This is a genomic window from Pseudomonas sp. MWU15-20650, from assembly GCF_023242475.1.
Classification (GTDB): Bacteria; Pseudomonadota; Gammaproteobacteria; order Pseudomonadales; family Pseudomonadaceae; genus Aquipseudomonas.
Map to the genome: position 1 here is coordinate 1 of NZ_JALJFG010000016.1, position 56,807 is coordinate 56,807.

The 56,807-nt window shown below is 59.5% G+C and carries 49 protein-coding genes and 2 pseudogenes (1 of these 51 running past the window's edge); 24 read left to right on the forward strand and 27 right to left on the reverse strand.

Annotated elements, in window-relative coordinates; genetic code table 11:
• Positions 1-376 precede the first annotated feature (376 nt).
• From fae to M5B43_RS14225, 4 genes are all read left to right on the forward strand, one after another.
• The gene (gene fae, locus M5B43_RS14210) at positions 377-889 is read left to right on the forward strand and encodes a formaldehyde-activating enzyme (RefSeq protein WP_248750702.1); all 513 of its coding nucleotides are present in this window, start codon (positions 377-379) and stop codon (positions 887-889) included.
• Between the two features lie 10 nt (positions 890-899).
• Positions 900-1,934 (forward strand): aldo/keto reductase, encoded by a 1,035-nt coding sequence (locus M5B43_RS14215; RefSeq protein WP_248750703.1) that lies wholly within the window; start codon positions 900-902, stop codon positions 1,932-1,934.
• Positions 1,931-3,364, forward strand: coding sequence for an NAD-dependent succinate-semialdehyde dehydrogenase (locus M5B43_RS14220; protein ID WP_248750704.1), 1,434 nt, complete (start codon positions 1,931-1,933; stop codon positions 3,362-3,364). Before M5B43_RS14215 ends, M5B43_RS14220 begins: the two co-directional genes overlap by 4 nt.
• Before the next feature lie 72 nt (positions 3,365-3,436).
• On the forward strand, positions 3,437-4,807 hold the full coding sequence (locus M5B43_RS14225) for an MFS transporter (protein WP_248750705.1): 1,371 nt from the start codon (positions 3,437-3,439) through the stop codon (positions 4,805-4,807).
• Here M5B43_RS14225 and M5B43_RS14230 read toward each other — a convergent pair.
• Complete coding sequence (locus M5B43_RS14230) at positions 4,757-5,632, reverse strand: LysR substrate-binding domain-containing protein (protein ID WP_248750706.1); 876 nt, start codon at positions 5,630-5,632, stop codon at positions 4,757-4,759. The two genes, M5B43_RS14225 and M5B43_RS14230, sit on opposite strands and share 51 nt — an antisense overlap.
• Before the next feature lie 301 nt (positions 5,633-5,933).
• Here M5B43_RS14230 and M5B43_RS14235 point away from each other — a divergent pair, with 301 nt between their 5' ends.
• A complete protein-coding gene (locus tag M5B43_RS14235) occupies positions 5,934-6,149 on the forward strand; it encodes a TOBE domain-containing protein (protein ID WP_003173733.1) in 216 nt (71 codons plus the stop codon).
• Positions 6,150-6,189: 40 nt separating this feature from the next.
• Here M5B43_RS14235 and M5B43_RS14240 read toward each other — a convergent pair whose 3' ends face one another.
• On the reverse strand, positions 6,190-9,930 hold the full coding sequence (locus tag M5B43_RS14240; protein ID WP_248750707.1) for a DUF6543 domain-containing protein: 3,741 nt from the start codon (positions 9,928-9,930) through the stop codon (positions 6,190-6,192).
• Positions 9,931-10,018: 88 nt separating this feature from the next.
• The gene (locus M5B43_RS14245) at positions 10,019-11,164 is read right to left on the reverse strand and encodes a PatB family C-S lyase (protein WP_248750708.1); all 1,146 of its coding nucleotides are present in this window, start codon (positions 11,162-11,164) and stop codon (positions 10,019-10,021) included.
• Between the two features lie 218 nt (positions 11,165-11,382).
• On the opposite strand from M5B43_RS14245, the gene ggt reads away from it, so the two are divergent.
• Positions 11,383-13,107, forward strand: a complete 1,725-nt coding sequence (gene ggt, locus M5B43_RS14250) for a gamma-glutamyltransferase (RefSeq protein ID WP_248750709.1) — start codon at positions 11,383-11,385, stop codon at positions 13,105-13,107.
• Positions 13,108-13,137: 30 nt separating this feature from the next.
• On the opposite strand, the gene M5B43_RS14255 is transcribed toward ggt, so the two are convergent.
• From M5B43_RS14255 to M5B43_RS14265, 3 genes are all read right to left on the reverse strand, one after another.
• Positions 13,138-13,662: an AAA family ATPase gene (locus M5B43_RS14255; RefSeq protein WP_248750793.1), complete on the reverse strand. Its 525-nt coding sequence runs from the start codon at positions 13,660-13,662 to the stop codon at positions 13,138-13,140.
• On the reverse strand, positions 13,659-14,222 hold the full coding sequence (pnuC, locus tag M5B43_RS14260) for a nicotinamide riboside transporter PnuC (protein WP_248750710.1): 564 nt from the start codon (positions 14,220-14,222) through the stop codon (positions 13,659-13,661). Before pnuC ends, M5B43_RS14255 begins: the two co-directional genes overlap by 4 nt.
• A gap of 378 nt (positions 14,223-14,600) precedes the next feature.
• Positions 14,601-16,235, reverse strand: coding sequence for a methyl-accepting chemotaxis protein (locus tag M5B43_RS14265; RefSeq protein ID WP_248750711.1), 1,635 nt, complete (start codon positions 16,233-16,235; stop codon positions 14,601-14,603).
• 231 nt (positions 16,236-16,466) lie between these two features.
• Here M5B43_RS14265 and M5B43_RS14270 point away from each other — a divergent pair, with 231 nt between their 5' ends.
• Positions 16,467-17,297 (forward strand): undecaprenyl-diphosphate phosphatase, encoded by an 831-nt coding sequence (locus M5B43_RS14270; RefSeq protein WP_248750712.1) that lies wholly within the window; start codon positions 16,467-16,469, stop codon positions 17,295-17,297.
• Positions 17,294-17,677, forward strand: a complete 384-nt coding sequence (locus tag M5B43_RS14275; protein WP_248750713.1) for a DUF1294 domain-containing protein — start codon at positions 17,294-17,296, stop codon at positions 17,675-17,677. Before M5B43_RS14270 ends, M5B43_RS14275 begins: the two co-directional genes overlap by 4 nt.
• On the opposite strand, the gene M5B43_RS14280 is transcribed toward M5B43_RS14275, so the two are convergent.
• Positions 17,666-18,022, reverse strand: a complete 357-nt coding sequence (locus tag M5B43_RS14280; protein WP_248750714.1) for an MmcQ/YjbR family DNA-binding protein — start codon at positions 18,020-18,022, stop codon at positions 17,666-17,668. The two genes, M5B43_RS14275 and M5B43_RS14280, sit on opposite strands and share 12 nt — an antisense overlap.
• Entirely contained in the window at positions 18,019-18,927 is a 909-nt protein-coding gene (locus M5B43_RS14285; protein ID WP_248750715.1) for a LysR substrate-binding domain-containing protein, read from the reverse strand. The genes M5B43_RS14280 and M5B43_RS14285 overlap by 4 nt, the downstream gene beginning before the upstream one ends.
• Positions 18,928-19,052: 125 nt before the next feature.
• Between M5B43_RS14285 and M5B43_RS14290 the strand changes: the two genes are divergently transcribed.
• Together M5B43_RS14290 and M5B43_RS14295 are read left to right on the forward strand one after the other, a co-directional pair.
• On the forward strand, positions 19,053-19,664 hold the full coding sequence (locus M5B43_RS14290; protein ID WP_248750716.1) for an FMN-dependent NADH-azoreductase: 612 nt from the start codon (positions 19,053-19,055) through the stop codon (positions 19,662-19,664).
• Between the two features lie 241 nt (positions 19,665-19,905).
• Entirely contained in the window at positions 19,906-20,943 is a 1,038-nt protein-coding gene (locus M5B43_RS14295; RefSeq protein ID WP_248750717.1) for a dienelactone hydrolase, read from the forward strand.
• Here the strand turns inward: M5B43_RS14295 and M5B43_RS14300 are convergent.
• The 3 genes and pseudogenes from M5B43_RS14300 to M5B43_RS14310 all read right to left on the reverse strand — a co-directional run.
• The gene (locus M5B43_RS14300) at positions 20,937-22,112 is read right to left on the reverse strand and encodes an MFS transporter (protein WP_248750718.1); all 1,176 of its coding nucleotides are present in this window, start codon (positions 22,110-22,112) and stop codon (positions 20,937-20,939) included. The genes M5B43_RS14295 and M5B43_RS14300 overlap by 7 nt on opposite strands.
• A gap of 258 nt (positions 22,113-22,370) precedes the next feature.
• Positions 22,371-23,957 (reverse strand): ABC-F family ATPase, encoded by a 1,587-nt coding sequence (locus M5B43_RS14305; RefSeq protein WP_248750719.1) that lies wholly within the window; start codon positions 23,955-23,957, stop codon positions 22,371-22,373.
• Between the two features lie 12 nt (positions 23,958-23,969).
• Positions 23,970-24,197 (reverse strand): annotated as a pseudogene (locus tag M5B43_RS14310) (hypothetical protein); the annotation flags it as partial.
• Between the two features lie 154 nt (positions 24,198-24,351).
• Between M5B43_RS14310 and M5B43_RS14315 the strand changes: the two are divergent.
• Positions 24,352-25,164 (forward strand): class I SAM-dependent methyltransferase, encoded by an 813-nt coding sequence (locus M5B43_RS14315; RefSeq protein ID WP_248750720.1) that lies wholly within the window; start codon positions 24,352-24,354, stop codon positions 25,162-25,164.
• A 130-nt stretch (positions 25,165-25,294) separates the two neighbouring features.
• Here M5B43_RS14315 and M5B43_RS14320 read toward each other — a convergent pair whose 3' ends face one another.
• Positions 25,295-25,681, reverse strand: a complete 387-nt coding sequence (locus M5B43_RS14320; protein WP_248750721.1) for a TIGR03067 domain-containing protein — start codon at positions 25,679-25,681, stop codon at positions 25,295-25,297.
• A 338-nt stretch (positions 25,682-26,019) separates the two neighbouring features.
• Between M5B43_RS14320 and M5B43_RS14325 the strand changes: the two genes are divergently transcribed.
• Together M5B43_RS14325 and lpxO are read left to right on the forward strand one after the other, a co-directional pair.
• Positions 26,020-27,357 carry a Wzz/FepE/Etk N-terminal domain-containing protein gene (locus M5B43_RS14325; RefSeq protein WP_248750722.1) on the forward strand — a complete coding sequence of 446 codons (1,338 nt, stop codon included), beginning with the start codon at positions 26,020-26,022 and terminating at the stop codon, positions 27,355-27,357.
• A gap of 266 nt (positions 27,358-27,623) precedes the next feature.
• Positions 27,624-28,523: a lipid A hydroxylase LpxO gene (lpxO, locus tag M5B43_RS14330; RefSeq protein ID WP_248750723.1), complete on the forward strand. Its 900-nt coding sequence runs from the start codon at positions 27,624-27,626 to the stop codon at positions 28,521-28,523.
• 19 nt (positions 28,524-28,542) lie between these two features.
• On the opposite strand, the gene ligD is transcribed toward lpxO, so the two are convergent.
• On the reverse strand, positions 28,543-31,014 hold the full coding sequence (gene ligD, locus M5B43_RS14335; RefSeq protein WP_248750724.1) for a DNA ligase D: 2,472 nt from the start codon (positions 31,012-31,014) through the stop codon (positions 28,543-28,545).
• Between the two features lie 24 nt (positions 31,015-31,038).
• The gene (locus M5B43_RS14340) at positions 31,039-31,878 is read right to left on the reverse strand and encodes a Ku protein (RefSeq protein ID WP_248750725.1); all 840 of its coding nucleotides are present in this window, start codon (positions 31,876-31,878) and stop codon (positions 31,039-31,041) included.
• Between the two features lie 185 nt (positions 31,879-32,063).
• Here M5B43_RS14340 and M5B43_RS14345 point away from each other — a divergent pair, with 185 nt between their 5' ends.
• Positions 32,064-32,378, forward strand: coding sequence for a hypothetical protein (locus M5B43_RS14345; RefSeq protein ID WP_248750726.1), 315 nt, complete (start codon positions 32,064-32,066; stop codon positions 32,376-32,378).
• Between the two features lie 12 nt (positions 32,379-32,390).
• The gene (locus M5B43_RS14350) at positions 32,391-33,548 is read left to right on the forward strand and encodes a PQQ-dependent sugar dehydrogenase (protein WP_248750727.1); all 1,158 of its coding nucleotides are present in this window, start codon (positions 32,391-32,393) and stop codon (positions 33,546-33,548) included.
• Between the two features lie 50 nt (positions 33,549-33,598).
• Here M5B43_RS14350 and M5B43_RS14355 read toward each other — a convergent pair whose 3' ends face one another.
• Complete coding sequence (locus M5B43_RS14355; RefSeq protein ID WP_248750728.1) at positions 33,599-34,078, reverse strand: nuclear transport factor 2 family protein; 480 nt, start codon at positions 34,076-34,078, stop codon at positions 33,599-33,601.
• Between the two features lie 53 nt (positions 34,079-34,131).
• Complete coding sequence (locus M5B43_RS14360; RefSeq protein WP_248750729.1) at positions 34,132-34,695, reverse strand: TetR/AcrR family transcriptional regulator; 564 nt, start codon at positions 34,693-34,695, stop codon at positions 34,132-34,134.
• A 125-nt stretch (positions 34,696-34,820) separates the two neighbouring features.
• On the opposite strand from M5B43_RS14360, the gene pssA reads away from it, so the two are divergent.
• Positions 34,821-36,164: a CDP-diacylglycerol--serine O-phosphatidyltransferase gene (gene pssA / locus M5B43_RS14365; RefSeq protein WP_248750730.1), complete on the forward strand. Its 1,344-nt coding sequence runs from the start codon at positions 34,821-34,823 to the stop codon at positions 36,162-36,164.
• A gap of 71 nt (positions 36,165-36,235) precedes the next feature.
• Here pssA and efeO (M5B43_RS14370) read toward each other — a convergent pair whose 3' ends face one another.
• The 4 genes from efeO (M5B43_RS14370) to efeU are packed head-to-tail and all read right to left on the reverse strand — an operon-like array spanning position 36,236 to position 40,468.
• A complete protein-coding gene (gene efeO, locus M5B43_RS14370) occupies positions 36,236-37,054 on the reverse strand; it encodes an iron uptake system protein EfeO (RefSeq protein WP_248750731.1) in 819 nt (272 codons plus the stop codon).
• Positions 37,055-37,078: 24 nt separating this feature from the next.
• Positions 37,079-38,395: an iron uptake transporter deferrochelatase/peroxidase subunit gene (efeB, locus tag M5B43_RS14375; RefSeq protein WP_248750732.1), complete on the reverse strand. Its 1,317-nt coding sequence runs from the start codon at positions 38,393-38,395 to the stop codon at positions 37,079-37,081.
• 14 nt (positions 38,396-38,409) lie between these two features.
• Positions 38,410-39,612 carry an iron uptake system protein EfeO gene (efeO, locus tag M5B43_RS14380; protein WP_248750733.1) on the reverse strand — a complete coding sequence of 401 codons (1,203 nt, stop codon included), beginning with the start codon at positions 39,610-39,612 and terminating at the stop codon, positions 38,410-38,412.
• Between the two features lie 10 nt (positions 39,613-39,622).
• On the reverse strand, positions 39,623-40,468 hold the full coding sequence (efeU, locus tag M5B43_RS14385) for an iron uptake transporter permease EfeU (RefSeq protein WP_248750734.1): 846 nt from the start codon (positions 40,466-40,468) through the stop codon (positions 39,623-39,625).
• A 167-nt stretch (positions 40,469-40,635) separates the two neighbouring features.
• Here efeU and M5B43_RS14390 point away from each other — a divergent pair, with 167 nt between their 5' ends.
• Both M5B43_RS14390 and M5B43_RS14395 read left to right on the forward strand, forming a co-directional pair.
• On the forward strand, positions 40,636-41,658 hold the full coding sequence (locus tag M5B43_RS14390; protein WP_248750735.1) for an AraC family transcriptional regulator: 1,023 nt from the start codon (positions 40,636-40,638) through the stop codon (positions 41,656-41,658).
• A 212-nt stretch (positions 41,659-41,870) separates the two neighbouring features.
• Positions 41,871-42,251 carry a hypothetical protein gene (locus M5B43_RS14395; protein ID WP_248750736.1) on the forward strand — a complete coding sequence of 127 codons (381 nt, stop codon included), beginning with the start codon at positions 41,871-41,873 and terminating at the stop codon, positions 42,249-42,251.
• Positions 42,252-42,307: 56 nt separating this feature from the next.
• Here M5B43_RS14395 and M5B43_RS14400 read toward each other — a convergent pair whose 3' ends face one another.
• The 5 genes from M5B43_RS14400 to M5B43_RS14420 form a co-directional block, all read right to left on the reverse strand.
• Entirely contained in the window at positions 42,308-42,850 is a 543-nt protein-coding gene (locus M5B43_RS14400; protein ID WP_248750737.1) for a hypothetical protein, read from the reverse strand.
• A gap of 233 nt (positions 42,851-43,083) precedes the next feature.
• Entirely contained in the window at positions 43,084-44,499 is a 1,416-nt protein-coding gene (locus tag M5B43_RS14405; RefSeq protein WP_248750738.1) for a TolC family protein, read from the reverse strand.
• Positions 44,496-47,675 carry an efflux RND transporter permease subunit gene (locus tag M5B43_RS14410; RefSeq protein WP_248750739.1) on the reverse strand — a complete coding sequence of 1,060 codons (3,180 nt, stop codon included), beginning with the start codon at positions 47,673-47,675 and terminating at the stop codon, positions 44,496-44,498. The genes M5B43_RS14405 and M5B43_RS14410 overlap by 4 nt, the downstream gene beginning before the upstream one ends.
• A gap of 15 nt (positions 47,676-47,690) precedes the next feature.
• Positions 47,691-48,932: a multidrug efflux RND transporter periplasmic adaptor subunit MexE gene (gene mexE / locus M5B43_RS14415; RefSeq protein WP_248750740.1), complete on the reverse strand. Its 1,242-nt coding sequence runs from the start codon at positions 48,930-48,932 to the stop codon at positions 47,691-47,693.
• Between the two features lie 334 nt (positions 48,933-49,266).
• Entirely contained in the window at positions 49,267-50,163 is an 897-nt protein-coding gene (locus M5B43_RS14420; protein WP_248750741.1) for a LysR substrate-binding domain-containing protein, read from the reverse strand.
• Between the two features lie 100 nt (positions 50,164-50,263).
• On the opposite strand from M5B43_RS14420, the gene M5B43_RS14425 reads away from it, so the two are divergent.
• Positions 50,264-50,953: an isochorismatase family protein gene (locus M5B43_RS14425; RefSeq protein ID WP_248750742.1), complete on the forward strand. Its 690-nt coding sequence runs from the start codon at positions 50,264-50,266 to the stop codon at positions 50,951-50,953.
• Between the two features lie 64 nt (positions 50,954-51,017).
• Positions 51,018-51,644 (forward strand): isochorismate family cysteine hydrolase YcaC, encoded by a 627-nt coding sequence (gene ycaC, locus M5B43_RS14430; RefSeq protein WP_248750743.1) that lies wholly within the window; start codon positions 51,018-51,020, stop codon positions 51,642-51,644.
• A 62-nt stretch (positions 51,645-51,706) separates the two neighbouring features.
• Here the strand turns inward: ycaC and M5B43_RS14435 are convergent, their stop codons facing one another.
• Complete coding sequence (locus M5B43_RS14435; RefSeq protein WP_248750744.1) at positions 51,707-52,318, reverse strand: LysE family translocator; 612 nt, start codon at positions 52,316-52,318, stop codon at positions 51,707-51,709.
• 63 nt (positions 52,319-52,381) lie between these two features.
• Between M5B43_RS14435 and M5B43_RS14440 the strand changes: the two genes are divergently transcribed.
• On the forward strand, positions 52,382-53,332 hold the full coding sequence (locus tag M5B43_RS14440) for a LysR family transcriptional regulator (RefSeq protein WP_248750745.1): 951 nt from the start codon (positions 52,382-52,384) through the stop codon (positions 53,330-53,332).
• Positions 53,333-53,386: 54 nt separating this feature from the next.
• A pseudogene (locus tag M5B43_RS14445) lies at positions 53,387-53,623 on the forward strand (LysR family transcriptional regulator); the annotation flags it as partial.
• Between the two features lie 75 nt (positions 53,624-53,698).
• On the opposite strand, the gene M5B43_RS14450 reads toward M5B43_RS14445, so the two are convergent.
• Positions 53,699-54,613 carry a LysR family transcriptional regulator gene (locus tag M5B43_RS14450; protein WP_248750746.1) on the reverse strand — a complete coding sequence of 305 codons (915 nt, stop codon included), beginning with the start codon at positions 54,611-54,613 and terminating at the stop codon, positions 53,699-53,701.
• 268 nt (positions 54,614-54,881) lie between these two features.
• Here M5B43_RS14450 and M5B43_RS14455 point away from each other — a divergent pair, with 268 nt between their 5' ends.
• Together M5B43_RS14455 and M5B43_RS14460 are read left to right on the forward strand one after the other, a co-directional pair.
• Entirely contained in the window at positions 54,882-55,904 is a 1,023-nt protein-coding gene (locus M5B43_RS14455; RefSeq protein ID WP_248750747.1) for a zinc-dependent alcohol dehydrogenase family protein, read from the forward strand.
• A 704-nt stretch (positions 55,905-56,608) separates the two neighbouring features.
• On the forward strand, positions 56,609-56,807 hold the 5' portion of the coding sequence (locus tag M5B43_RS14460) for a hypothetical protein (protein WP_248750748.1). The gene runs 1,226 nt beyond the window's last position; 199 of the gene's 1,425 nt are visible here — the first part of the coding sequence; the start codon lies at positions 56,609-56,611; its stop codon lies off the right edge, out of view.

A 56,807-nucleotide genomic window follows, 5' to 3' on the forward strand; every position in this document is an offset into this window, starting at 1 on the left:
ATCACCGCTGCACCGGTGTCTTCGTTGTCGACTTCATCCCAACTCAACATTGAAATACTCCTTCCTGGTCTGGTCTGACGGCGTGAAACCCCGTCCAAAAAAATAGGCGATTTGCAGGCTACTCGGCATTGAAATATTGCGCGTAGTGTGGTCAGTAAATACCGATGCTGCACACTATATAGTGGTCTGTTTTGTTTGTGGGCACACTATATGGTGTATGGGGACGGTGGTCAACGTACAAGAGGGCATCGTTGGTCGCAGCGAGGGTATGAGAAAAACTCACACCAATATGACTTTTAATGGTTACGGTCGTCGTACCGTCCAATGCTAAAAAAACGCCAACCAGCTCCCCATAACAACAACGAGCGTTTGCGAAATGAAAGCACTTGATTTGTACATCGGCGAAGGTTTCGAAGGCCCGGGCGTCAATGCGGCCCACATCAACATCCTGATCGGCCCACGCAACGGCCCGGCCGGCCAGGCGTTCGCCAACAGCCTGGCGTCCCCAAGCCAGGGCCATTGCCCGTTTATGGTAATTGCCCAGCCAAATATCCCGGTCAAACCCATGACCCTCTACGTCAACAAGGCCGCCATCGGCAGTGACCTGCATGGCAATGCCACCTGGGGCGCGTCCCAGGCCGGAATCGCCAAGGCAGTGCTCGAAGCCTTGCTTGACGGCACCTTGCCGCCGGAAGCCGAAGACGAGTGGGCCATCGTCACCGCCAATTGGGTCAACCCGGCCTGTGATGACTTGGACGCGGTCTACCTGAACAACTACAACGCCTGCCGCACCGCTATCCGCGCCGCCCTGACCGGCACGCCGTACACCGCGCAATTGGCGGACGTGGTCAACCACATCAGCAACCCTTTCTACACGCCAAAAGCCTGAGGACATCCCCATGCAATATATCCGTTTGGGCAACTCCGGCCTGCAAGTCTCGCGCCTGTGCCTGGGCACCATGAACATGGGTACGCCGGACTGGAAGCCATGGATCTTTGACGAAAAACAAAGCGAGCCCATTGTTGCTCACGCGCTGGACAACGGCGTCAACTTCATCGACCTGGCCGACTTCTATTCAGCCGGTGTCGGCGAAGAGGTGGTAGGGCGCATTCTCAAGCGTGTGGCACGACGTGAAGACATCGTGGTGACCACCAAGGTCGGCTACGGCACGCGCAGCGGCATCAATGCCAGCGGCCATTCACGCAAGCACATCCTGGACAGCATCGACGCGTCCCTGAGCCGCTTGGGGATGGATTACGTCGATGTGTTCATGCTGCATTACTTCGATGTGAACACCCCGGTCGAAGAAACCATGAGTGCGATGAATGACATTGTGCGCTCCGGCAAGGCGCGCTACATCGGTGTATCGACCATGCTGACCGGCCAACTGGCGAAGATCCTGATGGCCTGTGAGCGCAACGGTTGGGTCAAGCCCATCAATATGCAGCTGCAATTGAACTGCGCCTACCGCGAAGAAGAGCGCGAGATGATTCCGTTCTGCCGCGATCAGGGCCTGGGTGTCTCGGTGTTCAGCCCGCTGGCCCGTGGCTTGCTCACCGGTGAAGCGCAGTCCACTCGCAACCAGACCGACTTCTTCACCCAGCAGATGTACAGCGACCAAGCGTCGTTCGAGATTGCCCACTCGGTACAGCGCGTGGCCCGTGCCCGTGGTGTCTCCAACGCACAGATCGCCCAGGCCTGGGTCGCCCACCACCCAGGCGTCGATGTAATGCTGGTGGGCGCCGACACCACTGCACAATTTGATAGCGCTCTGGCGGCCTTGGATACCCAACTGGATGCCGAAGAGCTGCACGAACTCGAACGTAACTACACCCCCTGCGATGTGATCAACGACTACACCGCCGGCAAGCGCATCCTGCGTGCGGCCCGCCCGGGCCTGGACCGTTTCAATCTGATCGAGGCCGTGGCATGAACCCGCTGATCCGTACTGGCAACTACATCGATGGCCAATGGTCCCACGGTGGGCCGACTTACCCGGTGCTTAACCCGGCCAATGGCGCGCTGATCGCCGACGTGCAGCGGGCTGGCGTTGAAGACACTAACCTGGCCATCGACGCTGCCAATCGCGCCTTGCCGGCCTGGCGTAAATTGACGGCCAAGGAGCGTAGCCAGCGCCTCAAGCGTTGGAGCGAGCTGATGCTGGGCAACCAGAAGGACCTGGCGCACTTGCTCAGTCTTGAACAGGGCAAACCCCTGGCCGAGGCCATGGGCGAAGTGGTCTATGCGGCGAGCTTCCTGGAGTGGTTCGCCGAGGAAGCCAAGCGTGCTTATGGCGACGTGATCCCAACTCACAAAGCCGATGCACGCATCCTTGTGACCAAGGAAGCCATTGGCGTGGTTGCCGCGATCACCCCGTGGAACTTCCCGCTGGCGATGGTCACGCGCAAGGTTGGCCCGGCACTGGCGGCCGGTTGCACGATGATTCTCAAACCTTCGGAAGACACTCCATTGTCGGCGTTTGCCCTGGCGGTGCTGGCCGAACAGGCCGGTATTCCTGCCGGTGTCTTCAATATCGTCTCCGGTGATGCGGTCGCCATCGGCGGTGCGCTGCAAGCCTCCAGCGTAGTGCGCAAGCTGTCGTTTACCGGCTCCACCCGTACCGGCAAGCTACTGATGCGCCAGGCGGCGGACACCCTGAAAAAAGTCTCGCTGGAACTGGGCGGCAACGCGCCATTTATCGTGTTCGACGATGCCGACCTGGACGCTGCCGTCCAAGGCGCCATGGCCTCCAAGTTCCGCAATACCGGGCAAACCTGCGTGTGCGTTAACCGCTTCTTTATTCAAGACAGCGTGTACGACGCGTTCACTCGCAAACTGGCGCAAGCGGTCAGCGCCATGCGCGTCGGCAGCGCCTTGGACGGCGAAACCGAGCAAGGTCCGCTGATCAACGCAGCGGCCTTGGCTAAGGTTGAAGCCCACGTGGGTGATGCCTTGGAGAAGGGCGCCAAACTCTTGTGCGGTGGCCGGCGCCATGCGCTGGGTGGCACTTTCTTCGAACCGACCATCCTCACCGAAGCCCACGACAACATGCTGATCGCGCAGGAAGAAACCTTCGGCCCGGTGGCCGCGTGTTTGCGCTTCAGCGATGAAAGCGAAGTGCTGCAGCGTGCCAATGACACGCCGTTCGGCTTGTCCGCCTACTTCTACAGCCGTGACATCGGCCGCGTGTGGCGCATGGCCGAAGGGCTGGAAGCGGGCATGGTCGGTATCAACGAAGGGATCATCTCCACTGAAGTCGCGCCGTTTGGCGGCATCAAGGAGTCGGGCCTGGGCCGTGAAGGCTCCAAGTACGGTTTGGATGATTACCTGGAGATCAAATACCTGTTGATGGGGGGGCTTTAACCTTCGACTTTACACCGGTGCACGCGGGGCACCGGTTGTTACTCCGTCAAGAAAAACAATATGGAGAACACCATGACTGTTCCAACCGTCAATATTGACGACCTGCCGATTGGCCGCTTTCACCTGAAAATCGCCGGCCTGACCTTCGGCGCGCATTTTACCGATGGCTATATCCTCGGATTGATCGGCATTGCGTTTACCTTACTCAGCCCGCAGATGCAGTTGGATGCGTTCTGGCAAGGCTTGATCGGCGCTTCGGCCCTGATCGGTTTATTTATAGGCAGCCTGCTTTTTGGCCGGCTTAGCGATACCCTCGGCCGGCAAAAAATTTTCCTGGTCAGTTTCGTACTGATCACGGTGGCCTCGGTGATGCAATTTTACGTCGAGTCCGCCATAGCCCTGTTTCTGTGTCGGGTGCTGATCGGTATTGGTTTGGGCGGTGACTACAGTGTCGGTCACGCGATGCTCGCGGAGTTTGCGCCGAAAAAACATCGCGGGGTGCTGTTGGGTTCGTTCAGCGTAATGTGGACCATCGGCTATGTGGTGGCAACCTTTGTGGGTACGGCGATGCTCAGCCTCGGCGATGATGCCTGGCGCTGGATGCTGGTCTCGTCGGCGATTCCTGCCGGGCTGATCCTGATCGCACGTATTGGCACCCCGGAGTCGCCGCGTTGGTTGGTCAATCGCGGGCGTATTGCCGAGGCCAGGGCGGTGGTCAAGAAGCATCTCGGCGAGCATGTGGTGCTGGATGAGGAACCATCGAAGCAAACCTGTTCCGGTTATGGCGTGCTGTTCAGCCCGGAGTATCGCAAGCGTACGGCGTTCAATTGCCTGTTCTTCGTATGCCTCGTGATGCCGTACTTCGCGATCTACACCTTTTTACCGTCGATCTTGCAACAGATGGGCCTGAGCGAAGGGTTTGGCACTGAACTGGTGCTTAATCTGATGTTGATCGTTGGCGCCCTGATCGGCATTGGGTGCACGATCAAGTTCTCCCGCCGTGGATTCCTGATCAATTCGTTTATCATCCTCGCGGTGGCGCTGTTTATGCTGGCGGTACTACCGAGCAGTATGGTGTGGTTGATGGTGCTAGCGTTCGGGGTGTTTACCCTGGTGTTGTCGGCGGTGAGCAATCTGGTCGGAGTCTTCCCGGTCGAGAGCTTCCCTACCGAAGTGCGTGCCAGCGGTATTGGCCTGGCAACGGCGGTAAGCCGTTTGGGCTCGGCGATCAGCACCTTTCTGTTACCGATCAGCGTGGCGGGAATTGGCGTGAGCCCGACCATGGGCATACTGGCGGCGATCCTGGCGCTGGGCGGGCTGATTTCTTGGGCCTGGGCGCCGGAGACCAAGGCGTTGAGCTTGAGCCAGGCGAGCAAGATCCAGGCCCCGGTTTCAGGGGTTGCTCACCTGGTTCAACCAGTCAGTAAACAGCCGAACTTTTGATAAACCCTGTTTGTCCTTCGCCACATCCAACCAATAGCCATAAGGGCCGATCACCTCCACAGGGGTGATCGGCAACAGGCTGCCATTGGCCAGCTCGCGCTCGATCATCTGCCGGTCGATCACCGCCAGTCCCCCGCCTGCCAGTGCAGTATGGATGACCTGGTCCAAGGTACTGAACTCCAGGCCCAGGTTCGCGTCGATGTCCGTTCGGCCCATGGCCGCCAGCCAGTTCTCCCAGACTTTCAAACGCTTGCCGTCGTGCAAGATATGCAGCAGCGCGAACCGCCGCAGGTCGGGTGGTTGGCCGTTGACGAACAGCTCCGGGCTGGCCACGGCGATATGGCGTTCCATCACCAGCAGTTCACTGCTGCAATGGAGCGAGGGTTCGAGGCCGAAGCGGATCTGACAATCGATTTGCGCCAGGCTGGCGTGGGTATTCTGGTGGGTGACACTCAGGTTGATATCCGGGTAGCGCTCGCAGAAACGTCGCAGGTGCGCAGAGAGCCAACGGGTGGCCCAGGTCGGCGGCGCAACAATGCGCAGGCGCTGGCGCAGGTTGGGCACGCGCACGGCTTGCAGGGCGCGCTCGATGTGGTCGAAGGCATCGCTCAGATGCGGGGAGAGGGCGAAGCCGGCTTCGGTCAGGGACAGGCCCTGGGGCGTACGGGTGAAGAGGGGGACGCCGAGATAATCTTCCAACTGCTTGATCTGACGGCTGACTGCGCCTTGGGTGACGTTGAGGCTTACCGCGGCCTGGCTGAAGCTGCGGTGGCGGGCGACTTCTTCGAAGACGCGCAGTGTGTTGAGGGACGGCAGTTGGCGCATGGCAGGGAGTGTACACTTATTGTTTTAGCGCTTGCAGGTCGTTGCCTCCAGCAAACGACATGATGCCAAGGCATTCTGTCAGAAATAATACCCAATGTTCCTATACCGCTGATTACTCCCGCCAGAGCAAGCCCAACCGGGTCGCCGCGATCAACTCGGCGGCCAATCAGGAGTATTCGCTCATATATCCATATCGTATAAATAAATAGTTATATATTCCTTTTAATGTTGTTGCGGGTGGCGCATTTTGGGGGCCTGCGCATTCGTGCGGATTGACCCAACAGCCAAAAGGAAAGCCGACATGACCATTAAAGCGATCAACGTGCGCAACCAGTTCAAGGGCGTGATCAAGGAAATTCTGTTGGGGGAAGTGGTGTCCGAGATCGACGTGCAGACCGCGTCCGGCATTGTCACGTCCGTCATCACCACCCGTTCGGTGCGTGACCTGGAGTTGAAGGTGGGCAGTGAAGTGATTGCCTTTGTGAAGTCAACTGAGGTCTCTATCGCCAAATTGTAAAGGCCAGACACTGTGTGGGAGGGGCTTGCTGCCTCCCGCCTCAGTCAACCCGATTGAAGATTTCCCGGACCTGATCCTGGGGGAATATGCCTTTGCCCGTGCCTTCGATCAGCTCAAACGTGCCGTCGGCATGGATCGTGATACCGAGCGAGCCGGCGAGTGTCACTGACACGCCAGGTCGCTCTCTGAGCAGTTCCCTGAGCGGCTGCCGGCCCTGAAACGATTGCCCGATAGTGGTTGCCATGCCTTGAAGGGAATCCGAATTGACCCCTCCCACCAGCATAACGCGCCCCCCCTTGTTCAAGGATGTCTGCAATTGGTCAAGCAGTGCTTGAGTATTACCGCCCCGCAAGCCGAGTTCGAGGTTGCTGCCGGTCAGGTGCATCAAGGTACGGGTCTGGTAGTGGGCTCCGTCCCAGTCGGTGAGCACTGCAATGGCCGAGCAATCGGTCAAACTGCGGGTGGATAACGCTTTGTTGCTGGTGTTCAGGGTCGTTGATTCGCCCATGGCGACGTGCACGGTGTTCGCTGGCCCGGCTGGAGGTCGCAGGCGCACTGAGGCGGGTTCAGCGGCGTACGGTTCGCGGGTATAAGGACCTTTGGGTTGGTTGATGAGTGTGTCCATCCACTCCGGATCCGTGGGGCTCATGTTGCGTTTGATACCTTCACGGATTTTCCAGCCAGCCTTGTCCCACTGCTCCAGGGTGGCTTGCAATTGAGCGGTATATTCAGATGCCGGGCAGGCGATGTCAGCCCACGGGTCGACAATCCAGGCGTTTGCCCAGGCCGGTTCGCAGAAGTCCACGGTCGGTCTGATAGTGCCTTTCGGGCCACCGATCACGGTAAAGGCGTGTGCATCGCCAGCATGCCACTCTGCGGCCCTGACGCCACTCTTGTTGAGGATATCCCGGGCCAGGATGGCCATTTCGCCGCAATTGCCCGCGCCGGTCTTCATGATCAGGTCGCCGGCGTTGGATGCTTTCAGGTTGGCGGTGCGCCGCAACCAGCCGAGGGTCAGCGTGGCTGCATCGGCCCTCGCCAGGTCGGCGGCCGAACGCACCTGGTTGCCAGGCCCCAGCCCAGTGGCCTTGAGGGCTTGGTTTACTTTGTCCCGGGCCGCTTGCGCGTAAAACTGGTTTTGCCGTTTCTCTGGCCACTGCTCGAAACCAGCGGGTGTCTCCAACGGTGAGACGCGATGGGGGCGCAAGGCGATATCCGGTTTCACAATGGCATTGGCCTGCTGCAGTCGGTAGACGACTTCGCGTTTCTGGTCAGGGCTCATGCCTTCGCATTGTCGCTTCAGTTCGTCGATGTCGGCTTTGAGGAAACCTGCGTTGTGCAGCTGCTTGAAGGCTTTTTTGAGGGGCGGCAACGCGACAAACGCGGTATCCAGAGTCTGCACGCCATGATTGGCACTCAGAAACTGGCGGTAACCTTGCGCAAGGCTCAGTTCAAAAGGCCCGCATTTCTTGAACGTAATATCCCCCGTGCGCGTTTTATCCAAGGGTGCGTAATAAAACTCTGCGGTGTCAGCCTCTACCACCAGGTACTGCTGGCTGCCACTGGTGACGACCACGCCCCTGACTTGGCGTTGATCATGGCTGGCATTGCTGATGCTGCTGAGTTTGACTACCCGAGTGTCTTTGGCGAGCGCACCGCTGCGATCACCTGCATAAAAGCCGAAATCGGGATCGTCAATGACTTTGCCGCGCACTTGAGCCTTGTAAGTGATGCGTTTGCCATTCGCGACCGGTACCAGTTGGGGGCCTGTGTCGCCTTTAATCATGTTGTGCAGGCGTTTTTCGTAGACCACCGTGCGCTCGTGGGTGAAAAGCCCGGCTTTTGAGGGGAACAACCGCACATGTTCCAGCGCTTGCAGCCGTTCTTCAGCTTTGGGCAGGTCGGCAATCAGTTTAACGAAGCATTCATCGTTGAGGCCACGCCGCACCCGACCGCCCAGGGCGGGAACCGGGCAAACCGCCTCGAAGCCCTCCAGGGGGCTGGTGTGTTCCGCCGCCTGCAGGTCGGTGAGCTCGCCCGGCCTGTTGTTCAGGTAACGATAGACCCGATCACGGTCCACCAGGTCATATCCATTGGCCCGTGGCAGGGTGTAGGCACTGGGGCCCAGCGGGTGTTCGATGAGCAGGGCCTGTTGGCCGTCGCCGAAAAGCTGCTGGTGTACGGGAATCGTGGTGGGACGCTCAATGGCAGGCTCCTTCGCGGTGCCGCCCGTTATGGCGAACAACTCGTTGAGAGCGCCATCCAGTGCGGCAGTGCTGCCTTGTTTTCGCTCAGCCTGCGTGTCGCCGGTGATCGATTTTTCGACGCCTAGTTCGGCTTCCACAAGGCCGGTAGCGGCAGCGATACCGACAACGATCGGTTCGCCGACCACTGCGAACTTGGCCGCCAGGCCCGCGGCCACCGTCAAATCGTTAAGCCAGGTGTCGCGGGTGACTTCGCTGTCGGACTTGATCATGACGTCCGCATCGCGGGACATGCGCTCGCGCGTGGCATCTTTCATCACGCTGAATACATCGCCGTGAATGCGCACGTTGGTGCTGTCGATAACCGTACCTTCCAATGTGTCCCAGTAACCGCTGGCCAAGTAGCCAATGGCGCTGTCCACGCCTTTGTTGGAGCGGGAGTCGCCGGTGATGAACGATTTGAAATCGCTCCAGAAGCCTAGATCGCTGTCCTGCCGATCCCTGAGGCAGAAGTGTGACTCCAGCGCTTTGCGCGTATCGACATGCCGACCTTGCTCGCCCACCCATTGGTCCATCGCGCTCAGGGAGTCGAAGCGCAGGAACGCCGGTTTATGCCCTGGCACATAAAGGACTTGGACACCGTCTCGACGGTCACGTAATTGCCCGTAGGTGCCGTAATCGGTGGCGGTGAAACGCAGGATGTCGTTAGCGGGAAACCCGTTGATATCAAATACGTGAATGCGTGTCTGGCCTTCTACTGGCGCCATCGCACGCAGTTGATCCACAGTCAGGGCCTGGTGCTCATCCAGCGGCAGGTTAGAGGCCGCGCCCATCACCAGGCGATAGTCGTCATGGGTGAAGCGTTGCTCGGCCGGTAGTTTCAGGCGCTCGGCGGGTGAGGCACGCTCGTATGCCTTAAGCTGCTGGCGTGCCTGATAGACGAACTCGCCTTTGAGCGCGGTGCGGTAGTCATCGCCATGGTCGCGCCAGAAGCTCTCCAGCGCGTTGGTCATGTGCTCCTGGAAGTCGGTTTTCCAGCTTTCATGCATCACTTGGGAAGGGGTGAGCGGGAACTGGTTTGCGGCCCCATAGCCGCCTTGGGTACTTTGCCCACGGCCTGCTGTGTACAAGCCGGCCTGCTGGTCGAGCACGCCCGGTAGTTGGTCGTGTTCGCTGAAGTTGCTCAACAAGGCGTCCGGCAACGCCTGGGATATCGTCGGTTCTTCGCCGAGATGTTCCCATTGGGTGACGGTGTTGGCACTTTGTGCTTGCTTGAAGCGATTCAGGTAGAGGGTGTCGGCATCTATCTTGAGACCGGTCAACTTGAACACGATCGCTTCGGCCCATTTCTTGGCTTCGTCGCGTACGTTGGGCAGCGCGTGGTGCATGGCCTGCAGCAACTGCTTGTATTGGGTCTTCTGGCGGTTCTTGGACGTGGTGCGGCTATTCGTCAGGGGTGGGGTGGGGCGTGGGGGCAGGGAGTCCGTCGAGTAGGACGGCAACGTCGCAGGGACTTCACCGGTAATGGGTTTGAAATTCCACGCAACGGCGGGGAGGGGGCGTGGCGGTAGGATCATCGGCGGTCGGCTCCGGGAGGGTTTCAGTCGCACCTGGGCGGCTAAGCCAGATGTGTGTTGAAAACCTCCGGAGTGGTTCCGGCCGGGGTCAGCGGTTTTGTAAACTGATTTCCATGCGCCGTAAGCCTTCCTCCAGCATCGCCCGTGGGCAGCCGAAGTTCAGGCGCACGAATTGCTGGCTGTCGTCACCAAATTCGATGCCTGCGCTTAAACCGACCTTGGCCTGTTCCAGAAAGAACTGCTGTGGGTCATCCAGGCCCAGGGCGCTGCAGTCGAGCCAGGCCAGGAACGTGCCTTGAGGGGCGTGCATCACCACGCCCGGCAAGCGGGTTTGCACCGCCTCGAGCAGGTAGTCACGGTTGGCTTGCAGGTATTGCACCAGCGCGTCCAGCCAGTCGCTGCATTGGCTATAGGCGGCGCGGGTGGCTTCCAGGCCCAGCGGGCTGACGCTGTCGACCATGCCGCAGCGCGCGTTGTTGAAACGCTCGCGCACCTCGGCGTTTTGCACCACGGCAAAGCAGGTCTTCAAACCGGCCACGTTATAAGCCTTGCTCGCCGACATCAGGGTGATGGTGCGCTGGGCGATCTCCGGGCTGAGGCTGGCGGTGGGAATATGGCGACGGCCGTCGAAACACAGCTCGGCATGGATCTCGTCACTGATGATCAACGCGCCGTTTTCCAGGCAGGCGTTGGCCACGGCCAGCAGTTCTTCACGCGGGAACACTTTGCCGATGGGGTTGTGCGGGTTGCTCAGCAGCAGCGCACCGGCGTCGGTCAATGCCTGGCGCATGGCCGGCAGCGGGGTGCGGTACTCACCGTCAACCCACTCGAACGGCACTTCGATGCGCGGCAGGTTCCAGTGGCCGGGCGCCAGGCGAATCGGCCGGTAGTTGGGGGTTTGCAACACCACCGCTTGGCCGGGCTGCACGAAAGCATGCAGGGCCATGTTGAAACCTGGCTCGACGCCGGGCAGAAACAGCAGCTCTTCGGGCAGCACGCGCCAGGCGTACTTGGCCCACAGGTCGGCCACGATGGCTTCACGCACGTCCGGGCCCGCCACGCTGTAGCCGAGGACTTGCTGGTCCAGGCGCGCGTGCAGGGCCTTGAGTACGGCCGGTGGCGCGGCAATGTCCATGTCGGCGATCCACATCGGCAAGACGTCTTGCGGGTAACGGTTCCACTTGGTACTGCCGGTGCCGAGGCGTGGGTGGATCGTGTCGAAATCAAAGCTCATAGAGGGCTCGTGTCAGGGGGCGGGCAAAGAATGGCGCTGATTCTAGCGCCATTAATTTTATAGGCCAGAGCTGATTGTCTCGGACGACGCGGTTGCCGGCAGGGTTTGTTGGCGTGCGTTCTATGACCGACAAGTTCTGTAATAAAAACGCCATTGCGCTGTGGATTAGATTTGGGACGGGCTATTTTGGGCCATCTCAATAACTAGAGTAGCCATGGATGAAATACCAACCTTTGAGCCGTACCTTGGTTGCCACCGCACTGGTATTGACGGTCAGCGGCGTACAGGCCGCCTCCCAAGCCCCGGTGGCCGGTGAAAATGGCATGGTGGTCACGGCCCAGCATTTGGCCACGCATGTGGGCGTGGACGTGCTCAAGGCCGGCGGCAACGCGGTGGATGCGGCCGTGGCCGTGGGCTACGCGCTGGCGGTGGTGTACCCGGCGGCGGGCAACCTGGGCGGTGGCGGGTTCATGACCGTGCAACTGGCGGATGGGCGCAAGACCTTCCTCGATTTCCGCGAAAAAGCCCCGCTGGCAGCGACGGCCAACATGTACCTGGACAAAGACGGCAAGGTCATCGAGGGCCTCAGCGCCAAGGGGCACTTGGCGGTCGGCGTACCCGGCACCGTGTCGGGCATGGAAACGGCCTTGAGCCAATACGGCACCCTCAAGCGCGCCCAAGTGATTGCCCCGGCGATCAAGCTGGCAGAAAACGGCTTTGAACTGGAGCAGGGCGATATCGACCTGCTGCACACCGCCACTGGTGAGTTTGAAAAAGACCCCGATCTGCGCCAGATCTTCCTGCACAACGGCCAACCGATGCAGGTGGGCCAGAAGCTGGTACAGAAAGACTTGGCCAAGACCCTCAAGGAAATCTCTGCCAAGGGTACCGACGGTTTCTATAAAGGTTGGGTTGCCAAGGCGTTGGTCGATTCCAGCCAGGCCGGTAAAGGCATCATTACCCAGGCTGACCTCGACACGTACAAAACCCGCGAACTGGCGCCCATCGAATGTGACTACCGTGGCTATCACGTGGTTTCCGCGCCACCACCGAGTTCCGGTGGCGTGGTGATCTGCCAGATCATGAACATCCTCGAAGGCTACCCAATGGCGGACTTGGGTTATCACTCGGCCCAAGGCTTGCACTACCAGATCGAAGCCATGCGCCACGCCTACGTGGACCGCAACAGCTACCTTGGCGACCCGGATTTCGTGAAGAACCCCATCGCGCACCTGCTGGACAAGGACTACGCCGCCAAGCTGCGTGCGGCCATCGAGCCGCAGAAGGCCGGTGATTCCCAGGCGATCAAGCCGGGTGTGTCGCCCCATGAAGGCAACAACACCACGCACTATTCCATCGTCGACAAGTGGGGCAATGCGGTGTCGGTTACCTACACCCTCAACGACTGGTTCGGTGCCGGTGTGATGGCGAGCAAGACCGGGGTGATCCTCAACGATGAAATGGACGACTTCACCGTCAAGGTCGGCGTGCCGAACATGTACGGCCTGGTCCAGGGTGAAACCAACGCGATTGCGCCGGGCAAGGCGCCGCTGTCGTCGATGAGCCCGACCATCGTGACCAAGGACGGCAAGGCGGTGATGGTCGTCGGTACGCCGGGTGGCAGCCGCATCATTACCGCCACGTTGCTGACGATCCTGAACGTCATCGATTACAAGATGAACATCCAGGAAGCCGTGGACGCGCCGCGTTTCCACCAACAGTGGATGCCTGAGACCACCAACCTTGAGACCTTTGCGGTCAGCCCGGATACCCGCAAGATCCTGGAAAGCTGGGGCCACAAGTTTGCCGGTCCACAGGATGCCAACCACTTGGCTGCGATCCTGGTCGGCGCGCCGTCCCTGGGTGGCAAGCCGGTGGGTAACAACCGCTTCTACGGGGCAAACGACCCGCGGCGCAATACCGGCCTGTCTTTGGGCTACTGAGGTAAAACGAGTGGCTGCTCACCCTTGAATTCAAGGGTTGAGCAGGTGCTCTACCGCAGCAAACGCCGCGCGCCGGCGCTCTTGCCACTGGCCCCTGATCACCACTACCGCTTGGCGATGCTGTTGCATCCAGTCGAGGCTGCCCTGGAAAAATGCGCGACGATCCGCCAGCGCTGGCTGGCAGCGTTGGCCGTCGGCCGTCCATTCCACATCCTCGGGGGACAGCAGCAGGTGCAAGTCGTAATGTCGGGTGAGCAGTTCGCTGTCGAGCCACCCTGGGCAGTCGTCGAACAGGGTCTGGCTCCACAGCCTGTTGGTCAGCAGGTGGGTGTCGAGGATCAGCAAGGAGGGCTGTGCGGCACGGGCGGCGTCTTCCCAGGCCAGTTGGCCCTGGGCGATCGCGGGGATGTCTGCCAGCGTGGTGTCGCGCTGGTGATGGTCGATGAAATAGCGTACGTATTCACCCACCATCAACCCGCCGAAGTGCTTGTGCAGTTCCGCCGCCAACCAGCTTTTACCGCTGGATTCGGGCCCTGACAGTACCACCACTTTCATGCGTGCAGCGCCGGGTCGGCGCGCCATTCCCGCCAGCCCTGTACGGCAATCACGGTGAACAGTGCATAGAGCGCGGCAGTGAGGTACAGCCCTTTGTAGAGGAACAGCCCGACGAAAATCACATCCACGGCAATCCACAATGGCCAACATTGCACGCGCTTTTGCGCCATCCACATCTGGGCGACCAGGCTGAAGCCGGTCAGTGCGGCGTCGAGCCATGGCTGGGCGGCGTCGGTCCAGTGGGCCATGGCGGCACCGAGCAGCAGGCTGCCGACAGCGCCGATGGCCAGGCTGGCCGTGATCCCAGGCCAGCCCAGGCTGGTGACCTGGCGGCCTTGCTTGACCTCTCCGGCACGGGTCCATTGCCACCAGCCATAGAGTTGCAAGGCGGCGTAGACCACCTGCAGCAGCATGTCGGAGTAGAGCTTTACGTCGAAGAACACCCAGGTGTAGAGCAGCACCATCACCAGGCCGATGGGCCAACACCAGGGGTTCTGCTTGACCGTCAGCCAGACAGCGATCACCCCCAGGGCGGCGGCGAACAATTCAAGTCCGGACATGGCGGTTCCTTGGGAGAGTGTAAGAGGGCGGTGATTGTAACCAGAGGTGGACGATCCTCAAAATACAGGAGAGCAAATGTGGGAGGGGGCGTGCTCCCGATAGCGGTGTACCCGTCACCAGATGAATGAACTGAACCACCGCCATCGGGAGCAAGCCCCCTCCCACTTTTCAGGCCGCGTTCACTTTGCCCCAGCCCAGCCGCTCAACGGCCCACGCCGTTTCAAAGTCGGTGTCATCAACGCCTTGCGCTCACTTGAAATCGTAGGTGATCTAAATGTGGGAGGGGGCTTGCTCCCGATAGCGGTGTATCAGTCACCAGATGAATGAACCGAACCACCGCCATCGGGAGCAAGCCCCCTCCCACAGGTTGAACTGCGTCAGACCTTGAACTGGCGCAAGAGCCCGTCGAGCTGCTCGCTCAACTCACCTAAATGTACGCTGGCCACGCTGGACTGTTGTGCCGCCAGCGCGGTGCCGTGGGACAAGCCTGCGGCTTGGGTGACGTTCTGGTTGATGTCTTCCACCACGTGGGCCTGCTGCAGGGTGGCGCTGGCAATCGAGGCGTTCAGCCCATTGAGGTTGTGTAGCGCCTGGCCGATGGCATGCAGGCTGGCTCCGGCCTGGCCCGCTTGTTCGATGGTCAGTTGCGAGGCGCTGTGGCTGTCGCTGATGACCTTGACCGCCGCTTCCGAGTGACCTTGCAGCCGTTCGATCATTACCTGGATTTCGGCGGTGGATTTCTGCGTGCGCTGGGCCAGCAACCGCACTTCATCAGCGACTACGGCGAACCCTCGGCCTTGCTCCCCGGCACGCGCGGCTTCGATGGCCGCATTGAGGGCGAGCAAATTGGTCTGGTCGGCGATGGAGCGGATCACTTCCAGCACACCACCGATCTGGGTGCTTTCGCTGGAAAGGGTGCGGATGACTTCGACGGCCTGGTTGATGGTGCTGGAGAGCTGGTCGATCCGCTGCAAACTGCCGTCGATGTTGATCTGGCCCTGTTGCGCCTGGGCCTGGGCATCGCGCATTTCGCTGGCGGCGTGTTCGGCATTTTTCGCCACGTCTTGCACGCCGTAGGTGACTTCATTGATGGCGGTGGCCACCAGTTCCATTTGTTGCGACTGCTGCTGGCTGCGGTCGTGGGCCTGGCTGGCGTTGCTGCCCAGTTCCTGGGAGGCTTGGCCTAGAGCGTTGGCGCACACCTGCAACTGGCTGACCACCTGGCGCAACTTGGCGGTGAAGGCGTTGAAGTGCTGGGACAGTTGGGTGACTTCGTCCCGGCCGTGGGTGTCGAGGCTGCGAGTCAGGTCGCTTTCACCGCTGGCGATATTGCCCATGGCATTCACCGCAGCTTGCAACGGCTGCACGATACTGCGCGCGATCAGCAATACCAGCAGGGCCATCACCAAGGCAATGCCTACGCCGATGACGGACGCTTTCCACACCTGGCCTTTGAATTCGGCCTGAACGTCATCCACGTAAACGCCGGAGCCGATAATCCAGCCCCACGGTTCGAACAGTTGGATATACGAGGTTTTCTCCACCGGCGCATCCGCCCCCGGTTTTGGCCAGCGGTAATTGACGATACCGGCCCCCTTGGCCTTGGCTAGAACCACGAATTCGTTGAACACCGCAAAGCCGTCCGGGTCTCGAATTGCCGAAAGGTTCTGGCCATCAAGCTTGGGGTTGGCCGCGTGCATGATCATCACGGGCGTAAGGTCATTGATCCAGAAGTAATCATCATGGTCGTAGCGCAAGCCACGCACCGCGCTCAGGGCCTGCTGCTGCGCCGCCTCGCGGGTCAGCACCCCGGTTTTCTCAAGGTTCTGGTAGTAGGTCAGCACGCCGCTGGCGGTTTGCACCACGTGTTGGGTCTGTTGGCGTTTGGCCTGGTAAAGCTCCCCATGGATCTGGTTGAGCATCAGCAAGCCCAAGGCAAGCAGCATCAACACGGCGACTATCAGGATCAGCCAGAGACGGCGGCTGATCGACATGTTGCGCAAACTGTTCATCGTCCTGTCACTCCCTGCTTTTTATAATTGTGCGTCTGCATCGACATTTCCGGCTTGTCTGATAGGCTTTCGGCCCGTAATCGGAAAACCTGAGTACTGCCTGATTTTTCACGGAATTTTTGCAGTCCGGCGTGGATCATCAAAACGCCTGGCCTTCAGCGCACTCATCATCAATGAACCACTGGAAACGACTGACGAGGCATGCCCCGTGCATGACCTTTTGGGGGAAATATGGATTTTTGGACCGCCATACAGGCATTGATTCTAGGCGTGGTGGAGGGCTTGACGGAGTTCCTGCCGATCTCCAGCACCGGCCACCAGATCATCGTCGCCGACTTGATCGGCTTCGGCGGCGAGCGCTTTGAAGCGTTCAATATCATCATTCAACTGGGTGCGATCCTGGCGGTGGTCTGGGAGTTTCGCCGCAAGATCCTCGATGTGGTCATCGGCTTGCCGACCCAGCGCAATGCCCAGCGCTTTACCGTCAACCTGATCATCGCCGTGTTGCCGGCGGTGGTACTGGGTGTGATTTTTGCCGACCTGATCAAACACTACCTGTTCAACCCGATTACCGTGGCCACTGCCCTGGTCATCGGGGGCGTGATCATGTTGTGGGCCGAGCGTCGTCAACATGCGGTTCACGCTGAAACCGTGGACGCCATCACCTGGAAAGATGCACTCAAGGTCGGCCTGGCCCAGTGCCTGGCGATGATCCCGGGCACGTCGCGTTCCGGTGCAACGATCATCGGTGGCCTGTTGTTCGGCCTGTCGCGCAAGACCGCCACCGAATTTTCGTTCTTCCTGGCCATGCCGACCATGGTCGGTGCAGCGGTGTACTCGGGCTACAAATACCGTCATCTGTTCCAGCCGGATGACCTGCCGGTATTTGCCATTGGTTTTGTCACCTCGTTCATCTTCGCCATGATTGCGGTCAAGGCGTTGCTCAAGTTCATTGCCAGCCACAGCTACGCGGCGTTTGCCTGGTACCGGATCGCATTCGGTTTGTTGATCCTGGCGACGTGGCAATTCGGTTGGATCGACTGGTCTGCCGTCAAGCCATGAGCATCCAGCACCCACGCCTGAAGGCGCTGATCTTTTTGCTGCTGTGCGCCGCGCCGCTGTTGGGCTCGGCGTTGCTGTGGCACCGTGGCGAAACCGTCATCCCGTTGGTGGCCTATGGCGTGGTCAGCGTGGTGGCATTCCTGCTGTACTGGGCTGACAAGCGCAACGCGCAAACAGAAGGTCGGCGCACCCCGGAAAACATCCTGCATGCCGTTGAGCTGGCAGGCGGTTGGCCGGGGGCGTTGATTGCTCAGCAGGTGTTTCGCCATAAGACGCGCAAGGTGTCTTACCAGGTGTTGTTTTGGGTGATCGTGCTGTTGCACCAGGTTTTCTGGCTTGACCAGTTGTTTCTTGGCGGTACGTTGATCTCAGTCCTCTAGCAATAGCCCCACCTGCGTGCGCTTGGGCAGCTTGCCGACCACCAACTGGTGGGAGCGCTGCAACAGGTCACGCAGTTCCTCGGCGCCCAGCGGGTAGGGCGTGTTCATGATGATCCATTGCGCGCGCGCCAGATACGGCGCCGGGTGGATGCCCGGGCGGTCCACGTGGCCGAGAAACACATCCTTATCGACCTTGAACGCCAGTGAGTCGCCGCGCAGGTTCTGCACGGCGAACATCTTGTTGCCGGCAATCGAAAACACCCGTACGCCGCCCCATTTGTAGTCTTCCCGTGCGCCGGGCAGGCTCAGGCAGAAGGTGGCGACTTGTTCTTCAGTCAGGGTCATAGTGTGCGGTCTCCACAGCCTTTGAAGCCTTCTTCGAGGTAGTCGATCCAGGCGCGGATGGCCGGTAGCACGCCGCGCCGATGCGGGTAAACCGCTTGCAACCAGCCACCCGGCAACGACCATTGCGGCAACAACTGCACCAGGCGGCCACTGGCCAGTTCCTCTTCGCAATACATCATCGGCAGTACGGTAAAGCCCAGGCCCATGATGGCGCAGGCCTTGCGCACGATAAAGTCATCAATGCCCAGGCGCGCTTCCATCACCAGGTCATGAGGGGTGCCCTGAGGGTCGAGAATACGCTGATGCACCATTCGGTCGGCCTCCAGCGCGCCTAGTATAGGCAACTGCTTGAGGTCTTCGAGGGTGTTGACCTGCCGCTCGCGCATGAAGCCCGGGCTGGCGACCAGCACGGTCTGGGCCTGGCGCAGACGCTTGGTCACCAGCAGCGGGTCTTCATCACCCAACTCGCGCACGCGCAAGGCCACATCGATGCCTTCGGCCACCAGGTCGACGCGGCGGTTGACCAGGGTCATCTCCAGCTGTACCTGTGGGTGGACCGCCAGAAAGCCGGCGACCAACTCCGGCAGGATGTGCTGGGCCATGCCCACCGGACAACTGACGCGCAGGCGCCCGCGCGGCTCGCTGGACATGCTGGCCACGGCCTCGTCGGCCATTTCCGCCTCCAGCAGCATGGCCTGGCAGTGACGCAAGTAGCGTTCGCCGACGGCGGTCAGGGCCAGTTGCCGGGTGGTCCGTTGCAGTAGGCGTGCGCCCAGGCGTTCTTCCAGCTCGGCAATTCGGCGCGACAGCCTGGATTTGGGAATCCCGAGCAGCCGGCCGGCTGCGGCGAAACCGCCGGCTTCCACGACTTTAGCGAAATAGTAGAGATCGTTGAGGTCTTGCATGCTGGGCCTATTGTCCTGTCAGTGGGACAAACTATCGCATTTAAGCTGGCTTATCGACTATTGGTTTCATGCGTAGCATCACCACCATCTGATCGCCACTGTCGATCCCACCTCGGAGATCCACCATGAAACTACTGCATATCGATTCCAGCATCCTCGGTGACAACTCGGCTTCCCGCCAGCTCAGCGCAGGTGTGGTCAAGGCTTGGCAAGCGGCAGAGCCGGGCGTGGAAGTGACTTACCGTGACTTGGCCAGCGAAGGCATCAGCCACTTTTCCGGCCTGACCCTGGGCGCCCTGGGTACCGCTGCCGAGTTGCGCGACGCCGTACAAAAGCATGAGGCGGACCTGAGTGCTTCGACCCTGGCTGAGTTCCTCGCCGCCGACGCCGTGGTATTGGCTGCGCCGATGTACAACTTCACCATCCCGACCCAACTGAAAGCCTGGATCGACCGCATTGCCGTCGCCGGCCAGACCTTCCGCTATACCGAAGCCGGGCCTGAAGGTCTGTGCGGCAACAAAAAGGTCATCATCGTGTCCACCTCCGGTGGCCTGCACGTCGGCCAAGCCACTGGCGTGGCTCACGAAGACTATCTGAAAGTCATGCTGGGTTTCCTTGGCATCACCGATGTCGAATTCGTCCGCGCCCATGGCCTGGCGTATGGTGATGAGGTCCGTACCAAGTCCCTGAGCGACGCTAACGCAGTCATTAACGAACAATTGTTCGCCGCTGCGTAAGGCTTGTGTAAATTTCGCCCTTCCTCGGTTTCAATCTGAAGCCGGGCGCCTAAACTCTGTATTCTGATCGCCTCAAAACGAACGGAGTACGGAGTTTTTTCGTTGACCCGCTGTCTTCACTTTGGCCCAGGTTATGCACGCATGGGTATATCACCCGGTGCGAGTGCCTCAAACCATGGACCTTTCAATTAGATATGCCGCGGGTGTTGAACGTGGTCACGCAGCAAAGGTGGACATCCCCATGATGCGTCTTTGTGCTGTTTTGGTTCTTTCCTTGCTGGGTGGCCTGGTTTCAGTGCACGCCGCGCCGGCGCCGCACCCTCATTGGAGTGTGGGCTTCCATCGCATGACTTTTCTTGATCCGCTCGATTCGCAGCCGATGAAAGCCATCGCGTTCTACCCCTCCACCGACGATGCTCACAGCACGCAGTTGGGGTCTTATCATGTGGCCGCCAGCGAAGACTCCAAAGTCGCCATTGGCCGTTTCCCGATGCTGATGCTGTCCCATGGCAACACCGGTACACCGCTGGCCCTGCATGACCTGGCCACGTCCCTGGCGCGCAAGGGCTTTGTGGTGGTGGCGGTGCTGCACCCCGGCGACAATTACCAGGATCACAGCCGTCTGGGCACGGTGAGCAACTTGTATGGCCGGCCGATCCAGATTTCCGCAGCGATTACCGCCACGTTAGACGACTCGATGCTGTCGCCGTTCGTCAACATCGATCAGGTGGGCGTCATTGGGTATTCGGCCGGTGGCGAAACGGCGTTGATTCTGGCGGGCGCCAAGCCGGACTTCGACCGCCTGCGCCGCTACTGCCAGCAGCGTCCCGAGGACCGCGACGCCTGCACCACCAAAGGCGAACTGGTGGTCGACCGTGACGATTTGCAGCCCCAGGCCGACCCGCGCATTCATGCCTTGATGCTGATGGCGCCGTTGAGCCTGATGTTTGGTCGCCATACCTTGGCTGACGTGCATGTGCCGGTGCTGCTCTACAGTGGCGATGGCGACAAACTGGTGGCGGTGGACAAAAACGCCGCAGCGCTGGCGCGCAAGCTGCCGGAACCACCGGACTTCAAGCTGTTGGCCGGGGCAGGGCACTTCGTGTTCATGGCGCCATGCGACAGTGATCAACTGGCGACGATGCCGGCCATCTGTACCGATGCCGATGGTGTCGACCGCGAAGGCATTCACCGCGACCTGATCTCCGAGGCCGGGCGTTTTTTCACCCATACCCTCGGCCAAACCACCCGTGCGGGCATGCAGACGGCGGATCAGTAAGCGCGGCGCTTGAGCAATAGTGTCAAGGCGAGTGCCGTGACCGACAGCAGCGCTGCGCAGAAGAAGATCCAGCCGTAGCCGAGGTTCAACGCCACGGCCCCCATCAACGGCCCGGCAATCGCCAGGGCCAGGTCAAAAAATACCGCATACGCACTCAACCCTGCGCCACGGCTGCTGTCAGGCACTTGCTTGATGGCTTCCACGCCCAGCGCCGGGTACACCAGTGACAAGCCAAAGCCGGTCAGCCCCGCGCCGATCAATGCCACGCCGGTGGACGGGGCGAGCCATAGGAGCGTCAGGCCCAGGGTCTCGATAAGCATGCAGGCGATTGCGGCGGTGAAACCGCCAAAACGGCTGATGGCGGAGATAAACACCAGGCGCGAGAGAATAAAGCACACGCCAAACACGCTCAGGCAGTATGCCGCGCCGGCCCAGCCACGATTGAGGTAGTAGAGGGTGATAAAGGTCGTCAGCGTGCCGTAGCCAATCGAGGCCAGGCACAGGCTGGCGCCGAACGGTGCAATGCGCCCGAACACCGCCCAGAACGGCAACCGCTCACCCCGCACCACTGGGACCGAAGGCTTATTGCGGATCAGCACCAACCCCAGCGCCGCCAGGAACGACAGGGCAATACCGAGGCTGGTGTAGCCGTATTCGGCCACCATCACCACGCCCAGCGGTGCGCCAATGGCTATCGCGCCATAGGACGCGATACCGTTCCAGGAAATCGAGCGCGCCGTGTGCTCGGCCCCCACCTGGCCCATACACCAACTGATGGTGCCCACGCCGATCAAGCCCTGGGCCACCCCCAGCAACAGCCGGCCGACGATCAGAATACTCAGGCTCAGGGTGGGCATGCTCGCGACCAGCGTCGCGAAAAACGTCAGCACGCCGCTGATCAGGATGCCGGCCAAGCCCAGCACAATCGCGCGCTTGGTGCCCACGTTGTCTGACATGCGCCCGGCCATCGGGCGGCTGAGTAACGTGGCCAGGTATTGCGAACCAATGGTCACACCGGCCACTACGGCGCTGAAACCCAGTTGTTCATGCACATAACCCGGAATAACCGCAATCGGCAGGCCAATGCAGATAAACGCAATGAAGGTGTAGAACACGATGGAGACGATCTGCAGGGTGATCGACATTGAACTGGGGGCGGTGGCAGGCATGGAGACTCGTTCGCGTGCGGGCGGTGAGGCCATGATGGCAAGGGCGTGGGGGAAAAGGAAGCAGGCTAACTACTTTGCTGGATGGCCAGGCTATTTAGGGTTAGAACGAGCCACCTGTAACCAGTGGCGAGCGGGCTTGCCCTGCGCCCAATAAAAAACACCGCGTTCTGCCAGGCAAAACGCGGTGTTTGATTTCAGGGCCGCTTCGCAGCCCAACGCAGGGCAAGCCTGCTCGCCACAATGGGCTTCTGCAGTGGCTTAGAACACTACGCCCTGGCTACGCAGGTAATCGTCATAGGTGCCGCTGAAGTCGATCACGCCGTTGGCGCTCAACTCGATGATGCGGGTAGCCAGGGACGATACGAACTCACGGTCGTGGCTGACGAAGATCAGTGTGCCCGGGTAGTTTTCCAGCGCCAGGTTCAGCGCCTCGATGGATTCCATGTCCAAGTGGTTGGTCGGTTCGTCCATGATCAGCACGTTCGGCTTTTGCAGGATCAGCTTGCCGAACAACATACGGCCTTGCTCACCACCGGAGATGACCTTGACCGACTTGAGGATCTCGTCGTTGGAGAACAGCATGCGCCCCAGGGTGCCGCGGATCACTTGCTCGCCTTGGGTCCACTGGCCCATCCAGTCGAACAGGCTCATGTCGTCTTCGAAGTCGTGGGCGTGGTCCTGGGCGTAGTAGCCCAGTTCGGCGGCGTCGGTCCACTTGATGCTGCCGGCATCCGGCGTCAGTTCGTTGACCAGGGTACGCAGCAGGGTGGTCTTGCCGATACCGTTCGGGCCGATGATCGCCACGCGCTCGCCGGCTTCAACCTGGAAGCTGAAGTCCTTGAACAGCGTCTTGCCATCGAAGCCCTTGGCCATTTGGTCGACAATGACGGCCTGGCGGTGCAGCTTTTTGGTTTGCTCGAAACGGATGAACGGGCTCACGCGGCTCGAAGGCTTGACCTCGGCCAACTGAATCTTGTCGATTGCCTTGGCACGGGAAGTCGCCTGCTTGGCTTTCGAGGCGTTGGCCGAGAAACGGCTGACGAAAGATTGCAGTTCGGAGATCTGTGCCTTCTTCTTGGCGTTGTCCGACAGCAGTTGCTCGCGGGACTGGGTCGCCACGGTCATGTACTCGTCGTAGTTACCCGGGAACAGGCGCAGCTCGCCGTAGTCCAGGTTAGCCATGTGGGTGCACACGCTGTTCAGGAAGTGACGGTCGTGAGAGATGATGATCATCAGGCTGGAACGCTGGGTGAGAATGTTTTCCAGCCAGCGGATGGTGTTGATGTCCAAGTGGTTGGTCGGTTCGTCGAGCAACAGCACTTCTGGGTCGGAGAACAGCGCCTGGGCCAGCAAGACACGCAGTTTCCAGCCTGGGGACACTTCGCTCATCGGGCCGAAATGCTGTTCCAGGGGAATGCCCAGGCCCAGCAACAGCTCACCGGCGCGGGATTCGGCGGTGTAGCCGTCCATCTCGGCGAACTCGGTTTCCAGCTCGGCGACGGCCATGCCATCGTCTTCGCTCATTTCCGGCAGCGAATAAATACGGTCACGCTCGGCCTTGACCTTCCACAGCTCCTCGTGGCCCATGATCACGGTGTCGAGTACGGTGAATTCTTCGTAGGCGAACTGGTCCTGGCGCAGCTTACCCAGGCGTACATTCGGCTCCAGCATGACCTGGCCACCGGATGGATCGAGGTCGCCACCGAGGATTTTCATGAAGGTCGACTTGCCGCAACCGTTGGCACCGATCAAACCATAACGGTTACCGGCGCCGAATTTGACCGAGACGTTCTCGAAGAGCGGCTTGGCGCCGAACTGCATGGTGATGTTAGCTGTGGAGATCAATTACTTTACCTATCAATAGCTTAGAAAGCGCTTATTTGGGCTGGGACCAATTTTTAGGCCAATCTGGAGCTTTTCCATTTCGCTCCAATCCGAGCTTGAGTTGATCCAACGCGCATAAGTCGAGAGCAGCATCTGCACGTGATGGCCGAGCTGCTGGGAGATGAAGGCGGGGTTCATGCCAGACATACTGCATATTGTCGCATAGGTATGACGACAGTTGTATGGCGGCCGACGACGGATGTTCAACGCCTTTGGCGCCGCGATCCATTACTGGTGCAGGCGGCTTTCGTTCATCGTTCGTCCTTGAGGTGCATGTTTAGGGCTCATGGGGTTTTCATCCACGCAGAACCGGGCTACTTTGCGATCCTGCTCCTCTGTCAGACAGGACGACGCAATGGATAAGCCCTCCGCTCAACAGGCAATCATCAGCAACAGGCATGCGTGGGATCAGTCCGCCAGGCTGCACAAAGAAACGGACACATGGAAGGGCTTGCTGGACGCGGTCGTCCATCCCGGTTTTACGTGCCTTGATCCGACCATTACCCGGTTGTTGCAGGCTGTCGGTGTTGCCGGCAAGGACGTCGTGCAACTGGGCTGCAATAACGGGCGTGAAAGCCTGTCGTTGTTCAGCCTGGGCGCTCGCTCGGTAGTGGGGATTGACCAATCCGTGGCGTTTCTTCAACAAGCTCGGGAGCTGGCCGATCTTTCGCCCCACAGTCCGCAGTTCATCGAGAGCGATATTCACCACCTGCCTGAGTCACTGCTTGGGCAGTTTGACGTGGCCCTTGTGACCATTGGTGTCTTGAACTGGATGCCGGACGTTACGCAGTTCCTGCGCCATGTCGCCAGTACCCTCAAGCCTGGCGGGACTTTGGTGATGTACGAAACTCACCCGTTCCTGGAAGTGTTCGATCCCAAGGCCGCCAATCCGTTTTTGCCTGCCAGCTCGTATTTCCAGCGCGATCCCTTTGTGCTGCAGGAATCCATCGTCTATGAAGGGCAGGGCGCGCAAACCGGGCCAACGTCCTATTGGTTCGTTCATACACTGGGCAGTGTGGTCAGTGGCGCCGTGGCCGCGGGGTTGCAGGTAGGGCATTTGCAGGAGTACGCACATTGCAATCGTGAGGAGCTCTACGAGCAATACGAACATCAGCCCGCACAGTTGCCCTTGTGTTTCACCCTGACCGCCACCAAAGGCATGGACTGAGTAGCCCCTGGTAAAAAAAGCCCGCCAGAGGCGGGCTAAGGGATTCACTGGAGTAGGTAGGTTTCACCGTAGAGCCTGGAAAGTGAAGGCATCGTGAAAAGGCCATCACTTATTCCGCTCAGTGCGTTTGTCACGAACGACGCACGAAGGTACGCATGGTCTGCCTAGCTTCGGTGCGGAAGACCGTCGGCCTGGGCATGTCCTCATCCGCCGCAATGAATACAAAGTCATCGCCCTCGAGCCGGTAACTGGCGGGCAATTGTTTGCCGGCGTCGCCGCCGATGGCATCTATCCAGGTGATGCTTTTGGGCACGGTGCTGGTGTCCAGGAAAAACTGGCCGGCCAGCAGGATATCGCCCTCGACCGTGACCACTTCAAAGCGATCCCCTCGTATGCGGGTAATGGCACCTGGCGCGCTATGTGCATCCACTGGGTTAAGCACGCCACTGTCCTCAAGGGCTGTCTGCTCCCACTCACCTTGCAGTGCGTGAAAGTCTAATTCTGAAAGGGATGACATCGGATTTCCTTATTGTCGAGGGCATAAGTGCCGCATATGTCGGGAACGGCGCTGTAATTTGCAGGCTACGCGAAATTTTTCTTTAGAAGACAGCCATTTGACAGCTTTTTCATGTTGTATTGACTACGCTTTAGCATCATTGGTCCTACGCCAAAATGTCATTTGCACTACTCTCCGATTTCCAACCGAAATATTCCCTTGCTGTGTGGGATTTTTTAACCGACTGACGGGTCAGAGTGCCATTGGTCTGTCGTATTCAGGGCGTTGTCCCTGACTTTTGAAGCCATGGCTGCTTCCGAAGTGATGGCCTTTTAGTATTAATTTAAGGTGTGCTTATTTTGAATCGAACCTCCCCGCCCGCGTCGTCTGTCGCTTCCGATGAAATTGACCTGTTTGAATTGTTCCATGGCCTTTGGCGGCAAAAAAAGCTGGTAGTCGGCTGTGCGCTTGTGGCTGGGGTATTGGGGGCGGGGTATGCCTTCCTGGCGCCCAAGACGTACGAGGTCAGCAGCGTGCTACGGCCTGCGGCCATCAACGAACTGGATGCCTTGAACCGTTCGGAGGTCTATAAGCTGCCACCTGCGGATGCGCTCGTGAAAGTGGGGGCGCAGTTGGACTCCTACGAAGCCCGCCTGGGCTTTTTCAAGAGCCACGAAGACTTATTCAAAGCGTTTCAGAAACCAGGTCGGAGCCTGGAACAGAGTTTTGAGGAGTTCAACCGAAACTCTGTCAATCTGATCCTGCCGGATGCCAAGAAATCAGATTCGCTGAGTAACTATATCCGCCTTGAGTTGCAGTACCCGGCGGACGTCGACGGCGTTGCGATCCTCAACGGCTTCGTGGATTACGCCATTGCCGCAGAGCGTGAGCAGGTCGGTGCCGACCTCAAGGTGATTGTTAATAACCGCCTGACTGAGCTCAAGGGCAAGATTGACGCAGCCCGTGCCAACTACGATACCGACAAGGAATCGAAGATCGCCAAGCTGCTTGAGTCGGACAGGCTCAAGCGTGCCCAATTGCAGGATGAACTGAGCGCCCTGCGCTTACAGATGAAGATGGAGCGCACCAACCGCCTGGCGGAGCTGGCAGAAGCCATTTCCATCGCCAAATCGATGGGAATCAAAACGCCGACCACGCCATCCTCCATGGCGGATGCAACGCGTAGTGGTTCTAATCAAGTCATGCGCACAGAAGTCAATAATCAGAAAATCCCACTGTATTTTCTCGGGACCGAGGCGCTGGAAGCCGAGCGCTCCGCCTTGCAGCAACGTACCAGCGACGACTTCACCAACCCACGCATCGCCGAGATCGGCAAGGAGCTTCAATTGCTGGATGCCAACCGAGAGGTTGAGGTCTTGCGAAAGCGTGGGAATGAAGACATTTTCTTGCAGGACGTAGAGCCGCTTCGCGCTGAAGTCGCCCGGTTGCGCAGCTTGAACATCGACATGAGCAACCTGAAGTTGGTGACAGTCGATCGTCGCGCCCAAGAGCCTTTGGCACCGATCAAACCGAAGAAAGCCTTGGTGATTGCGTTGAGCCTGGTCGGCGGCTTATTGCTGGGCCTGGTCATTGCGCTGATCCGTCACTTCATACGTACCCGTCGTGAGGTGGTACCGTTCTCGGCATTGGAAGACAACAGCCTTTCCCGCCGCGAGCGCAAAGACGATCCGCTGTAGTCGTCAAAGCACCCTTCAGTGGGTGGGCACAAGGGCCCACCCACGTCCCCCCCCCAGCACAATCAGTGGACAGCTTTTCACAATTCTTAGTTAACCTTTGGTTACAAACTGTGGCTAAATAACGGCCAATGGTCACACACCGGCGGGTCACCCAGCCGGACGTGTCATCTGTACATGAATTGTGATTTCAGGTGCTGCTTATCCATCCTCGGTCGTTGTGGGCCGGCAGGAGCAGCCTGTTCTCTCCCTGACTTGTGACGAATCCCTTGAAACTCATCATTGTTGTTCTCTACGTTGCCTCCATTGCGTATGTCCACCTGCGCGGTCGGGTGCGGCACAAGCTGGGCCGCCAGCTTAGCGATCACTCGACGTTCCTGGCGCCGGTCAACTGCTTTTTGTACCTGTTCTCCAAGCAGCCAAGCCGCCCGTACCTGTCGCCCAGTGACTTTCCGGACCTGAGCCCATTGCAGGAGCATTGGGAAGAGATTCGCCAAGAGGGCCAGAACCTCATGCGAGCAGGCGAAATCAAGCGTTCGGACCAGTACAACGACGTGGGTTTCAACTCATTCTTCAAGTCGGGCTGGAAACGTTTCTACCTCAAGTGGTACGGCGACAGCCATCCATCAGCAATGAAGCTGTGCCCGCGCACTACCGAGCTGGTGCAAAGCATCGGTTCGGTCAAGGCGGCCATGTTTGCCGAGCTGCCACCGGGCTCCAAACTGGTGCGCCATCGTGACCCTTACGCAGGCTCCTACCGCTATCACTTGGGGCTGGATACTCCCAACGATCCAGGTTGCTACATCAACGTGGATGGCGAGAGCTATTACTGGCGCGACGGCGAACCGGTGATGTTCGACGAGACTTACATCCACTACGCAGAAAACACTACGCAGCAGAACCGCATCATTCTGTTCTGCGATATTGAGCGACCCATGAAGTACCGTTGGGCGGCGGCGTTCAACCGTTGGTTCAGCCGTAATGTCATGGCGGCTGCGGGCTCGCCCAATGACGAGGGTGACAAGACCGGTGGCCTCAACCGTGCCTTTACCCGCCTGTACAAGATCCGTCTACGCGGTAAAGAGCTTAAAAAGCGCAATCGTGCACGCTACTACCTGGAAAAGTGGGCAATCTTTGCAGGTTTGGCGCTGATCTTCATTCTTGTCTGAAACTCGTTCAAGGCGCGAATCATGTGGGTGGATTCGCGCCGAGCTTCTCCCACATCCGCTTGCTGATCTTTTGTCGATTGGCATAACCGGCCCACGGGTCGCCCTTCAAACCCTGCAGCCGCTCATGCAGGTTCGCAACCGTCCACTGCTGGGCGCTGCGCACGCTTTTCAACTCATCACGACTGACAGGCACCGACACCGGTAAACCTGGCCGTGCCCGCACTGAGTAGGCCGAGACCGTACTGGCACCACGGGCGTTGCGCAGGTAATCGACAAATATCTTGCCCACACGGTTCTTGGGGCCGCTGGTGGCGGTAAAGCGTTCTGGCAGTTGCTGGGTCATGAACTGCGCAATGGCTTTGGCGAACGCTTTCACGGTCTCCCAGCCATCCCGTCGGGCCAACGGAATAACCAGGTGCAAACCCTTGCCGCCGCTGGTTTTGACAAAGGCTTGCAACCCCAATTCATCCAAGACCGACAGCGTCAGTTGCGCGGCTTCCAGCATGGTTTTCCAGGGCAGCGCGGGGTCGGGGTCGAGGTCCAGTACGAACAGGTCAGGGGTGTCGATCTTTTGCGCGGTAGCGCCCCAAGTGTGGAATTCCACAGTCCCCATTTGCACGGCACCGATCAAGGCATCCGGGCTGTCTATTTCCAACAGGCGTGCATGGCCGGGGTCGAGCTCGGCAGGCAGTTGCTTGATGCACGCAATCGCCAGGCGCTCAGTGTGCTTCTGGAAAAACTGCTCGCCGCCGATGCCCTCCGGTGCTTTGAGCAGTGACACCGGCCGGCCGCGCAGGAAGGGTAGGATCCATTCGCTGATGCTGGCGTAGAACTGTGCCAGTTGTTGCTTTTGCGTGCCGCTCTGCGGATCGATGACGCGGTCTGGGTGAGTAATGGTCAGGGGGTTGCCGGAGGTTTTTGTCGCGGGTATCGGCAGCGATTTGGCCGAACGCGGTTGCTCATGAATGACCTGCGAGGCAGGTTTGTCACTGCGCAAGCCCACAAAGGCTGCCTGGCGGATCACACCGTCACGGGTCCACTCGGCAAACTGCACTTCGCCGACCAATGTCGGTTCCACCCAGTGCACCCCCCGCGCCTGAGCACGCGTGAGCGGTTTTGAAAGGGGCGAGGCGTGGCACTCAAGCCGTGTGAGCTGAGCGTAGAGAGCGTTCAACGCCGCCTGATCAAAACCGGTGCCCACGCGCCCTGCGTAGACCAACCCGGCATCCTCGTTGACTGCCAGCAACAGTGCGCCAAACCCGGTACGCGAGCCTTGTGGGCGGGTATACCCGACAATCACGAACTCCTGGCGCAAGCGACATTTGAGTTTGATCCAGTCGGCGCTGCGCCTCGACACATACGGGCTGCCCACGCGCTTGCCGATCACACCTTCAAGGGCCAGGTCACAGGCGCTTTCGAAGATGTCGCGTGGGTGGGCGGCGAAAGCTTCGGAGAACCGCAGCAGTTTGCTTCGGCTAGCGGCAAGGGCCGACTTGAGTGCCGCCCGACGCTCTTCCAGTGGCGCATCGCGCAGATCTTGCCCGCCCAGGAAAGGTGCATCGAACAGGTAGTAGACGATGTCCAGGCTGCGCCCGATATCGAAGGCATTTTGTAGCGCCTGGAAATCCGGCAAGCCCTCGGCGTCGAGGCTGACAACTTCACCATCGAGCCAGCTGTCCTTGAGTTTGAGTGCCTGCAGGGCCTTGATCTGACGTGGCAAACGGTCGGTCCAATCATGGCCATTGCGCGTAAACAGGCGTACTTCGCCGTCGCGGATACGTGCGAGCATCCGGTAGCCGTCGAATTTGATTTCGTACTGCCAGTCGCCGGCCGGCGCGCGGTCGACCAGGGTCGCCAGTTGCGCAGTGAACTGCTCGGGCAAGGGAGCTTGTGTTTTCTGGCGCTTTGCAGGTTTCCTGGTCTGGCCGACCGAAGCACCGCTAAGCACGCTTTTCGGCTGAGCCTGGACAATATCGTAGTCGGCGGCAGGCCGGGCCTGCGGGTCCTGTTCCTTGATCAGCAGCCACTGTTCCTTGTCGCCGCTACCTTTGAGCCGCGTGCGCACCAAGGCCCAGTCCCCGGACAGTTTTTCGCCCATCAGGGTGAATTTCAGTTTGCCGCTGGCATAGGCCTTGTGCGGGTCGCCATGGGGCTGCCATATGCCGCGGTCCCATACGATGACATCCCCCGCGCCGTATTGGCCGGCGGCGATACGGCCCTCGAAGTTGCCATAGCTCAACGGATGATCCTCAACGTGGATTGCCAGGCGCTTCTGGCTGGGATCCAGGCTTGGGCCCTTGGGCACCGCCCAGCTCAACAGGACGCCATCGAGCTCCAGGCGAAAGTCATAATGCAGGTTACGCGCGTCATGCTTTTGAATCACAAAGGCCAGGGCTGACGCTTTGCGCGGGCGGGCAGGTGGGCTGCCTGCCGGTTCGGCGGTAAGGGCGAAATCGCGTTTACGGTTGTATTCACTCAGAGGCTTTGCCATGTCGTTCTCCAGCAAAGGGCGGGCTCAAGATGCCTTTTTGTTGGACTTTTTCGTGGTGGTTTTTTTCGTCGCCGGCTTGCCCGCCAAGCTGCGTTTGAGCAACTCCGTCAGGTCGATCACGTCGGCGGATTTGCGCTCGTCGCTGCCTTTGGTCGTTTCCACGTCTTCGATCTTGCCGGCCTTGGCCTTCTTCGCCACCAGCGCCATGATCTTGTCCTGGAAGCTGTCGCGGTAGTCATCAGGTTGCCAGTCGGCGCTCATGTCCTCCACCAGGCGCTTGGCCATGTCCAGCTCGCCTTTGCCCAGGGTCGGGCGGATAACATCGCTGCCCAGCTCCAGCTCGTCCAGGCTGCGCACTTCGGCGGGCCAGCGCAGCATCACCAGCACCAGGGCTGACTCCAGCGGCATCAGTGCAGCCAAGTGCTGTTTGGTGTGCAGTACCACGTTGGCCAGGGCGACCTTGCGGGTCTTCTTCAGGGTTTCGCGCAACAGCGCGTAGACCTTGCCGCCGCGTTTGTCCGGGGCCAGGAAGTAGGGCGTATTGATGTTTTGCAGGGGGATCTGGTCACTGGCCACAAAGGCAATGATCTCGATGGTCTGGGTTGACTTGGGGTGAGCTGCGCGAATCTCGTCTTCGCTGAGCAGCACATAGCGGCCTTTCTCGAAGGCCACGCCCTTGACGATATTGTCCTTGGTGACTTCTTTGCCTGTGGCCTTGTTGATGCGCTTGTAGCCCACTGGCTCCATGCTGCGTTTATCCAGCCAGTCAAAGTCAACGCCCTGAGACGACGTCGCCGAGACCAGCGACACCGGGATATGGACCAAACCGAAACTGATGGCGCCTTTCCAGATTGCCCGTGGCATGGCGGCGGTTCCTTGAAAAGAGTCTGTGTCTGGGTGACTGGTGGGCGTTGGCAAAAGTTTCGGTGGGCAGACGCGCGGACAGATTGTGTTACATCTGATGAGAAACATTTTAATGTCGCAAGCCGAACCCAAGGCGTAGCGTGTTGATCGAAAGCACGTACAACTCGGCATAGAGAGGCTTTGTCATGAACAGCTGTGTGCGTCATCTCGCAATGCTGGCGTTGGGCCTGGCGCTCACGCCACTCGCCCAGGCGCAAAACTTGCCCGGCAGCAACGACTCCAACAACAGCCCTATTCACCGGGCCAATCCCAACAGTATGCAAGGCACCCAACCTAATGCGCCGGCCGGCCGCGGTCTCCAGACCGGGCCGACCACGGCGGCGCCGACCGTTGAGAACGGTGGTATCGGTAACCGTTATCCCAAGCGCGATGCTGCCCCCAGCCGCCCGGCGACTGAAACCAAAGCCCCCACCTATGATGCCAACGGCAATCGCCGCTAAGGATTGCGCCTTATGTTTCTACGTAAAACCCTGTTAGCCGCCGTTTGTGCAACTGCGCTGCTTCCCTTGGCGGTGGTTTACGCCGCCGATGCCCAACAGTTCCCCAGCGAGCAGGGCAGTATCACGGCAACCCCGATCGCCAAGGGCCTGGATCACCCTTGGGCGGTGGCGTTTCTGCCTGACCAGCAAGGCTTCCTGGTGACCGAGCGCCCAGGCCATCTGCGCTTTGTCAGCCCGGACGGCATGCTTTCCGCACCGTTGACGGGCGTGCCGCAGGTGTGGGCCAAAGGGCAGGGCGGTTTGCTCGATGTGGTGCTGTCGCCCGACTTCAAGCAGGACCGCATGGTCTACCTGTCGTACGCCGAAGGCGGCGGTAAGGACGGCAAGGCTGGAACGGCCGTTGGGCGTGGGCGCCTGGCCGATGACTTGAGTGGCTTGAAGGACTTCAAAGTAATCCTGCGCCAAGAGCCTAAACTGTCCACCGGCAATCACTTCGGCTCGCGCCTGGCGTTCGACCGTGACGGCTACCTGTTCGTGACCCTGGGCGAAAACAACGACCGGCCCACTGCTCAGGATCTGGACAAGTTGCAAGGTAAAGTCGTGCGCATTTACCCGGACGGCCGCGTGCCCGATGACAACCCCTTTGTCGGCCAACCCGGCGTACGACCCGAGATCTGGTCCTACGGCCAGCGTAACCCGCAGGGCCTGGCGCTGAACCCGTGGAGCGGCACGATCTGGGAAAACGAACACGGCCCCCGTGGCGGCGACGAAATCAACATCATCGAACGTGGCAAGAACTACGGTTGGCCGCTGGCGACCCATGGCATCAACTATTCGCTCACGCCGATTCCGGAAGCCAAGGGCAAGACGGCAGAAGGCACGGTGCCGCCCCATCACGTCTGGGAGAAGTCACCCGGCATCAGCGGCATGGCGTTTTATGATGCCGACCGCTTCAAGGCGTGGCAGCACAACGTGTTTATCGGAGCGTTGGCCAGCCAGGAATTGATTCGCTTGCAGTTCGATGGCGATCAGGTGATCCATGAGGAACGCCTGTTGGGCGGTTTGAACGCGCGAATTCGGGATGTGCGACAGGGGCCCGATGGTTACCTGTATGTGCTGACCGATGAGGACAAGGGCGTGTTGTATCGCGTGGGCCTGAATCAGGATTGAGCGGTCAGCCGCAAGCTTGAAGCTTCAAGCTTCAAGCGTGCGGCGTGCGGCTACAGCCCCAGGTCGGACAAGCCCGGATGCTCATCCGGGCGGCGTCCCAGCGGCCAGTGGAATTTGCGTTCGCTTTCCTTGATCGGCTTATCGTTGATGCAGGCAAAGCGATTGGCCATCAAACCGTTCTCGTCGAACTCCCAATTTTCATTGCCGTACGAACGGAACCAGTTGCCGGAGTCGTCGTGCCATTCATAGGCATAGCGCACGGCGATGCGGTTGCCGGTGAATGCCCATAATTCCTTGATCAGCCGATAATCCAGCTCCTTGGCCCATTTACGGGCAAGGAAGTGTCTGGCCTCTTCGCGGTTGCAGGCAAATTCGGTGCGGTTACGCCACTGGGTGTCCAGGGTGTAGGCCAGGGACACCCGTTGCGGGTCCCGGGAGTTCCAACCGTCTTCGGCCAGGCGGACTTTCTCTATGGCCGACTCGCGGGTGAACGGCGGCAGGGGTGGGCGTACTTCTGCGTTAGATGACATCAGGCAGCTCCTGAAACACTGAGGGTTGATCGAAAGTTGCTGAGTGTGTGCGTTCAAAGCCCCAATAACGTTCGCGCCATGCATTGCGCATTATCGGCGGCTGTTGAATCGCCCATCACCAGGGCAACGGTAATGGCGCCATCGATCAGGATCAGTAGGTGCGCGGCCTGCCGTTCCGGGTCGGGGGTGCCATGTGCGTGACACAGTTCGAGTGCGTACTCGAACAGTTTTTGCTTGTGGGCCTTGGCCAATAGGCGCACCGGGTCTAGTGCATTGCCGGTTTCGCCGCTGGTATTGATAAAGGCGCAGCCGCGAAAATCCGCCGAGCCGAACCAGTTCTTGAGTGCACTGAACAGCGCCAGCAGGCGCTCGCCACTGCCCTCGCTGCGTTCCACTTCACTGCGCAGCCATTGCATCCAGCGTTCGTCGCGGCGTTGCAGGGCGGCGATGACCAATTCATCTTTATTGGCGAAGTAGCGATAGATACTTTTTCTCGAGACGCCGGCGGTTTTCACCAGAAGGTCCATGCCCGTGGCGGCGATGCCGTGGCGATAGATCAGCTTCTCGGTGACGTCGAGGATAATGTCGCGGGTTTCACTGCTGGTTATGTTGTTCATGCTGCTGACAGTAGAACGATCATTCTTCTTGGTCAATTAACTTTTTTACATGCTCGATGGCGAGACCTGCGCACCCCTATGGTGTAAGCTCGTGGCCTCTTCGGATTCGACCCATTGCGAGCCCTATGCCGTCGTTCTTCAAACGTTCCCTGCTCCCCAAACTGCGCGGTTTTCCACTGTCTCCGGATGCCATTGAGGTGTTGTCCGGTGCCGATGCCTATCGCCGTTGCCTGTTGGAGAAAATTCCCCAGGCCACGCGGCGTATCTACATCGTTGCGCTGTACTTGCAGCAGGACGAGGCGGGGCAGGAAATCTACGATGCCTTGCACGCGGCCAAGACGGCCCGGCCCGAACTGGATATCGTGGTAATGGTCGATTGGTTGCGTGCCCAGCGCGGGCTGATTGGCGCCGGCAAGCAGCCTGGCAACAGCGCCTGGTACCAGGCGATGACGCAGAGTCATGCCAGTGAGGTCCCGGTGTACGGTGTGCCGGTGCAAACCCGTGAATTGTTCGGCGTGTTGCACCTCAAGGGCTTTGTGATCGACGACAGCGTGCTGTACAGCGGCGCCAGCCTGAACAACGTGTACCTGCACAAGTTCGACAAGTACCGTTTCGACCGTTACCACCTGATCCACAGCCAACCGCTGGCCGACTCGATGCAGCATCTGGTGGAGCACGGCCTGATCGCGTCCAAGGCGGTGCACCGTCTGGACCTGCCGAATCCGCCCACCACCCGCAGTTTGCGCAACGACATCGGTGACCTGCGCAGCCGTCTCAAACATGCGGCCTATGACACGACGGCGGGGCAGTTACCCAATGGCCACCTGTCGGTCAGCCCGTTGCTCGGTGTGGGCAAAAACAACCCCCTGAGCCGGGTGATCCTGGAGCTGATTGCCAGCGCCCAGCACCAACTGACCATCTGCACGCCGTATTTCAACCTGCCATTGCCAGTGACCCGGGAAATCAATCGAGCCCTGGCGCGCGGCGTGAAGATCGACATCATCGTCGGCGACAAGACGGCCAACGATTTCTACATCCCGCCCAGTGAGCCGTTCAAGGTGATTGCAGCGTTGCCGTACTTGTATGAGATCAGCCTGCGTCGCTTTGCCAAGCGCCACCAGCCGATGATCGACAGCGGCCAACTGAACCTGCACCTGTGGCGCGACGGCGACAATACCTATCACCTCAAGGGCATGTGGGTCGACCAGCGTTACACCCTGCTCACCGGCAACAACCTCAACCCACGGGCATTCCGCCTTGACCTGGAAAATGGCTTGCTGATCGACGACCCGCAAAGCCAGTGGCTGGGGCGGCGGCGTACCGAGTTGGCGCAGATTTTCCAACACACCACGCGTATTGAGGGCTACCAACAGTTGCAGACGCTGGTGGATTATCCGCCTGCGGTGGGTAAGTTCCTGCGGCGTGTCAGCCGGGTGCGGATTGAGCGCTTGCTGTACCGGATCCTGTAGACGAGTCACTCACAGGCAAAAAAAGACCCGGGCCCTTCAACAAGGCCCGGGTCGTTTTTTGCCCGCAGGGTTTAGTTCAAACCCAGCTTGCCGCGCAACATCGACAGGTCTTCAGCCAAGGTGTTGACCGGTCCCACCAGGGCCTTGCGGTCGTTTTCCTTGACCTTGTCGTAGGTTTCAAAACCGCCATCCTTGGTCTTGTACTTGGCCAGGATCTTGTCCACGCTGGCAAAGTTCTTGTCGACCTTGGCCAGGAAGGCTTTGTCTTGTTTCTCGATCTGGCTACGGAACAGGTCGACGATTTTTTTCGCGCCGTCGATGTTGCCCTGGAAGTCATACAGGTCGGTATGACTGTAGCGGTCTTCTTCGCCGGAGATCTTGGTGGCCGCCACTTCTTCCAACAGCGCGGCGGCGCCGCCGACGACTTTTTCAGGCGGGAAGGTCAGGCCGTCAACTCGGGCTTTGAGGTCTTGCACGTCGCTGTTGAGCTTGTCAGCCAGAGCGTTGAGGCCCTGGGTGGTGTTCTCGGAAAACAGGCTGTACTCGATACGGTGGAAGCCGGTGAAGTCTTCGGCTTTCACACCTTTTTCGTGGTCGTTGACACGGGAGTCGATGGAGGCATCGAGGTCGCTGAACAGCTCGGCGATGGGCTCGATGGACTCGTAGTGCACACGGGTCGGCGCGTACAGCTTCTTGGCGGTCGCCAGGTCACCTTTCTTCACCGCGTCGGTGAATGCCTGGGTCTGGGTGACCAGCTCACCGATTTCTTCGGTGACGTAGATTTTGTAATCCGACACCGGGCCTACCAGGTCCAGCGGCGCCGTCTCGGCGAAGGCGGCCAGCGGCGAAAGGGTCATTAGCAACGACAACGCGAGAGTCGATTTCTTCATGGGAGGTTTGCGCTCTGGTTTATTTTAGGTGTTGGCAGTGGTTTGAGGGTGCGTTGCAGCAAGGAGCGTGCGCCCCAGGAAATCCTTGGGCCCGGTGACGCCTGGCAAGGTGAAGAAGTAGCCACCGCCGACCGGCTTGAGGTACTCCTCCAGGGGCTCGCCGTTGAGCCGGGTTTGCACGCTGATGAAGCCTTTCTCCAGGTCAGCCTGATAACAGATGAACAACAGCCCCATGTCCAGCTGACCGTTTTTGTTGACACCGTTGGAGTAGTTGAACGGCCGACGCAGGATCAGGTTGGCCTGGGTCTGCGGGGTACGCGGGTTGGCCAGGCGGATATGGGCATCCAGTTTGGTCAACTTGCCTTCCGGGTCTTTGCTGTAGTCCGGAACCTGGGTTTCGTGCTGACCATCCATGGGCGCGCCCGTGGGTTTGACGCGGCCGATGATGCTTTCCTGTTCTTGCAGCGGGGTGCGGTCCCAGCGCTCGACAAAATTGCGGATGATCCGCACGGTCTGGTAGCTGCCGTGGGCGGCCCAGGCCGGTTCGTCGCTGGTCGGTTGTACCCAGACGATCTGGTCCATCGCCTTGTTATCGTTGGAGTTCGGGTTGGCCGAACCATCGCGAAAACCAAGGAAGTTGCGCGCACTTTGCGCCGGTTCACCGGGTTTGGCGGGCGCCTGTGGGGGCACGCTGCCTTCCTGTTTCCAGCGCACCAGCAGCAGGTCCGGCAGGTTCTTCACAATATCGCGCAGGGCGTGGATATTCGTGTCCGGCGTGTTCGAGCTGAACTGCAGGCTAAGGTCGCCGTGGCATTGCGCCGGTTCCAGTGCGTCATTGGGGAAACCGACCATGCGGATCAGGCGCTTGGGCTTGGCCGCCGTGAGGCCGAAGCGCTCATCGAACAATGACTCACCGACGGACACCGTGATGGTCAGGTTATCCGGTGTGACCACCGGGCCGAGGATGCCGGAGTCGGTGGGCGGCAGTTTCGGGTCGACTTGCGGCACGGTGCCGCCCGTCATCAAGAAATGGATGCGCTCGTTCAAAGTGCGGAACAGGCGCTCCAGGTCTTCGCGGTCACTGGCCAGCACATCGAACGCTACCACCATGCCGCAGGCCGGGCGCGGGGTCACGATGCCGGTTTGGTGCTGGCCGAAAAAGTCGTGGTGGTCCTGGGTTTTGTCACTGCGCGGTGCCGTGGTGACTTGCTCGGCAGCCGACGCCATGGCCGGGCAGGCGAGGCTGCTACCGGCAATGGCAGCACCGGTGGCCGCCATGCCCAACAGCACGCGGCGACGCTGGGCTGAAAAGTGTGCGCAACGCTGTTCTGAATCGCTCATCGTTTAAGTCGTCTTCACTGCAGGCCGGAAAGGCCAAGGGCGGGGTCGATTCCATCGAGTGCGGCGGCCAGTACCTTGGCCTTGTCAGCGATCTGCTTGCGTTGATCGCTGGTAATACTGTCGTACGCGGTGTAACGGTTATTGGCCTTCAAGCCATTGAGTTCGGCGTCGAAGGCGTTGATCGCGTTATCGATCTTCGGCAACAGGTCGGCCGCAGACTTGCTCAGCAGGGGGCGCATCAGGTCGACCACTTTGTGCGCGACTTCCAGGTTGGCGGCAAAGCCGTTGAGGTCGATATGGCTGTAGCGTTCCTCTTCACCGCTGGTGGCGCGCACATCGGCCAGGCTGTTGAGATTGCGCACCACAATGCTCACCAGTTGCTCCGGCGGCAGGGATTGGGCCAGCAACTGCTGCTTGAGTGTGGTGACGTCGCTTACCAGGCGTTGGGCGACGGGTGCCAGGCCATCGAGGCTGCGTTGCTGGAACAGGCCGTATTCGAGGCGGTGGAAGCCGTTGAAGGCCGGGTCTTGCTCACGTTTTTCAAAGTAATCGGCGCGGGCGTTGATCGCGTTATCCAGCTCGGCCAGGCGTTGGGCCGCGGGCGCCAGGCGCTGGTAAGCCTCACGCGCCGGCACATACAGCGCCTGTGCCTGGGCCAGGTCGCCGGCGTCAATGGCTTGCTGCAGGGCGCTCACGGTCTTGACCAGTGCGCTGCCTTGACCGCTCAGGTACACACGAAACTCCGACAACGGCCCGATGAACGCCACCATCGATGGCTTGGCCTTGGCCTGGGCATCGGATTGCGCGGTCGGCGTGACATGCAAGGTGCCGCGTGGGTTGCTCAACAGGCCGCAGGTGATGGCGTAGTCGCCGGGCAACAGGTTGGCATTGATCACCTGGCTCAGGCCCGGTGCGATGTTTTCGCGCTCTTCGATCACCAGCACGCCGTCGAGGATCTCCCATTCCACCGCACGGTCGGAGCGGTTGATGATGCGAAAGCTCGCGCGCCCGGCCGGCACCGTCAGGGTGTTGGGCTCGCAGGCATGACCATGGATCGTCACCGCGATTTCGTTATGGTGGGTCTGGCGCTTGGCGGCAGCCAGCTGGGAGGCATAGTAGAACAGGCCACCGGCGGCGATCATCACGACCACCGAACCGGCCACCGCCCAACGCAGGGCGCGGGACGATGGGGCCGATTGAGGAGTTGGGTTGGACAAGAGACGGTCCTTACTGGCTGGATGTGCAAGAGGGTTTGGCGACAGGCTTGGCGGGCGGGGTGGGCAGGAAGAACATCACCAGGGCCACCACCAGGTAAATCAGATAGGCCCCCAAAGTGCTGACCGTCGGCGCTTCCTGGTAACCGAACATCCCGGCCAATACCGAACCCAGCGGGCTGTCCATGGGCAGCGCGGCGCTGAAGTCAAACAGCACGGTTTGCCAGTGGTTCCACACACCGGCCTCGTGCAGGGCCTGTACAGAGTTGGCGAGAATGCCCGCCGCGACCACGAGGATGAACAAGCCGGTCCAGCGGAAAAACGCGCCGAGGTTCAGGCGCATGCTGCCGGAATAGATCAGGAAACCCACGACGATGGCCAGGATCAAGCCGAGCAGGGCGCCAATCGGTGCCCCTGGGCCTTCGCTCTGCTGGAACACGGCCAGCAGGAAGAACACGGTTTCCAAGCCTTCACGGGCCACGGCGAAAAACACCATGGCAATCAGCGCGATGACTTGGTGCTTGGAGCCCGCCAGTGCATGGTCGAGGGATTCATGCAGGGCATGCTTGATGGAGCGCGCCACCTTGCGCATCCAGAACACCATGGAGCTGAGTATGCCAACGGCGACCAGACCCACGATGCCCTCGAACAACTCTTGCTGTTTTTGCGGGAATTCAGCGCTGACCAGTTCCAGGCCGCCCCCGACCAGCAAGGCCAGGGCGGCGGCGAGGAATACACCGATCCACACGGCGGGCATCCATTGGCCACGGCCGGTTTGTTGCAGGTAACTGGCGATGATGCCAACGATCAATGCGGCTTCAATGCCTTCGCGCAGCATGATTAAAAAAGGAACGAGCATTCGGCACCGCAGCGTCATGAGAGAGGATGCTAATTTGTAACATAATGATACTCATTACTAAACAGCGAATATTGACCTTTGCTGAACTGCGGCTGAACGGTGGTGGCAAATCGCGAGCACCCTTATGATGCTCGCCACTTGTGTGCCGTCGGACTGGCTAATTTCTAATGTCGGAAAAAGACACCATCTCTATCTATCTCGTGCGCGAAGCCTTGTTGCAGAGCTGCGCGCCCGGGCCTGCCACCGTTGAAGCCTTGAGCAAAGTCGGGCTTGATCCTGCGTTGTTGGAGCAGCCCGGCGCCCGCGTTCCAGCCACGGCTTACGCGCGTCTTTGGCGTTTGCTGGCGCGGCGCATGGACGATGAGTTCTTCGGCATGGACCCGCGCAAGCTCAAATCCGGCAGCCTGGAGTTCCTGTGCCGCGCCTGCATGGCACAACCGAATCTGGGCGCCAGCCTGGAAGTCGGCCTGGGTTTTCTGTCATTGATGCTCGAGCGCTTGCCCGCCGAGGTGGTACGCCAGCAGAGCCTGGCTGAAATCGTGCTGCTGGAGCCTGAGGCCGAGCCCAAGCGCGCATTCACCTATTTCACCTACTGGATGATCGTGCATGGCGTCGCCTGTTGGCTGGCAGGCAGGCGCATCCCGATCCTGGCTATCGAATTGCGCTGCACAGAGCCGGACTTCTGCGATGACTATAAGGTGATGTTTTCCGACAACCTGAGGTTTGAAAGGCCACGTACTCGCATGATTTTTTCTGCGGACTGCCTGGACCTGCCGATCAAGCGCAGCCCGGAAGAACTCAAGCGTTTCCTTGCCCATGCGCCCGCCAACATCCTGGTCAAATACCGCGACCCTGAGAGCCTCGCCACCCGCATCAAGAACGACCTGCGCCAGATGCCTCCCGACGGCTGGCCGGAAACCGAGGGCCTGGCGGCCAGCCTGTGTATCTCTGCCTCCACCTTGCGACGCCGACTGGCGGATGAGGGGCAGACGTATCAAGGTCTTAAGGACAGTGTGCGCAAGGAGCTGGCGATTGTCTGGCTGGCGGAGCCACAAATCAGTTTTGCCGAGATCGCCACGCGGCTGGGGTTTGCGGATGCAAGTTCGTTTTATAAGGCATTTCGTAAATGGGCGGGCTCCAACCCTGGGCATTATCGGAGCTTGATCTTGAACGAGCACAATCGGTTTTAGTGGCAGGGGTGCGGGACTAGGAAATGGCTGACTGAGTCTTACCCCTGGGGATGACGGGGTGATCCTTATTGAATTTAGGAAGTGGCTGGCATATTCCGAATAACAAATCATGCAGGGTGGGCAGTAAGACTCCTACCTGTAGTTCTGTCCGAGCAGTTGAGTGGTGGGTGTCTGGCTTGATCAACCTACTAGCTAGTCGCGAGGATAAAAACATGAAAGCTTTATTTGCAGTGCCTGTGTTGGCTTCGGTGTTTCTGTCTTTTCAAGTGTCTGCCGGGTGTTGGAGTATTACGGATACGTATACGGGGATTTTACAAGAGGGTATTGAGATAACCGCTTACGGCCCATTCACAATAACGTCTGCTAACGGATGCTTTGGTGCGAACATTGACGCAACTATTTCCGCTGTAGATCGTGGCAGGCCACCCCAGCTATCCATCGAACGCGAGGTCGGTTCTTCTTGGCAGCAGGTGGCAGGTAATACCGGTAGTAATGTGCTATTCAGTGGTTCGTTTGGAACCTATCGTGTGAGATTAAAAAACCCTGACGCTGCACCGAAAGTTTATTTGGGTACCGTTAAGTATGGCCGTTGAATAATCTAGGCCGCAGAGAGTGCTTGAGCTTGGCTCGCTGCGGCCTCGATCTTCAGTCAGGCGTGCTCGTCCACAGATAGCCGGCTACTGGCAGAGTTAACAAAATATAACAGGGCATTGACCGCTTGGTTGGCTGCCACCATTCCCTGCCGCCAGGCTAAGTTATCGTGGGTTTTAAGCTTTGGATTATCTTTCAGGAACGCGTCATAGTCAGCAAGCCGCTGATTGAATAGTGCGATAGCATTGAATTTTACATGGGTATTTGTAGGGTGTCCTTTTTCGTCATTGGCCATGTCGCCCGCTATGAACATTCCGAAGGCTTGCACGTCAATTGCACCACTGTCATAGAGTCTTCTGCCGACCTTTCTAATGTCATCTGTACTAATTGACGTCATGTCGTAGTTTTTCAGAAAGCTCTTTAGTCCAACGAGTTTGTCGTCGGTGTCAAGTTTCAGAGTCTCCGACGCCTTGCTCACATCAGTTATCGTGAATGCATTCTTCACCTCGTTCGGGTTTTTGATGACATAAGCGTTAGTCGCTTTCGAGCGTTGCAGGGGTTCGGTGGTCGATACAATTGCCATAAGAGCGTCCTCCGTCATGAAGTTTTCTTTAGCAAAAAGCGTAGTATCACTTCAATCCAGAGTCATCAAGCTGGGTGGCGGTAGTGCATATAGAGAAACGGCTTACAGTGGACTTCACCTCAATCCGACATATAAATCCGTAAGGCTCTTCGGATACGGCTGGCATTTGGCGAGCCAAAAAAAGCCCCACGACCGAATGGACCGTGGGGCTAAAAATTGGCTGGATGCGACCAACCAAAGGAGCTCTTACATCACTTGCTGCTAGCCACCACCGTATCCGGCTGCCAGCCACCGCCGAGGGCCTTGTAGATCGCGACGATGCCGCGATACAGGTCCACTTCGGCCTGGGCCTGGGAGTCTTCGGCGGCCAGGCGTTCGCGTTGGGCGTCGAGCAGCACCAGGAAGTCCACGGTGCCCTCGCGGTAGCGGATCGCGGCGAGGTCGGCAGCGGCGCGGCTGGATTCGCTTTGACGAATCAGCGAGACCAGACGCTGCTGGCGCTTGCCGTAGTCGCTGAACGCATTTTCGGACTCTTCCAGCGCCAGCAACACTTGCTGCTCATACGTCGCCAATGCCCCATCGGCTTCGGCATTCGCGCCACGCAAACGGGCGCGCACACTGCCCAGGTCAAAGGCGGCCCAGGTGATGCTCGGGCCCAGGGACCAGGCATTCGCTGCGGCCGAGCCGATCTGCGAACCACGCCCGGCGGTAAAGCCGAGGAAGCCACTGAGACTGACCCGTGGGAACAGGTCGGCCTTGGCCACGCCGATACGTGCAGTGGCGGCCGCCAGTTTGCGTTCGGCGCTGAGGATGTCCGGGCGACGTTGCAACAGCTGGCCTGGGTCGCCAATCGGCAGCGCCTTGGCAATCGCCGGCAGGTCTTTGGGGCTCAGGTCCACGGTCAGCTTGTCGGGGCGCTGGCCGAGGAGGGTGGCGATCCGGTTACGTTCGCGCACTTGCTCGGCTTGCAGTTGCGGCACACTCGCTTCAACCGCTGCCAGGCGTGCGTCGGCACGCTCTACATCCAGTTGGTCGCCAACGCCGGCATCACGCAGGCTGACGGTGATGGTGCGCGATTCCTGCTGGTTTTTCAGGTTGTCCAGGGCAATGCGCTCACGCAATTGGGCGCCGCGCAGCTGACCGTAGGCATCCACCAACTCGGCAATCATGGTGACTTGCAGTTGGTACAGGTCGGCTTCAGCTACCTGCTGGTCAGCGTCACTGGCTTCCAGGTTGCGGCGGATGCGACCGAACAAGTCCACTTCCCAGGCCATGTCCAGGCCCAAGTCATAACGCTCGCTATTGACGCGTTGGGTGGTCTGGCCAGGAATCTGGCCTTTGCCCACGTCACTGCTGGCGCGGGACGTCACCACCGGCATGATGTCGGTGGCCACGTCATCGCGGATGGCACGGGCCGCTCGCAGGCGGGCAAAGGCCACACGCAGGTCGCGGTTACCGCTCAGTGACTGGGTGACCAACTGGTTGAGGGTCGGGTCGTCGAACTGCTGCCACCAGATGCCTTCATACTGGGCATGGTCATAACGTTTGGTGTCGGCGGCGGCCGTGATATTGGCCGCCTCCAGCTTCTCGGTTTTGTAGTCCGGGCCCACGGCACAGGCGCTCAGCGCCAGGACCAGCAAGCTCGGCAGAAAGACTTTCACACTCATTGCTGTGTCTCCAGCTTCAGGGCCTTGGCCGCTTTGCGTGCTTCGCTGCGCTCGACATAGCGACGGATCAGTACGTAGAACACTGGCGTCAGCAACAGACCGAAGAAGGTCACACCGATCATCCCGGAGAACACCGCCACGCCCATGGCATGGCGCATCTCGGCACCGGCACCGCTGGACAACACCAGTGGCACCACACCCATGATGAAGGCGAACGAGGTCATCAGGATCGGCCGCAGACGCAGACGGCAGGCTTCCAGTACCGCCGCCAGTGGGTCGAGCCCCTCGGCCTGTTTATCCTTGGCAAACTCGACGATCAGAATCGCGTTCTTGCACGCCAGGCCCACCAGCACGATCAGGCCGATCTGGGTAAAGATGTTGTTATCGCCACCCGAGATGATCACCCCGGTAATGGCCGACAGCAGCGTCATCGGTACGATCAGGATCACCGCCAGTGGCAGGCTCCAGCTTTCGTATTGGGCGGCCAGTACCAGGAAGGCCAGCAGTACGCAGAGCGGGAACACGAACAGCGCGGTATTGCCCGAGAGGATTTGCTGGTAAGTCAGGTCGGTCCACTCGTAGGTCATGCCGTTGGGCAATTCATCCTTCAACAGTTTTTCGATCGCGGCCTGGGCCTGGCCCGAGCTATAGCCCGGTGCGGCGTTGCCGTTGATCTCAGCGGTGATAAAACCGTTGTAGTGCATCACACGGTCCGGCCCCGAGGTGTCGCTGACCTTGATAAAGGTCGCCAACGGGATCATCTCGCCTTTGTTGTTGCGCACTTTCAGCTGGCCGATCTGGTCTTCATCCAGGCGGAACTGTTGTTCAGCCTGCACGTTGACCTGGTAAGTACGCCCGAAGCGATTGAAGTCGTTGGCATACAACGAACCCAGGTAGATCTGCAGGGTGTCGAAGATGTCGCTGATCGCCACGCCGTGGGTCTTGGCCTTTTCACGGTCGATAGCGGCATCGACCTGGGGCACGTTGACCGTGTAGCTGGTGAACAGGCCGAACAATTCAGGCGTGGTGCGGCTCTTGGTGATGATGTTCTGCACTTCTTTGTACAGCTCGTCGTAACCCAGGTTGCCACGGTCTTCGATTTGCAGACGGAACCCGCCAATCGTACCCAGGCCCTGTACCGGCGGCGGTGGGAAGATCGCCATGTAGGCTTCTTCGATGCTGCTGTATTTGCCGTTCAGTGCCCCGGCAATTGCGCCGGCGGACATGCTCGGGTCTTTACGCTCATCGAAGGGCTTCAAGGTCACGAACACGATGCCGCTGTTTGGGCTGTTGGTGAAACCGTTGATCGACAGGCCAGGGAAGGCTACAGCGGCTTCCACGCCAGGTTGTTTCAGCGCGATATCGGACATGCGCTTGATCACGTCTTCGGTGCGGTCCAGGCTCGCGGCGTCCGGCAATTGCGCGAAGGCCACCAGGTATTGCTTGTCCTGGGCCGGCACGAAACCCGTTGGCGTGTGGGCAAAACCCAGCCAGGTCAGGACCATCAGGCCGGCGTACAGGAACAGCGCGATACCACTGCCGCGAATCACTCGGCGCACGGTGCCGACGTAGCCATGGCTGGCTTTCTCGAAGAAGCGGTTGAACGGACGGAACAACCAGCCACCCAACAGCTTGTCGAGCAGTTTGGAAAAGCGATCCTTCGGCGCGTCATGGCTGCGCAGCAAGACAGCAGCCAGGGCAGGGGACAAGGTCAGCGAGTTGAAGGCCGAGATCACCGTCGAAATGGCAATGGTCAAGGCGAATTGCTTATAGAACTGCCCAGTCAAACCGCTGATGAACGCCGCTGGGATGAACACCGCACACAGTACCAACGCGGTGGCGATGATCGGGCCGGTCACTTCGCTCATGGCTTTTTCAGTGGCCGGGAACGGTTCCAGTCCAAGCTCGATGTTGCGCTCGACGTTCTCCACCACCACGATGGCGTCGTCCACCACGATACCGATGGCCAACACCAAGCCAAACAATGACAACGCGTTGAGCGAGAAGCCGAACAGGTGCATCACCGCGAACGTACCGATCAACGATACCGGCACCGCCACCAACGGAATGATCGAGGCGCGCCAGGTCTGCAGGAACAGAATCACCACCAGCACCACGAGGATCAAGGCTTCGAACAGCGTGTGTACCACCGCTTCGATGGAGCCGCGCACGAAGATGGTCGGGTCATAGACGATGCTGAAATCCATGCCTTCCGGGAAGCTCTTTTTCAGCTCCGCCATCTTTTCGCGCACTTCGTTGGAGATCTGGATCGCGTTGGAGCCTGGGCGCTGGAAGATCGGGATCGCCACGGCCGGCTGGTTGTTGAGCAACGAGCGCAGGGCATATTGGCTGGAGCCCAGCTCCACACGCGCGATGTCTTTGAGGCGAGTGATTTCACCATTGTCGCCTGAGCGAATAATGATGTTCTCGAACTCTTCCTCAGTGACCAGGCGGCCCTGAGTGTTCACCGACAACTGGAAGCTGGTGGCATTCGGTGCCGGTTGCGCACCCAAGGCACCGGCGGCCACTTGGCGGTTTTGCTCGCGGATCGCGTTGACCACATCGGTCGCGGTCAGGTTGCGCGAAGCGGTCTTGTTCGGGTCCAGCCATACACGCAGGGAGTAGTCGCCCATGCCGAACAACTGCACGTCGCCCACGCCGCCCAGACGCGCCAGCTCATCCTTCACGTTGAGCAAGGCGTAGTTGGACAGGTAGAGCATGTCGTAGCGCTTATCCGGCGAGGTCAAGTGCACCACCATGGTCAGGTCGGGTGATGCCTTGTCCACGGTAATACCGATGCGTGTCACTTCCTCGGGCAGTTTTGGCTGCGTGCGGGTCACACGGTTCTGTACCTGTACCTGCGCGTTGTCCAGGTCGGTGCCCAGGGCGAAGGTGATGGTCAGGGTCAGCTTGCCGTCGGCGGTCGACTGCGAAGACATGTACAGCATGTTCTCGACGCCGGTGATGGCTTGCTCCAGCGGAGCGGCCACGGTTTCACCGATGACTTTAGGGTTGGCGCCCGGGAAGTTGGCGCGGACCACCACCGTCGGTGGTACCACTTCCGGGTACTCGCTGATCGGCAGCTGGAACAGCGAGATCGCACCGGCGATCAGGATCAACAGCGACAGTACCGCTGCGAAAATCGGCCGTGAAATGAAGAACTTGGAAAAATTCATCTTGAGTTGTATCCCTTAACCGCGTGGAGCCGCGACGGCTGCGAGCTTGGGCGCGGCTTTATCCGGCGCCACTTGTTCCAGGTTGCTGGCTTCAAGCGCTTGTCGTTGTTGTGCCAAGGCGGCGAGGGTTTCCTTGCTGGCCATCGGGATGGTCTCCGGTGCCACCGGCGACCCCGGGCGAATGCGCTGCAGGCCCTTCACCACGATGGTGTCGTCCTTGTTCAAGCCGCTGCGCACGATGCGCAAGCCTTCGATCTTCGGCCCCAGCTCCACCGCACGATAGGCCGGCTTGTCGCCGTCCATCACCAGCACGAATTTCTTGCCAAGGTCAGTGCCCACGGCTTCGTCGTTGATCAACACGGCGGAGTAGGTGCCGCTGCCGACCAATTTGAGACGGGCATACAGGCCAGGGGTGTATTCGCCCTTGCTGTTATCAAACACGGCGCGGCCGCGAATGGTGCCGGTGGCCGGGTTGACCTGGTTGTCGACGAAGTTCATCTGGCCCAGGTGCGGGTTGCCGGCCTCGTTTGACAGGCCCAGGTACACCGGGGTGGTGGCGCCACGACGGCCTTCACGGGCGAGTTCGGTGTACTTGAGGTACACACGCTCGTCGGCGTCGAAGTAGGCGTAGACCTTGTCGGTGGAGACCACGCTGGTCAGCGCGGTGGTGTCGGCCGTCACCAGGTTGCCGGCGGTGATTTCGGCACGGCTGACGCGGCCGCTGATCGGCGAGGTCACACGGGTGAAACTCAGGTTCAGCTTGGCCAGGTCCAACTGCGCCTGGATCCCGGCGACGGCGGCGCGGGCTTCCTGGGCGGCGGTGGTGCGTGAGTCAGCCAGTTCGGCGGAAATCGCATTGCTCTGACGCAGGCGTTCGCCACGTTGCGCTTCATTATCGCTACGGGTGGCGGCGGCTTTGGTTTGGGCAAGCTGGGCTTCGAGGCGGCGCACTTCAGCCTGGAACGGGCGAGGGTCAATCTGGAACAGCAGGTCGCCTTTTTTCACCAGCGCACCTTCAGTGAAGGCCACCTGGTCGATCTGGCCGGACACGCGCGGACGAATCTGCACGGTTTCCGGGGCTTCCAGGCGACCGGTGAATTCATCCCACTCGTTGACCGGTTGTTCCAGCACCTTGGCTACGCTGATTTTCGCAGGGGGCATGGCGGCCGCTTGGTCCGGGGTCTTGCCGCATGCGCTCATCACCACCACGGCCAAGATCGCCAGGGGGAAGCGCAAATGTTTGAGTGACTGTTCCATGAGGTGCATCCGCCAATGTATTTGAGATGGGCGGATGATGCGCGGCGAGGTGCTATGTCACGAATCGAATGAAGCAAAGGTAACTATCATTCGGAATGATATAAGCGCGGAGTCAGCCCTCTAGCATGGGGGTTTCGTTAGGTAGCTATCAATGCGCTTGATGACAAAAGACTGTTGTCGAAGGTGCAAGGAACCTTTGCTGCTATTGAGTGACGCCAATGCCAATAAGGGGGCGGGATACTTCGAAGCAGGTGTTGAAGACGCTGTTTGCATTAAGCGCTGCCACTGAAAATGGGCGCCTGTGGAGCAGCCTCAAAAGTGGAACCTGGGTGAATCAAGACGCCTCGAAGGCGTTACCCAGAAAGTCGATCAGGGACCGCACCGATGGCATCAGCCCGCGTCGTGAGGGAAAGACTGCCGTGATGACGCCTTCGGTGGGTCGCCACTCAGGCAGCAGCGCGATCAAGCGGCCATCGGCTATTTCATCCCTCACCACCGCCAGCGGCAGGTTGGCCGCGCCTACGCCCGAGAGTGCGGCGCTTTTGAGGGTCGGCATGTCATCGCTGACCAGTCGCGGCGTGTGCTGGATCTGCGCCTTTGCACCGTCCGGGCCAGTCAGCTCCCACTGGTATTGAAGCATCGGGTTGCCCCAACTGAGGGTCGGCAGCCCGGCGAGGTCGGCGGGTTGCAAGGGAAGCGGATGACGCTGCAAAAAAGCCGCGCTTGCCACCAGCACCTGGGGGCTTTTGCCGAGCACTTTCATGACCAGCTCGCTGCTGTCCAGTGGCGGGAAACACAGGCTCAAGGCGATGTCATAACCTTCGCTGATGACATCGACCTTGCGGTTCAAGCTTTTCACATTCAGCTCGACGCTACCGCATTGCGCCATGAATCGGGCGAGCATCGGCGCCACCCAGTAGTTGAGCAGCGCGGTGGTGCAACTCAAGCGAATCACCCCGCGCGGTTCCGATTTATTGAATGCAATGACGTCCTCTGCCGACTCGGCCTCGGCAATCATTGCCACACACTGCCGGTAGTACGCCTGGCCAATATCAGTGACCTGGAACTGACGCGTCGAACGCTGGATCAGCCGCACCCCAAGCCTTGACTCAAGCTGGTTGACTCTGCGGCTCAGGGTCGACTTAGGCAGGTTGAGGGCCCGGCCGGCCGCGGCGAAGCTGCCGTGCTCGACGACCTTGGCGTAAAGGAAGAGTTCGTTCAGATCGAACATCGGCAGTGTTCCATTTTTGAGATGCTGAAGCTTAATTCAGCCACTACCGAACGGCCAGTGTGGTGACTAAGGTGGCACCTCCACGCAAGAGGAAATGCCAATGAGTACATCAGGTAATGCCGCAAATTTTAATGGGATGAAGCCGACCATCGACGCTGCCGACACAGCCATGCTGCTGATCGATCACCAGAGCGGCCTGTTCCAGATCGTCAAGGACATCGAAGTTCCCCAACTACGCGCCAACGCCATTGCGTTGGCCAAGGCTGCAACCCTGCTGAACATTCCCGTCATCACCACCGCTTCGGTCCCCCAAGGGCCCAACGGCCCGCTGATCCCGCAGATTCATGAAGCCGCGCCCCATGCCCAGTACGTGGCTCGCCGTGGCGAAATCAATGCGTGGGACAACCCTGAGTTCCACGCCGCGGTCAAAGCCACCGGCAAGAAAACCTTGGTGATTGCCGGCACCTTGACCAGCGTGTGCCTGGCGTTTCCGTCTATCGCGGCGGTGCATGAGGGATACAAGGTTTTTGCGGTCGTGGATGCATCGGGCAACCACTCGCGATTGGCCACCGACCTGACCGTAGCGCGCCTGGCTCAAGCCGGGGTGGTGCCGATTGACATCATGGGCACGCTTTCTGAACTGCAGGGCTCGTGGAACCGTCCGGATGCCCAGGCGTGGGCCAATGTCTACACCCAGGCCATGCCGCACTATCAGTTGCTGATTGAAAGCTACGTCAAGGCCCAGGAAGTGGCGAACAACCACGAGGAACTGGACTCACAACGCCAATAAACGCGGTGGGTTCTTTGCGGTGCGGCCCATGTCGGGGAGCGCCTTTTTTATCAGGAGTAGCATGATGTCTAAACCTTACGTTCGCCTGGACAAAGACAACGCAGCCGTTCTGTTGGTCGACCATCAGGCGGGCCTGCTGTCGCTGGTGCGCGACATCGACCCGGACAAATTCAAGAACAACGTGCTGGCCCTGGCTGACCTGGCCAAGTACTTCAAGTTGCCGACCATTCTCACTACCAGTTTCGAGACCGGCCCTAACGGCCCGCTGGTCCCGGAGCTCAAGGCACTTTTCCCGGATGCCCCCTACATCGCTCGCCCAGGCCAGATTAACGCCTGGGACAACGAAGACTTCGTCAAGGCCATCAAGGCGACCGGCAAGAAGCAACTGATCATTGCCGGTGTCGTCACCGAAGTCTGCGTAGCGTTCCCGGCCCTGTCGGCCCTGGCGGAAGGCTTTGACGTGTTCGTGGTCACCGATGCCTCCGGTACCTTCAACGAACTGACCCAGCAATCGGCCTGGGCCCGTATGTCGGCCAACGGCGCACAATTGATGACCTGGTTTGGCCTGGCCTGTGAGTTGCACCGCGACTGGCGCAACGATATCGAAGGCTTGGGAACCCTGTTCTCCAACCACATCCCGGACTACCGCAACCTGTTCACCAGCTATAACGCGTTGACGGCGGCCAAGTAAGCCTTGGGGCGGCCTTGTTTAGGCCGCTTTTCACTGCGTTGCACATAAAGCACCGCTCAGCCTCATCGCTGAGCGATGCTCAACAACAGGCCGAAACTCACGAGCAGCCCGCCAAAAATCCGGTCGATCCAAGGTCGTGCAGCCATCAACTTCTCACGCACCCTGCCGGCCGAGAAGCATAGCGCGACAAGACTGAACCACACCCCGTGCGCCCCTGCGATGAATAGCCCGTAAGCTATCTGTACAGTTAAGGCGCTGCCCGGATGTACCACACCCATGAATAGGCTGACGATGAAGATCGATGTCTTAGGGTTCAGCGCGTTCGTGAGAAACCCCATGCGCAGCGCGGCCCAGTCAGACAAGGCAGGTGACGGTGCGTCCAGCGATTCGAGTACCGGCCTGGACCGCAGCATCTTGATGCCCAGGTAAATGAGGTACGCCGCGCCCGCCAGCTTCAGGACGTTGAACAACCCAGGCGTTTGTTGAAGCACCAGGCCCAGGCCGAGCAGCGTGTAGCTCACGTGCACCAGCACGCCCATACCGATACCCATCGCCGTGAGGACGCCTGCCCGTCGTGACACCAGCAGGCCGTTGCGCGAAACCATGGCGAAATCCGGCCCTGGACTAATGCAGGCCAGTAGTGTGATGGTGATTACTGCTATCCATTCGTTCATGCTGTACCGTGCGGATCTTATTGATAACGCAATATTTGCAGATCCTGTGTTCAGGTAATAACGATGATTTCTGACGGCAATGGTGATCCTTACTCACTGATTCATACAGCGCGCATGCCTTCGCTATTGGCGTTGCGTTGCTTCGAGTCAGCCGCACGCTTGGAAAACTTTGCCCGTGCGGCTGACGAACTGCACCTGACACCCGGCGCCATCAGCCGCGCAGTGCGTTTGCTTGAAGCGGATTTGGGCGTTGAGTTGTTCGAGCGCCGTAGCCGAAGGGTGTTTCTGACCGATGCCGGACGGCGCCTGGCGAAGGCGGTGGGTGAAGGGCTGGGGTTGATGAGCCATGCCGTTCGCGAGCTACGCGCTGATGCGCGGCAGGCGCGCCAACTTGTATTGTCTTGCGAGCCAACACTGTTGATGCGCTGGTTGATCCCACGGTGGAGCGACTTCCAGGCTCAGCATCGCGGGCTGGACATCCATTTGGTGGCCGGCGGTGGCCCTTTTTCATTCGAGCATGGCATCGACTTGGCCATCCGGCGCGACGATTTTCCTCGTTCCGACACTGACCATGCCGAGACCCTGTTCACCGAGAAGATCGGCCCTGTCTGTCGGTCGGAAAAGGCCGAGCAGTGGTTCGGCAAAACCCGCAAAACCCTGCGCGCCTCTGCCCCCCTGTTGCAGACGACCAGCCGACCTGGCGCTTGGCAAGAGTGGGCCCGTGCCAAGGGGCTGCCCACTCCAGCGAGCCAGATGCAGTCTTTTGAGCACTTCTATTTCAGTCTCCAGGCGGCCGTCGCTGGCCTGGGCGTGGCCATCGGCCCGTGGCACCTGGTGCGCGACGATATCCAGAGTGGTGTGTTGGTGGCGCCGTTGGGTTTTGTCGAGGATGGCTCGCGCTACTGCCTGTTGTCGCCCGCAGCCCCAAAGCCTGGAAGCCCGGCAATGGCATTGCTGAAATGGTTGCAGGCAGCCGACGGCTTGGACGAGTTGAGGGGCGGGCCCGGGGATTAACGGATTGATGCGAGATACGCTGTGCAGCCATCACTCTATGAATGAGGCTCATGAATGGCGTGCGAAGGATACGGCGATCTGCTGGCATTCGTAGCGGTCGCGCGGGAACGCAGTTTTACCCGTGCCGCCGCTCAGCTCGGTGTTTCCCAGTCGGCCCTGAGCCACACCATCCGCGCGCTGGAAGCGCGACTTGGCGTACGTTTGCTGACACGAACCACCCGCAGCGTGGCAACTACCGAGGCTGGGGAGCAACTGTTAAACAAGCTGGCCCCGCGTTTCGACGAGATCGAAGACTTCACCGACCCGGGCTATCCGGTGGAAGGGCGTAAAGTGAGCTGAAGCCGCACCTAATACAAACAGCGACAATCAAAGACTGTCAGGATCCCCAAAAAACATCTGAATCCGCGACCGTAGCCACCGCTCACCCGGATCATTGTCCTGCGAGCCACGCCAGGCCATGTGCAGTTCAAACGAGCGCACCGGCAATGGCGGGTCTTCGGCGCGCAGGCCGCCGGCCGAGGTCAGTGCCTCGGCGGCGTAATCCGGTACGGTGGCCAGAATGTCGGTGCCTGCCAATAGCGTGCCCAGTCCATTGAACTGCGGCACCGCCAGTACCACATGGCGTTTGCGATCAAGCTTCTCCAACTCTTCATCAATAAACCCGCTCAAGTCCCCGGCAAACGACACCAGCGCATGAGGGCGCGCGCAGAAGTCGTCCAGGCTCAGTGAGCCGGGCACGCTGTCGGCACGCAGCAGTTTCGGCAGGCTGCGACGCAGCACCTTGCGTTTGGCGTTGGCCGGCAGGTCGGCGGTGTAGCTGACGCCGATGGAGATTTCACCGGAGGCGAGCAGGCCGGGCATCAGGATGTAGTTGACGCGGCGCACCACCAGCACGATGCCAGGGGCTTCGGCGCGCAGGCGTTTGAGCAATTGCGGGAGCAGGGCGAACTCGACGTCATCGGACAGGCCGATGCGGAACACCGCCGTGCTGGTGGCCGGGTCGAATTCGGCGGCTCGGCTCACGGCGGTAGAAATCGAGTCCAGGGCCGGGGAGAGCAGGGCGAAGATTTCCACCGCACGGGCCGTGGGTTCCATGCTGCGCCCGGTACGCACAAACAGCGGGTCATCAAACAACCCACGCAGGCGCGACAACGCTGCGCTGATGGCCGGCTGGCCGAGGAACAACTTCTCGGCGGCGCGGGTCACACTGCGCTCATGCATCAAGGTTTCGAATACGATCAAGAGGTTAAGGTCGACACGACGCAGGTCGTTACGGTTCATCTTGTGTCCTGGAAGAGTCAGCAAACTTGACGAGAGCGGCCATATGAAAACCGCTTGGGTTCCACTTGGAAGCATGACCGGCATGAATCTTACGGGGAAAGACTGGTACTCTGCACCGGCTAATTGAGTTTTCCTACGATAGTTGGGATCTATTCATCCAGCGCGGAATCAATGACAGGCATGTCGACTATTAATGGCGACCGATGGCCTTACCTGGAAAGCCCAGATAGAGTTCATGGCATTAGAGGTTACTTTGACGAGGTTTGCGATGTCCCGCACGATCCGTTTTCACAAGTTTGGTCCGGCCGAGGTGCTCAAATGCGAAGAGCATGCAGCCGCGCAGCCCGCACCGGGCGAAGTGCAGGTGCGTGTTGAAGCCATTGGGATCAGCTGGTACGACATTCTGTGGCGCCAGAACCTGGCGTCTTCCCATGCGCGCCTGCCGTCCGGCCTTGGCCATGAGATGGCCGGGGTGGTGGTAGCCCTCGGCGACGGCGTGGATGATTTGGCGGTGGGCGATAAAGTGGCCAGTTTTCCGGCCGAGAGCCCTAATGATTACCCGGTGTATGGCGAACAGATCGTCTTGCCCCGTTCGGCCCTGACCCGCTACCCGGATGTCTTGAGCCCCATTGAAGCCAGCGTGCACTACACGCCGCTGCTGATTGCGTACTTTGCCTACATGGACCTGGCGCGGGTCAAGCCTGGGCAATTTGCCCTGGTGACCGATGCCAGCCACTGCGCCGGCCCTTCGTTTGTACAACTGGGCAAGGCCCTGGGCGTGCGGGTGATTGCTGCCACCAAGGACAGCGCCGAGCGCGAATACCTGCTGTCGCTTGGGGCCGAGAAAGTCATTGTCACGGAACAACAAGACCTGCTGATGCAGATCAACAAGTTCACTGACAATCGCGGTGTCGACGTCGTATTCGACGGCCTAGGGGGGCCGCAGATGTCGCTGCTCGGGGATGTCCTGGCGCCTCGCGGCAGCCTGGTGCTGTACGGGCTGCAAGGTGGCAACCAGACGCCATTCCCGGCCTGTGCGGCGTTCCAGAAGAACATTCAGTTCTTTGTGCACTGTATTGGCAACTTCACCGGTAAGCCGGAATTGGGCATCGTCCAGGACCACGTGGCATTGCAGCGTGCGTTGCGTGACATCAACCAACTGACCGCCGATCGTGTGCTTGTTCCACTGAAAACCACGGTGTTTCCGTTCAATCAGTTCGTCGAAGCACACCGCTACATGGATGAATGCCCGTGCCGCGAGCGAGTTGCATTGCAGGTTGAAGCTGTTTGAGCTGTAGGAGTATTCGCAAATGAGTACGCCTGCGTCTGAGTCGATGAGGCAAATGCGCCATTTCACAGGGCTTAACCCACGTAAGGGTTGAGCCGCCGCCTGGGTGTTCCGCCCTACAAACAATACCTTTCTCCCTTACGCCGCCCTGAAACTCAGCGCGGCGCTGTTGTGTGCGCGCTAATAACGCAGAGTGCGTTGAGCATCTGAACTGGTTTCTGGCGCTGTTCTGTATCTGTTAATCATTAATTGAGTGCCGATAATTGTGTCTTCACTGTCATCTCAAGGATTGAGCAATGATTGAATATTTGACTTTACTGTTTCACATCTCGAGAACTAACAGGGGTGTAGGTGTACACCCGAATAGTGCACAGAAAACGCCGGGGCGTTTTGCAAGGAGCAGAGCCGGGTCGGCAAATAAAGTTCGTCGGATGTTTCTCTAGTTTCTTGGTTAAACCGGTGTAGGCAGTTGTCGGAGTCTTCCTAAGACCGAGGATCAGCACCGCTGAAAGTCGCGAAAGCGCGCGGTTCTGGCGGGGTGGGGCGGCCAAGAGCTCGCCTGGCCAGCCCGGTATTTTTGTTGCAGGGTGCTAATGTTGAATCATCTTCGCGCCGTGCAGCGGACGACATGCCTACAGATGTAATGAATCGGGCAATTACTGTTGATAGTTGCTTGAAACTGATATTTCAACTCAGGTAGTAGAACGATGAGCGCAATTCACGAACAAGCGATGAACTATGTTTACCAGCAAGTTCTGCAACGTTTAATCGGGCACTTCACTCGCGCTGAACGCACAGCGCTTCAATTATTGATCCAGCGCATTGTGGTTGCCGCAGGCGGCATGGAACAAGTGGGCCATTACAAAGTACTGGTCGCCCACGGCGGCGGCGAGGTCAGTAGCTACA

What these genes read in the sequence shown, in the direction of transcription:
- M5B43_RS14240 (WP_248750707.1), bottom strand. Translation starts at nt 9,930, where the DNA reads ATGATCCTACCGCCACGCCCCCTCCCCGCCGTTGCGTGGAATTTCAAA.
- mexE (WP_248750740.1), bottom strand. Translation starts at nt 48,932, where the DNA reads ATGGAACAGTCACTCAAACATTTGCGCTTCCCCCTGGCGATCTTGGCC.
- M5B43_RS14435 (WP_248750744.1), bottom strand. Translation starts at nt 52,318, where the DNA reads ATGAACGAATGGATAGCAGTAATCACCATCACACTACTGGCCTGCATT.
- ycaC (WP_248750743.1), top strand. Translation starts at nt 51,018, where the DNA reads ATGTCTAAACCTTACGTTCGCCTGGACAAAGACAACGCAGCCGTTCTG.
- M5B43_RS14395 (WP_248750736.1), top strand. Translation starts at nt 41,871, where the DNA reads ATGAAAGCTTTATTTGCAGTGCCTGTGTTGGCTTCGGTGTTTCTGTCT.
- M5B43_RS14450 (WP_248750746.1), bottom strand. Translation starts at nt 54,613, where the DNA reads ATGAACCGTAACGACCTGCGTCGTGTCGACCTTAACCTCTTGATCGTA.
- M5B43_RS14360 (WP_248750729.1), bottom strand. Translation starts at nt 34,695, where the DNA reads ATGAACAACATAACCAGCAGTGAAACCCGCGACATTATCCTCGACGTC.
- M5B43_RS14315 (WP_248750720.1), top strand. Translation starts at nt 24,352, where the DNA reads ATGGATAAGCCCTCCGCTCAACAGGCAATCATCAGCAACAGGCATGCG.
- M5B43_RS14410 (WP_248750739.1), bottom strand. Translation starts at nt 47,675, where the DNA reads ATGAATTTTTCCAAGTTCTTCATTTCACGGCCGATTTTCGCAGCGGTA.
- M5B43_RS14440 (WP_248750745.1), top strand. Translation starts at nt 52,382, where the DNA reads ATGATTTCTGACGGCAATGGTGATCCTTACTCACTGATTCATACAGCG.
- ggt (WP_248750709.1), top strand. Translation starts at nt 11,383, where the DNA reads ATGAAATACCAACCTTTGAGCCGTACCTTGGTTGCCACCGCACTGGTA.
- M5B43_RS14220 (WP_248750704.1), top strand. Translation starts at nt 1,931, where the DNA reads ATGAACCCGCTGATCCGTACTGGCAACTACATCGATGGCCAATGGTCC.
- efeO (WP_248750731.1), bottom strand. Translation starts at nt 37,054, where the DNA reads ATGAAGAAATCGACTCTCGCGTTGTCGTTGCTAATGACCCTTTCGCCG.
- M5B43_RS14215 (WP_248750703.1), top strand. Translation starts at nt 900, where the DNA reads ATGCAATATATCCGTTTGGGCAACTCCGGCCTGCAAGTCTCGCGCCTG.
- M5B43_RS14275 (WP_248750713.1), top strand. Translation starts at nt 17,294, where the DNA reads ATGAGCATCCAGCACCCACGCCTGAAGGCGCTGATCTTTTTGCTGCTG.
- M5B43_RS14235 (WP_003173733.1), top strand. Translation starts at nt 5,934, where the DNA reads ATGACCATTAAAGCGATCAACGTGCGCAACCAGTTCAAGGGCGTGATC.
- M5B43_RS14425 (WP_248750742.1), top strand. Translation starts at nt 50,264, where the DNA reads ATGAGTACATCAGGTAATGCCGCAAATTTTAATGGGATGAAGCCGACC.
- ligD (WP_248750724.1), bottom strand. Translation starts at nt 31,014, where the DNA reads ATGGCAAAGCCTCTGAGTGAATACAACCGTAAACGCGATTTCGCCCTT.
- efeU (WP_248750734.1), bottom strand. Translation starts at nt 40,468, where the DNA reads ATGCTCGTTCCTTTTTTAATCATGCTGCGCGAAGGCATTGAAGCCGCA.
- pssA (WP_248750730.1), top strand. Translation starts at nt 34,821, where the DNA reads ATGCCGTCGTTCTTCAAACGTTCCCTGCTCCCCAAACTGCGCGGTTTT.
- M5B43_RS14355 (WP_248750728.1), bottom strand. Translation starts at nt 34,078, where the DNA reads ATGTCATCTAACGCAGAAGTACGCCCACCCCTGCCGCCGTTCACCCGC.
- M5B43_RS14280 (WP_248750714.1), bottom strand. Translation starts at nt 18,022, where the DNA reads ATGACCCTGACTGAAGAACAAGTCGCCACCTTCTGCCTGAGCCTGCCC.
- M5B43_RS14400 (WP_248750737.1), bottom strand. Translation starts at nt 42,850, where the DNA reads ATGACGGAGGACGCTCTTATGGCAATTGTATCGACCACCGAACCCCTG.
- M5B43_RS14255 (WP_248750793.1), bottom strand. Translation starts at nt 13,662, where the DNA reads ATGAAAGTGGTGGTACTGTCAGGGCCCGAATCCAGCGGTAAAAGCTGG.
- M5B43_RS14420 (WP_248750741.1), bottom strand. Translation starts at nt 50,163, where the DNA reads ATGTTCGATCTGAACGAACTCTTCCTTTACGCCAAGGTCGTCGAGCAC.
- M5B43_RS14230 (WP_248750706.1), bottom strand. Translation starts at nt 5,632, where the DNA reads ATGCGCCAACTGCCGTCCCTCAACACACTGCGCGTCTTCGAAGAAGTC.
- pnuC (WP_248750710.1), bottom strand. Translation starts at nt 14,222, where the DNA reads ATGTCCGGACTTGAATTGTTCGCCGCCGCCCTGGGGGTGATCGCTGTC.
- M5B43_RS14405 (WP_248750738.1), bottom strand. Translation starts at nt 44,499, where the DNA reads ATGAGTGTGAAAGTCTTTCTGCCGAGCTTGCTGGTCCTGGCGCTGAGC.
- M5B43_RS14285 (WP_248750715.1), bottom strand. Translation starts at nt 18,927, where the DNA reads ATGCAAGACCTCAACGATCTCTACTATTTCGCTAAAGTCGTGGAAGCC.
- M5B43_RS14320 (WP_248750721.1), bottom strand. Translation starts at nt 25,681, where the DNA reads ATGTCATCCCTTTCAGAATTAGACTTTCACGCACTGCAAGGTGAGTGG.
- M5B43_RS14225 (WP_248750705.1), top strand. Translation starts at nt 3,437, where the DNA reads ATGACTGTTCCAACCGTCAATATTGACGACCTGCCGATTGGCCGCTTT.
- M5B43_RS14350 (WP_248750727.1), top strand. Translation starts at nt 32,391, where the DNA reads ATGTTTCTACGTAAAACCCTGTTAGCCGCCGTTTGTGCAACTGCGCTG.
- M5B43_RS14265 (WP_248750711.1), bottom strand. Translation starts at nt 16,235, where the DNA reads ATGAACAGTTTGCGCAACATGTCGATCAGCCGCCGTCTCTGGCTGATC.
- M5B43_RS14300 (WP_248750718.1), bottom strand. Translation starts at nt 22,112, where the DNA reads ATGCCTGCCACCGCCCCCAGTTCAATGTCGATCACCCTGCAGATCGTC.
- M5B43_RS14245 (WP_248750708.1), bottom strand. Translation starts at nt 11,164, where the DNA reads ATGAGCTTTGATTTCGACACGATCCACCCACGCCTCGGCACCGGCAGT.
- M5B43_RS14390 (WP_248750735.1), top strand. Translation starts at nt 40,636, where the DNA reads ATGTCGGAAAAAGACACCATCTCTATCTATCTCGTGCGCGAAGCCTTG.
- M5B43_RS14290 (WP_248750716.1), top strand. Translation starts at nt 19,053, where the DNA reads ATGAAACTACTGCATATCGATTCCAGCATCCTCGGTGACAACTCGGCT.
- efeB (WP_248750732.1), bottom strand. Translation starts at nt 38,395, where the DNA reads ATGAGCGATTCAGAACAGCGTTGCGCACACTTTTCAGCCCAGCGTCGC.
- fae (WP_248750702.1), top strand. Translation starts at nt 377, where the DNA reads ATGAAAGCACTTGATTTGTACATCGGCGAAGGTTTCGAAGGCCCGGGC.
- M5B43_RS14270 (WP_248750712.1), top strand. Translation starts at nt 16,467, where the DNA reads ATGGATTTTTGGACCGCCATACAGGCATTGATTCTAGGCGTGGTGGAG.
- M5B43_RS14455 (WP_248750747.1), top strand. Translation starts at nt 54,882, where the DNA reads ATGTCCCGCACGATCCGTTTTCACAAGTTTGGTCCGGCCGAGGTGCTC.
- M5B43_RS14345 (WP_248750726.1), top strand. Translation starts at nt 32,064, where the DNA reads ATGAACAGCTGTGTGCGTCATCTCGCAATGCTGGCGTTGGGCCTGGCG.
- M5B43_RS14340 (WP_248750725.1), bottom strand. Translation starts at nt 31,878, where the DNA reads ATGCCACGGGCAATCTGGAAAGGCGCCATCAGTTTCGGTTTGGTCCAT.
- M5B43_RS14295 (WP_248750717.1), top strand. Translation starts at nt 19,906, where the DNA reads ATGATGCGTCTTTGTGCTGTTTTGGTTCTTTCCTTGCTGGGTGGCCTG.